We start from the raw sequence: 57,671 nt of genomic DNA on the forward strand, positions 1-57,671 counted from the left end.
GCGAATGAAATCGTTATATATGCCAAGAGAGATTTTTGAGGCCTCGTTTGAATCGATAGAGTTTGATGAAAGCCGTGAAAATGGGATTGCTGCAGCAGCTGAGTTTGCAGCTTCCGTGAAACCTGGCCAAGATCCTATGGGGCTTTACTTATATGGTCCTTTTGGAGTCGGTAAGACGTATATTGTTGGAGCTATGGCTAACCTTTTGATGAAAAGAGAGATTGAAACCTATACCGTTTATGCTCCAGACTTTTTTACTGAAATGAAAAATTCAATTGGAAATGGTACGTTTCAAGAGAAATTAAATGATGTGAAAAATGCTAAAGTATTAATCTTAGATGATATTGGAGCAGAGACGATGTCACCTTGGATTCGTGATGAAGTATTAGGGTCGATTTTACAGCATCGAATGTTCGAGAAGCTACCTACCGTATTTACATCTAATTATCATTATGATGATTTAGAAAAGCATTTAATGTATTCCGATAAGAGCGGGATAGAGGAATTAAAGGCATTAAGAATTATGGAGCGGATTCGGTATTATACGAAACTCATTACCGTTGAAGGACGAAATCGCCGGAAAAACTCATAGAATCAAATGCTTAAGAAGGTTGGAATAGATTCCAACCTTCTTCGCTTTGCGAAAGAGTTATTTTGTGATACCATGAACATATTCCAGATTGATAGATGGGGGTAAATAAATCATGAGCATCGATGCTATTCTAAATCGTGCATTGGACGGTCAACGTATTTCAATGGATGATGCCGTGAAACTTTATGAAAGTGATGAAGTAGAAAAAATTGGTGACGTCGCCAATCAAATAATGAAAAAGTGGCACCCTGATCCAGTTACAACATTTGTAATTGGTAGAAATGTTAACTATACAAACTTTTGTGATACGTATTGTAGTTTTTGTGCCTTTTATCGTCCGCCAAATTCAAAAGAAGGTTATGTATTGGATAATGAAGTTATTTTTCAAAAAATCCAAGAAACTTTAGATGTTGGTGGTACTGAGATCTTAATGCAAGGTGGAACAAATCCCAATTTAAAGCTTGATTATTATACAAATTTGTTAAAAGAGATTAAAAAGCGTTTTCCGGACATATGGATGCATTCTTTTTCTCCTGCAGAAATTTGGAAGATTGCTGAAGTTTCAGAGTTGTCGATTGAAGAGGTACTTAGTGAACTTCATAAAGCTGGATTAGATAGTATGCCTGGTGGTGGAGCAGAGATTTTAACAGAAGAAACGAGATTAAGAGTAAGTCGTCTCAAGGTAACTTGGGAACAGTGGATCGATGCAATGAAAACCTCAAAAAAGGTTGGAATGCATGGAACGGCGACTATGGTTATCGGTTTTGGTGAATCGTTCGAAGAGCGTGCATTACATATGCAACGTGTACGAGATGCCCAAGATGAGACAGGATGTTTTACTGCTTATATTTCTTGGTTGCTGCAGCCGGATAATACGGCTTTGAGGAAATACAAAAAGTTAACACCTGAAGATTACTTAAAGAATGTAGCTATTTCTCGTATTTTCTTAGACAACATTAAAAACTTCCAGTCATCATGGGTGACAATGGGGCCAGAGGTTGGTAAGTTGTCTTTACAATATGGTTGTAATGATTTTGGTAGTACGATGATGGAAGAGAACGTAGTTTCTGCTGCGAATACAACGCATAAAGTAAATACGAATCAGACGCTTCAGTTGATTCGTGAGGCTGGTAAAATTCCGGCTCAACGTGATACGCGTTATAATATTTTGCGTGTATTTGAAGGTGATGAATCTGCAGAAAAGGATTTTATTATGCAGAACTGATGTAAATAATTGATTTGAATGCTATGGAAGGGATGTCATCCTTTCTGTAGCTTTTTTTGTATGAAAGTGTACTAAAGCTCATGTGCTCTTCTTCGAAGATCGCTGCGGGAATGGGGGGCACGCTTTCCGCAGGCGGGCGCTGAGCTAACTTGCTATCGCAAGTGGATCTCAGCCTGCCCACCCGCCTGCAGGAGTCGGCCTCCCCATTCCCTCCGCTCGGGTTAGTGCAGGCTTCATGGTTAGTGAGCTTCTCATACAAAAATAAATGAATGAAAAGTAACAAAAGCCACCAAGTAAAAATATTAAAAGCTAATTGAATAAGTTCCACCAGTCAAAGAACCAACACCACTTTCATTTTTGTTGGTGGCGAAGTGAATACTGGGCTTCGGCATGTACGTTTTGTATGAAAATTGAGGCTGATACTCATATGCGGAGTTCTAATTGCCGCTCCATTTCACACTAAGTTACATAAAAAACTGCCATGATGACTTGCCTTAGCAACTCATCACCAACAAGCATGAAAGTAGGATTTTGTCTTTTAATTGTAGGTTCTTCTTTCACTGGTGATATTATTATTTTCATTTTTAAAGAAGATTGTTTTTTGACCTTGAGATTTTAGAATAACCCAGCGGAGCATAATTTTCGGTAGTGACGAGTAGAACTCCGCATTCCAGCGTTAGCGAACTTTCATACAAAAATAAATGTAATGCCAATCGTTAATGCATTCGCATACTTTTATGTTTTATTATTGTGTGGTGGTGCGTCTATATATCACGTTTGCTAATGTCGATATACGTTTGGTTGGGTGCTTTACTTCAGCCTGTAACTCCGTGATTTCGGTTTTGTGCGGCTGTGAACTCACTTCCTATCTCACTCCCCCTCGTACCTCATTCGCCAAACTCATTTCAAGCTGTTTCTAGTCATCAGCTTCTTTTCTACTATTGTTAGTTACATTTCTTTTTATCTCTATCGCTTCCTAAAAATATTTAGGAACCTGTCATGTTTTATTTTGGACAACATAGGATGGAAGTAGGTGCATAGGAAATTGCAGGAAAGAAGAAATGAGAGTTCCTTTGGTTTAAACGAATAAGCAAGGCTATCTGCGGTTGGTGAGGCATGATTGCTCGATTCAGTTTAACCGATAGGGGAAGGAGGAATAGGGATTGATAGCTATTCACTTTGAGGAAGAGCAGCACTGCCGGCATTTATTTCAGCAATTAAAATCGTACATTCAAAAATTCTCTAATATCGGGTTGGAGGCAAAAGTGAGTTTAGAGGGAAGCGAAACGATTCATTTACATTATCATAATAAATATGTGAACTTTTATGATTCCTTTCATCCCTTTGTTACTTCGGTTTTAACAGATTATGTTATTCATTCAAAGGAAGAGGAATGGATACTTGATATTATTGAATCCGTGTTTTACTTTCATGATGAGGAAGAGCAACAGCAAATCTTAACGATTGCAAAATCGATACTAGAAGGAGATCGGGATGATTTGCCTGCCTTATTATCTTTCTTTGATCGACATGAGCATATTTATCAAGCCTTTGCTAAAAATTTATCTGAGGATACGGTTTTTTATTATGAACCGTTTTTGACCTTTCGATTAAAAAGCTATGGTGAAATGTTGATTGACTGTGTGGAAATGGCCATTGATGAATATATGCTTGAGCAGGAATATCAAAATATGATTGAAAGCTTCAGACAACATATTAAACAGCATAAGCCGAAATATGAAGAAATTTATGTCGTGCATGAGCAAGGGACCTTCACTTTTTACGATTCAACGTTCCGCAAAGTAACACAAGAAGAAATTATGTTTTATTTAGAGGTTGATTTGATTTTTGAGCAGGGGCTTCGGGTTGAGGAAATGGTTCTTAGTCCATTGGTGAGCTTAGTACCTAATGAGGTTAAGTTATTTACGAATCAACCATATGACGGCGTGATATTATCTTTGCAGGCTATTTTTCAAGAAAAGATGAAAGTATTTCGACTTTCTGATTTCACTCGAAAAAAGAAATAGAAATGATTTCATTAACTTCCCCTTGCATTTCGTCTTTGTAATCCCTATAATACTACATAACATCAAATACACAGTAGAGAAGTATTGATGAGGACATGAGTATTACGAAACGGGATTAAAGAGAGGAAGGCAAAAGGTGAAAGCCTCCATTTACGACGTAATTCTTACCACCTCTGAACTGCTCTTGCGAACCAAAATGATTTTTGTTGTAGCTTGAGCCGGATCACAACCGTTAACCTGTATGAGGAGTCAAAGGTTTGTTCATGGTGAATAAGCGTTTGAAAACAAGGGTGGAAACACGACGATTACTCGTCCCTTTTTTAGGGTCGAGTTTTTTTGCGTGAAAAAAGGGATTCATCAAGGTATCTCTACAAAATATATGTTGAATTGGAGTGAAAGTAAGTGGCAGATTTTATTGAAATTATTTTTCCAGATGGTTCGAAAAAGGAGTTTCATTCAGGTGTTACAACAGAAGATATCGCACAATCGATTAGTCCTGGGTTAAAGAAAAAAGCGTATGCTGGGAAATTAAACGGTGAGCTCATTGATTTACGTACACCTTTACATGAAGGTGGTGCTATTGAGATCATCACAGCAGGTAGTGAAGAGGCTTTAGAAACTATGCGCCATAGTTCCGCACACTTGATGGCACAAGCAATTAAACGTCTTTATCCGAATACTAAGTTTGGTGTAGGCCCTGTAATCGAAAATGGTTTTTATTACGATATAGATGCTGAGGTTAATTTAACACCAGAGGATTTACCGAAAATTGAAAAAGAAATGAAGAAAATCATCGGTGAAAACTTAGATATTGTTCGAATCGAAGTAAGTCGCGATGAGGCGATTGAACGTTTTAAGGAGATTGAGGATCCTTATAAATTGGAGTTAATTGAGGCGATACCAGCAGGTGAACAAGTAACGATTTATGAGCAAGGTGAGTTTTTTGATTTATGTAGAGGTGTTCATGTTCCTTCTACTAACAAAATTAAGGAATTTAAGCTTTTAAGTTTAGCTGGTGCTTATTGGCGTGGCGATAGCAAAAATAAAATGCTTCAGCGTGTGTATGGTACAGCTTTCTTTAGTAAAGAAGATTTAAAGAAGCATTTGCAGTTTTTAGCAGAAGCGAAAGAGCGTGATCATCGTAAGTTAGGGAAAGAGCTTGGCATTTTTGCCCTTTCACAAAAGGTTGGCCAAGGTTTGCCTTTATGGTTACCCAAAGGTGCAACAGTTCGACGTATTATTGAACGTTATATCGTCGATAAAGAAGAACGTCTAGGTTACCAACATGTGTATACACCGATCCTTGGTAGTTCTGAGCTATATAAAACGTCAGGGCATTGGGACCATTATCAAGATGATATGTTCCCAGTCATGGAGCGTGATAATGAGGAATTTGTTTTACGCCCGATGAACTGTCCACATCATATGATGGTCTATAAACAAGAGATGCGTAGTTATCGGCAGTTGCCATTAAGAATTGCCGAGCTAGGAATGATGCATCGTTACGAAATGTCTGGAGCCGTTTCAGGCTTACAACGAGTGCGTGGTATGACGCTGAATGATGCTCATATTTTCTGTCGCCCAGACCAAATTAAAGAAGAATTTCTACGTGTCGTTCATCTTGTTACAGAGGTTTATAAAGACTTCGGTATTGAGGACTATCAATTCCGTTTATCTTACCGTGATCCTGAAGATAAAGAAAAATACTTTGATGACGATGAAATGTGGAACAAAGCTCAAAGTATGTTAAAAGAAGCCATGGACGACTTTGGTGTTGAGTATTATGAAGCAGAAGGTGAAGCGGCATTTTATGGTCCTAAGTTAGATGTTCAGGTTCGGACAGCTTTAGGTAAGGATGAAACATTATCAACTGTTCAACTAGACTTTTTACTTCCTGAGCGATTCGATTTAACGTATGTAGGTGAAGATGGAGCCCAACATCGTCCAGTTGTTGTCCACCGCGGAGTGGTTTCAACAATGGAAAGATTTGTTGCTTTCTTACTAGAGGAGTATAAAGGTGCTTTCCCTACTTGGCTTGCACCGGTACAAGCACAAATCATTCCTGTTTCACCAGACGTTCATTTAGAATATGCGAAAAAAGTTCAGGAACAGCTACAAGCGATCGGAGCTCGTGTTGAAATTGATGAACGAGATGAGAAGTTAGGCTATAAAATACGTGAAGCTCAAATGCAGAAAACACCGTATATGCTCGTTCTAGGTGATAAAGAAGTAGAAGCAGACGCTGTGAATATTCGTAAATACGGTGAACAGAAATCAGATTCACTTTCTTTAGAATCATTTAAACAGCAATTAGAAGCAGAGATTAAAAAGTAAAGCGATGTTCTTGTGGATGGGTTGGTATTTCCAGCCCACATCATTTCTTTATTATAGTGTAAAATGAACTATTTTTTCCAATTTGCCCCTTTTTAAACATATAAATGAGGTTTTTTTAAGAAAATATTTATTTCCCATTGCATTTATGTGTAATATTCGTTAAAATAACTAAGTCGGTCATTTTCAGTTGACACTCTTCAATTGATTGTGATATAGTTAACTTCGAATTGAATGAGGAAACAAAGCAAGCAGAAGCGCCCGCTTCTCACCTGATTGACGCTGCTGTCAGTAGTTGCCAGGTATGATGGGATTCATGATTAGTGAATGTACAAGTGTGGGCGTATATCGTCTACACTTTTTTATTGCGTTCAGCAATAAAATGGTTAATTCCCTAACACATGGGAGTGCAATGCTTTGATCCGCTAAAATCTTTTGGAGGTGGCTGATTATTAGTAAAGACATGTTGGTCAATGAAGGAATTCGTGCTCGTGAAGTACGTTTAATTGGAGCTAATGGTGACCAAATCGGTGTGAAGTCTAAACATGAAGCACTTGAGATGGCCCAAAATGTTAATCTTGATTTAGTGTGTGTCGCTCCAAATGCGAAACCACCTGTATGTCGAATTATGGATTACGGAAAGTTCCGTTATGAGCAACAAAAGAAAGATAAAGAAGCGCGTAAAAAGCAAAAGGTTATCAATGTGAAAGAGGTTCGTTTGAGCCCAACCATTGAGGATCATGACTTTAATACAAAGCTTCGTAACGCACGCAAGTTTTTAGAAAAAGGAGATAAAGTAAAAGCGGCTATCCGTTTCCGCGGACGTGCTATTACTCACTCTCAAATTGGTAAAGATGTTTTAGAGCGTCTTGCCAAAGAATGTGAAGACATTGCGGTCGTTGAATCAAAGCCTAAGATGGAAGGTCGTAGTATGTTCCTAATCTTAGCACCAAAAACAGAGAAGTAACAGTTTAACTTGATAAAAGGAGGACTTCAGTTATGCCAAAAATGAAAACTCACAGAGGCGCTGCGAAGCGTTTCAAAAAGACTGGATCTGGAAAACTTAAGCGTGCTCACGCTTTTACAAGCCATATGTTTGGTAACAAGTCACAAAAGCAGAAGCGTAAATTAAGAAAATCTGCGATTGTGCATTCAGGGGATTTCAAACGTATTCGTCAGATGTTAACGTACAAAAAATAATAGATTCGTTCGAATTATAAAAGGAGGTAACTTCAATGCCAAGAGTAAAAGGTGGTTACGTCGCACGTCGTCGTCGTAAAAAGGTATTAAAGTTAGCAAAAGGTTACTACGGTTCTAAACATACATTATTTAAATCAGCACAAGGACAAGTAATGAAGTCCTTATTATATGCTTACCGTGATCGTCGTCAGAAAAAACGTGATTTCCGTAAATTATGGATCACACGTATTAACGCGGCAGCACGCATCAATGGTTTATCTTACAGCCGTTTAATGCACGGTTTAAAACTAGCTGAAATCAATGTTAACCGTAAAATCTTAGCTGACTTAGCGATTAATGATGAGAAAGCTTTTGCTGAATTAGCAGAAAAAGCAAAATCAAGCTTAAACGCTTAATAATAGGTATTCAAAAAGACGACAAGGTGATATCCTTAGTCGTCTTTTTTTAGAAAGAAAGGAGAAGATTCTATGTTACCAATTATATTCGCTTACCTTGTCATCATTAACTTCATTGGTTATACGATAATGGGTCAGGATAAAAGACGTGCCCAACGTAAAGAACGAAGGATTCCTGAGAAAGCATTGTTTTTCCTTGCATTTATAGGAGGAAGCTTCGGTATTTTTAATGCGATGAAGGTCTATCGCCATAAAACAAAACATAAAAGCTTCTCAGTTGGAATTCCACTAATATTAGTCGGGCAATTTATCTTGCTTCTTTTCATCTTCTTGTAGACAACTACATAGAATGAGTGAGAGGAGGCGATCAAGAATGAATGAGAAATTAGAGGCGGCTAGACAATTAATAGAAGCGAGTGGGTGGTTAGCACCACTCCTATATTTACTTCTTCACCTTGTACGTCCATTCTTATTTATTCCGGTGTTGTTAACATGCCTAGCAGGAGGATATATATTTGGTACTATTTATGGTTCCATCTATTCCATTATCGGTCTAACACTAACTAGTGTTTCCTTTTATGTGCTTATTCATTATTTTCCAAGCTTTGGTCGTCAATTATCACAACTCAAACGCAAAGTGATAAAAAGTAATCACGGAATGAGTACACCACAACTAATGGTCATTCGTCTCATGCCATTTGTACATTTTCATTTTGTTTCATTGTATCTTTTAGAGACAACGAAGAACTTTCGTGAATATACCATTCGTTCGATTTGGTTTGGGATTCCGCCTGCCATTATTTATACAGCATTTGGCGACATTATTCACGCATTACCTTTGACAGGTACGATTGTATTAATGAGCCTATTAATTGTATGTATCATGATTCTTCCGAAAAAAGAAGAAGTTATTACTTGGAGGGAGTTTTTTCGTCCGTCATCATCATGAAGAAATCGAAGAAAGCCAAGGTAAGGATTTGTCCTTTATCTTGGCTTTTGATTATTCTTCTTTCATTTCAGCTTCGTGTTGTTTCTTTGCTTGTTGTAAAAATTCTTTAATGGGGCTTTTCCAATTTAATTTGGCGTTAGGATATCGAAGCTTGATATCTTCCTCAATGAAGATAAAGTCATTATAGGAAAGGCCATGTAATCGATCTGTTTGCTTGGCCCATAAATATATAGCGACTATTTCAAATGATTTATCCGTCGTACCTAAATATTTTTCACCCTCAAACATAACACCTTTGTAGGTTACATGAAAGTTTTTGCGTACATTCTTCTCTTCATCTAAGAAGAAGAATTGTCTTTTTTCATGGGCTGCTTCAAGCTTGCGTCTTGGGTGGAATAGATATTTTAGAGCACTATAAGCAATGATAATGACTGATATTAATAGCAATAAACGGAATAGAATAACCATTATATTTCCCCCTCTTCTACTGGGTCCAACCTTAAAAATACCTTATTTATTATATTCTATACGAAGCAAAATGAAAATGGTTTCACTTTTTTTGAAAAAGATTTTGATTTTCTTCTTTCTAAAATTTGGTGCTGATTCGTAAATGAGTTCATATCATTAATTGTTATTCCATGTTAGAGCTTGATATATATACATGATTCCTTTTTGGGGTGGAAATTAAACGAGAAATTAGTTGGGTTTTGATAGCGAAAAAGGCATGTCTAAGAGAAAATCATTAGACATGCCTTTATTTTATTCGCGATGCTGTTCATAATAATATTCGCTAAAAACTTCCGCGAAAACAGCTGCGGAACGATTTAATTCGTCCATATGATTGTCGACGCCACCAAACTCAACAAGTAAAGCTCGTTCTGTTAAGTCTTGATTATAAATACCATTACCTTGATTATAGTTTTTACCAATGACGCCGCGACTAATTCCCTTTTGTTTGGACTCTAGACGGTTGTGCAAATCCTTGGCTAACTGCTCGTTCTCTGGGAATCCTGGATGTGATTCCCCCACAACAAAAAGAAGCCTGGCAAAGTCCTCGTCATTATAACTGTGTAAGGTAGTTTCAATCCTAGCTGCATCGCGGTGCAAGTCGATAATATAATCAATACTCTCATGTTCATTGATATAGTCTTGGACGATTTCTCGGGATAATTGATAGGCGTGTGCATGATTTTGACCACGGTCATATAAAGCGTTTGCCATGTTGGTCGTATCAATTAAAGCGTTTATTCCACGTTTTTCAAGCTCTTTTTGCAGGGTTTCACCAACATTAATAATATTTACTTCATTGTTATTAGCAAGATTTGGATCTGTGATGTCAGGTAAATGTGGTAAGAATGATTCATAACTATGAGTATGGTAAATTAATACCGTTGGCTTTTCCTGTAATGGTCGACCATTGTTCGGGCCATCTTCTTTGTCGTCCTCCATCCAATCTTTTACAACTCTACGCTCTTCTAATAACGTCTCAAGAGGTGGAGCTGATTCAGTCGGTAAAGAAGTAATATCCATCCCTTCACCTGCAACGATAATTCGATATTCATTAAATCGTAACCCTGGGATTTCCTGTCCCAGTAAGGAGTACGTTTCTCCTAATTCGATATTAGTTGCTAGTTGAAAAGTCATTTTAGCTAGAGATGGTGCGATATAGCTCTCAGGTAAACTTTGGCCAAAATAATGGTTCTCCTGCTTCATCATCGTTAGTAAAAATTCTGTGTCCATTTCTTTCATGGTTTCATACAAATGAGAGGAATAAAAATTTTTGTAAGAAACAAAGCTGATAGAAACAAACGCAATGGAGAAAGTAAAGATGACAAGGAAAATCATTGTGTGAAAGAGCGATAATTTTTTGAAATTCAAGGAATTCCTCCTTTCCTCTCCACATTTACTATATCCTTATGCAAAACTAGCGAAATTATTAATCGTTTTACTAGATTCTTAGATTTTTTCATAAAATAGGACGATATGGCTCAAACTAAAGAAAAAAGGAGAAATTTTATGAGAAAAATCATCATTTCTTTTTTATGTATAATGGGTAGTCTCATTTTTGTAAGTCCTGCTACTTTTCAAGCTGAGAGCGACTCAAGGTGTGACATGGAGGTAGCACAAGGGAAAGAGGAACTTTTAGTCACCTTAAAAGCCCACAAATTAATTAAACCATTTCATTATCGATTTGAAATTATAGATGCTGTGACAAAAGAGGTCGTGGAATCTGGAAAGACCTTGACGGCATTTCAAGAGTCTAAGCTAATGAGAGGATTTGAATTAAAGAAAGGAAGGTATATCTTGAAAGGTGAAATTGTTGATCAGAGTGGACAAACCTATACGTGTGAGGAAAAGAAATGGGACATAGAAAGCTAAGGAAGAATCTCAAAAAGAACTCTTCCTGTTAGCAGTCAATGCTTGTGCCCAATCTATAAGTGGTTGGGTAGCTATTTTCCAAAAGTTTGGGTTAGGGTCTGAACTATAGTAGAGGCTGGGTGCTTCTGGGTAATGTTTTTCCACATATAACTTCACGCAAAGTGTTATTTCTATTTCTGGTTCTAGTAATAAAGATATCCACCTATGTAGTTCCCCTTTAGTGGAAGAAAAAAGGAGTTGATAAAGCCAAGAAATCCTTTCTCCAGAACCTTTTGGACTGGTTTCGAAGCGGTTCCAATAGGTCTCTCTCTCATAGGGTGATTGTGGTGTTTTTAGCCCATAGGAGATAATAACCTTCTTTAACATTTCTGAATCATGCGACAGAAGCGACAAAAGTTCAGGCCTTGAAATGGATTGCTTGTCAATTTTGTTGGTTATTGAAATGGCCAGAAGTCGCTCTCGATTTTGAGTGATAGGAGCATCCTGTGAAGATACGGGATTGTTTCCTTGCTGTTTAAGCGACCGAATGGCATGTTCAACATGAATGAGCGGAACCTCAATGAAGGCTTCTAACTTTAACTGGTAACAAGAATTTGCTAAGTACGCTCGTATATCCAAGGGCGACAGTTTAGGATAAGTAGACAACAAGTTGGCAACTGCACCGGTAACGACAGTGGCTGCTCCACAGCTACCACCAAAGTAGGAAAATATGCGAGTCAAGGAATAATGTTCGCTTTCACAAAACGGCACAGGTAAATAGCTAAATGGTGCTAATAAATCTGGTCTGATATCGCCATCACCATTCTGCCCATAAACAGAGGCAGGGTGTGGCTTGTAGTTATCATAATTGGCACGCCCCTCGTCATTATAACCACCAATCGTGAAAAATTCCTTTGGGTGTAATTGATTATGGGTTTTAGAATTTCCATTGGCAGAAATGATAAGGATATGATGTTTGTATAAAGGTTGAAATGTTTTATAATAGATATCTTGATCGGTAGGCTCAGGTTGTTATGCATAGGTTTCTCCTTTTATAAGTGAAGGGTTAGTTAGAGGTTATCAAGGTAGAACAAGTGTAAATGTCTTCTTTTTGCACATAATAGTATAGATCTTTCAAAGACAGATACTTTGTAAAAAAAGAATTCATTTGAGTTCGGGATATTATTTGATTATACTAAAAAATGTGAACGATTAAATAGGAGGAGGGAATTTTGTGACAAAATTAGATGAAACATTAACAATGCTGAAAGATTTAACCGATGCCAATGGAATTCCTGGTCATGAAAAAGAAGCACGTGAGGTCATGACAAAATACATAGAGCCATTTGCAGACTCCATTGAAACAGATAATCTTGGCTCACTTATTGCTAAAAAAGTGGGTGATGAGCAAGGCCCCAAAATTATGATTGCTGGACATTTGGATGAGATTGGGTTTATGGTTACAAGTATTGATGAAAAAGGTTACTTGAGCTTCCAGCCTGTTGGTGGCTGGTGGGAGCAAGTGATGCTAGCCCAACGAGTAACGATAATGACAAAGGATGGATATGTACCGGGGGTTATCGGGTCCAAGCCTCCACATATTTTACCAGCAGAAGCTCGTAAGAAACCAGTAGAGAAAAAAGATATGTTTATCGATATTGGTGCTACAAGTAAAGAGGAAGCCATGGAATTTGGGGTACGTCCTGGTGATTCTGTTGTACCAGTCTGTGAATTTACTGTTATGAAAAATGAGAAACTTCTAATGGCAAAAGCATGGGATAACCGTATAGGGTGTGCGATTGCTATTGATGTGTTAAAGAATCTTCAAGGTGTAGATCATCCAAACACAGTCTATGGTGTTGGGACGATACAAGAAGAGGTAGGTTTACGCGGAGCAAGAACATCTGCTAATCAAATTCAACCTGATATTGGCTTTGGTGTAGACGTTGGGATCGCCGGCGATACACCTGGAGTGACAAAGAAGGATGCACTAGCTAAATTGGGTGATGGCCCACAAATTGTATTATATGATGCCTCAATGATTGGACATAAAGGTGTTCGAGATTTTGTTGTCAAAGTGGCAGAGGAGAATGAAATTCCATTCCAATATGATTTAATGCCTGGTGGAGGAACGGATTCTGGTGCGATACATTTAACCGCCAATGGAGTCCCTGCATTATCAATTACGATCCCTACACGTTATATTCATACACATGCAGGCATCTTGCACCGTGATGATTATGAGAATACAGTCAAACTCATTACAGAAGTCATCAAGAAATTAGATAAGGATGCTGTTCAAGCTATTACATTTGATTAATCGTGCAAAGCCCCTGTAACTTCAGGGGCTTTTTATGATGGCGCGATATCTGTACAACCTTCTTCTCATAAATGACCGAACCTATTGAAGCGTTTACTAACTTAGACGACGCTCTAAAACATATTAAAAAGAACTATATTTTTTCTCGGAATTATAAAGAAATAGTCTAAATTATATGTTAAATTAGTAGTAGGAATCATGGATTAGGGAGGGTTTTCTGTGAAGAAGGTCTTGCTTGTGACAAGTGCAATCATCTTTTTTATATTAATTAGTGTCATTTTTGTAGAGAAAAGCAACCATATTACATTAGACTCCGTGGTTGAATCTCAAGCTACTTTATTAGATAAAAGTGGCCATGTATCAAGTGTTGAAGTTTATAAGACAAGTGATGATGGAATTTCTTATATTTCCATTCTTGAACAAAAAGATGAAGTAGAAGAATTTTTGTCTTTATTTGACCAAACTAATCTTAGAAAAATATCTCCAATAGAAAATCCTGTGTCTGACAGTATGTTTACGTTTGTCCTTAATTATGAGATGGCAACCTCTCAAATGACCTCTGATGTTTCCTTTTTTTTCATCAATGAAGATTATATGTTTGCTGCACATAATCAAGATTATAAAGTGGTAAATAATAATTTATTATATGACTACCTTTCTGACCATCCCTTCAAGTGGGAGAGTGTGATTGAACATACCAGTAGTCAATTAATCAATGACTAATTTGTAATAATTCGTTAAAAATCTAAAAAAGTTGTAAAAAGATTGAAATATGATTAAAAAACAATCGTAAACTTCTTCATGTACGATAATAGAGAGTTAATTGGATTGTGTTATGTCGTGAAGGAGGGTGGCGTATGGTTACATTGGAATGGAGTATTGTAATCTTGTTCCTACTTCTTGTGGTTCTTAGTATTTTTTCTTATGCGAAAGTGTTAAGAAAAATTGATAAGGTTGAGGAGAAGAGTACCATTTTATCTAGTTCTTATAAATATGCGTATTTTACAATTGTGCTGATTTTGTTGCTGGTAATAGTTTATCAATTGATTTTTAATCAACAAGATATTTCCTATTTGTTTATTTGTATCATGACTGGCTTTATGGTAATACTGGTTCATATTTGGACAGTCATTGTAAAAGGTAATAAGATTAACTCGGGGTGTAAGGAACAAAATATATAAAGGAGGTTGCCGACGATTCGTTGGTGGCTTTTTTATATGGTTCAGTATAATGAAGGGAGGATGAAGATTAGCTGAAGGGCACCGTCAACACTGAGTCTCGGGGTTGCGAGCTGAAAAGTGTTTAGCACATGGTACAAACAGTTGCAAAACAAAAAGCGACGGCTTTTCGTCTCGTCGCTTAGCATGTTTATTGTAATCCTGCACTAATTTGTTGGCAGAGTTCGTCTTTTTGATGTTCGTTTGCTTGCTGCCAATACACTTCAAAAAGTACTCCTAAACCTGGTAGCATTTTTTCTTCCCCTTTTTGGATCGCATCTTGAATCGTTGCCTCGACATCAGCTTCTGAGCTTCCTTTAATATTTGCCATAATTGCACCACGTAAATTAAAACTCATCGTTTATCTCCTTTCCAAATCGTTTAATGAAACTGCATACATAGTTTAACCAAAGAAAGCTGGATTATGTCTTTAAAAATCGGTATGATGTGTAAAGAGAAACTAAAGGAGTTAAGTAAAATGAAACGAATTGAATCGGCAAAAAATCCACAAATTAAACAGTGGAAAAAGCTACAAACAAAGAAAGGTCGCGAACAAACAGGATTATTTATTATAGAAGGTGCTCATTTAGTCGAAGAAGCGGCTAAAGCACAAATGAAATTTGAAGCCCTTTTAATCACGGATGAGTCCCAGTTAGATAAGCGTTGGAATATGGATAAACGTCATGTATATATCGTAAACGGGACAGTTATAAAAGAATTAAGTGAGACAGATAGCCCTCAAGGTTTAGTGGCAATTGTACAAATGAGAGCTCTGTCTCAGAATATTGCTGCTAGGGGTCAGTGGCTTCTTATCGACCGTGTTCAAGATCCTGGAAATATCGGGACGATGATTAGGACGGCAGAAGCTTGTGGATTAACGGGGGTTATTTTAGGGCAAGGTAGTGTCGATTTATATAATGGAAAAGTGATTCGAGCAACGCAAGGAGCAGCTTTTCATATTCCTGTCATCAAAGCAGACTTACTACAAGTGATTGATGAATTCCAAGCTAATAATATACCTGTTTTCGGTACAGCCTTTGAAGACGCCACCTCTTTTCGTGACATTGAGGAACAAGCACAATTTGCTTTAGTTGTTGGTAATGAAGGACAAGGGGTAGCAAAGGATATTTTATCAAAATGTAAGCAAAACCTTTATATCCCGATTATTGGACAAGCCGAGTCCTTAAATGTAGCAGTGGCTTCTGGAATATTAATGTATGCTTTAAAACCAACTCGTCAATAATGATCGAGAAAGGCTTAAATTAGTCTTGCCAGGTATAAAAAGTTTCACTATAATAGAAATCAATTGAAAATAGCAAAATGTGTTGAAGGAGAGTAGTATGTAAACCACTGCCTTTAAGGGAAGGGATGTCATAGACTGAGAGCATGCCTAAGGTAAGAGATACTGAATTCACTCTGGAGCAGACACTGGAAGATAAGCTTAAGCTTATTAAGGTGTTTCGGATAAGTAATTCGTTAACGAAATGAAGTGTATAAGCGTATTAGAGGTGCTTATAAATAAGGGTGGTACCGCGAGCCATCGTCCCTTTCTTTTTGGGGGATGATGGCTTTTTTGTGTTGAAAAGTAACAAGCGGGTTCGAAAAAAACGAATATGTGCTATGAAGAGGTGTCGCGAATTTAGCGTCGAACAATAGTATTCGCTTTTGAACAAACGGACTACGCTTTATAACTAATCTAGCTACGTCCGTTAAAAGCTCGAGAAAAATCGAACAGCTTTCAGAAGATAAAAAGAATCTTCTGAAGCTGTCCTGTATTTTTTCTCGCTTTTGAACAAACGGACTACGCTTTATAACTAAAGGAGTGTTGAAAACATGCGTGAGCGTTTAGAAGAGCTACGTGAGGAAGCTTTGGCAAAAGTGGCTGAAGCGACAGACAAAAAGGCTTTACAAGATGTAAGAGTATCATATTTAGGGAAAAAAGGACCTATCACAGAAGTACTTAGGGGAATGGGGAAATTATCAGCAGAAGAAAGACCTGTTATCGGTCAAGTTGCGAATGAAGTACGTGATGCAATTAAAGAAGCGGTCAACCAAAAAGAAGAGTCATTCGATTTAGCTGAAGTAGAACAAAAGCTGGCAGCAGAAACTATAGATGTGACGTTACCAGGTCGTCCTATTTTAAAAGGGACTATGCATCCTCTGACTGCTGTTGTAGAAGAAGTTGAAGACGCATTTATTGGGTTAGGATTCTCTGTAGCAGAAGGACCAGAAGTTGAAGTAGACTATTACAATTTTGAGGCATTGAACTTACCGAAAAACCATCCAGCCCGAGACATGCAGGATTCTTTTTATTTTACAGATGAATTATTACTAAGAACTCACACGTCACCTGTTCAAGCAAGAACGATGGAAAAGCATGAGGGTAAAGGTCCAGTCAAAGTAATTTGCCCAGGTAAAGTATTCCGACGCGATGACGATGATGCAACGCACTCCCATCAATTTATGCAAATTGAAGGCCTTTATGTCGATGAAAATGTACGCATGAGTGACTTAAAAGGTGTCTTAGATTCGTTTGTTAAATCATTTTTTGGAAGTGACCGTGAAATTCGTTTAAGACCAAGCTACTTCCCATTTACAGAGCCATCAGTCGAGGTAGATGTATCTTGTGGTATGTGTAACGGTAAAGGCTGTCGTATATGTAAACATACTGGTTGGATCGAAGTACTCGGTGCTGGAATGGTGCATCCGCGTGTCCTTGAAATGAGTGGTTTTGATTCGAAAAAATATAGTGGCTTTGCCTTTGGTATGGGGGTTGAACGATTAGCGATGCTTAAGTATGACATCGATGATATCCGTCATTTTTACACAAATGACATGAGATTTTTAGCCCAATTCAAAGGTATATAAGGAGGAGAACAATGCTAGTATCATATAAATGGTTACAGGAATATGTGGATCTCTCCGAGCTAAAAGCTTCGGAAATTGCAGAAAAGATGACACGTGGTGGTATCGAAATTGATTTTATCCATGAATTAAATAAAGGTGTAAGTGGAATTGTTGTTGGGTATGTTCAAGAATGCAAACAACACCCCAATGCCGATAAATTAAATGTTTGTAAAGTAGATATAGGTGAAGAGATCGTACAAATTGTTTGTGGAGCACCAAATGTTGCGGCGGGTCAACATGTTATTGTCGCCAAGGTAGGGGCTGTATTACCTGGTAATTTTAAAATTAAAAAGGCAAAATTACGTGGTGAAGTCTCCATGGGCATGATTTGTTCCTTACAAGAGCTGGGTATCGATAGCAAACTTGTACAAAAGGAATACGCAGAAGGAATTTATACGTTTAGTGATGAGGTGCCGGTTGGATCAGATGCACTACCTCACTTGAATCTAGATGATCATGTTTTAGAGCTAGATTTAACACCGAATCGCTCCGATTGTTTAAATATGCTGGGAGTAGCTTATGAAGTCTCTTCTTTATACAGTTTGCCAATTCAACTACCACAAGTACAACTAGATGTAAAAGAGGTTCAAAATAAGTCAGAACATGTTTCCGTTCAAATTGAAGATGAAGTGGCCAACCCTTACTATGGAGCCATTGTGATTAAGGATGTTCAAGTAGCTCCTTCACCATTATGGTTACAAAATCGTTTGATGGCAGCGGGAATCCGTCCTATAAGTAATGTTGTTGATGTTACCAATTATGTATTACTTGAATACGGCCAGCCATTACATGCGTTTGATTATGAGCGTTTTGGATCAACATCAGTTGTAACACGTAAAGCCAAAAAAGGAGAAACGATGCTTTCATTAGATGGTGTTGAGAGAACATTAACTGAAGATCATCTTGTGATTACGAATGGTGAAGAACCGATGGCGATTGCTGGAGTCATGGGTGGGGAAAAATCTGAGGTTCAAGAAGATACGAAAAATATCTTATTAGAAGCAGCTTATTTTGACCCTAGCAATATTAGAAAAACATCTCGTGAATTAGGATTACGAAGTGATTCAAGTGCTCGTTTTGAAAAAGGAGTAGATGTAAAAAGAACCCGTGCAGCAGCGAAACGAGCGGCGGAACTTATTCAACAACTTGCTGGTGGAGAAATAGCGAACGAATTAGTTGAGGTCGATCATTTAATTATTGAAGAGCCGTCAATTCAATTAGAGCTAAATGAATTAAATAAGCGTTTAGGGTTAATGGTTACACAAGCAGAAGTTGTGAATATCTTCAAACAACTTCGATTTGAATTTGAATTACATGGTGATACCTTTATTGTTACTGGTCCGACGAGACGTCAAGATATCCAAATTGCGGAGGATTTGTATGAAGAGGTTGCTCGTATTTATGGATATGATAATATCCCTACGACTTTGCCAGAGGGAGCGACTATTCAAGGTCATTTAACGGATTATCAAATCAAACGCCGTAAAGTCCGTCGCTATTTACAAGGGGCGGGTTTAAATGAAGTTTTAACCTACTCCTTGACAAGCCCGGAAAAAGCCAAAGGTTTTGCTATGGATGTACCAATGCATCAAGTGCGACTCGCAATGCCTATGAGTGAAGAGCGTAGTACGATGAGAACAAGCTTAATCCCTCATTTATTTGATGTCATTCGTTATAATTTAAATCGAAAAAATGATCAGGTCGCTGTTTTTGAAATTGGTTCTGTATTCAATACCGATGAACAAGTATTATCGAAACAACCAACCGAGCAAGAGATGATCGCTTTTGCTATAACAGGCCTATGGGAAGAGCATAGCTGGCAAGGTGAGAAAAAAGCCGTTGATTTTTACGTGTTAAAAGGGATTGTTGAAGGTCTTTTGACAGAGTTGGGGTTAGCTGGTAGCTTAACTTTCAGCCAAGGAACAAAACCAGGAATGCATCCAGGCCGTACAGCTATTTTAGCTTTAAATGGTCAAGAAATAGGTTATGTTGGCCAAGTTCATCCTCAAACTGAAAAGGATGAGGATCTAAAAGCTACTTATTTAGGGCAATTGGATTTACTTCATTTATTATCAATAGCCGTTGAAAGTGTCACATATGAGCAGTTGCCAAGGTTCCCAGCCATGGTTCGTGATATTGCCTTAGTTGTGAATAAGGAAGTACCAGCGGGTCAATTAGAGCAAACGATCATTTCTACAGGTGGCGAGTTACTAAAGTCAGTCAGACTCTTTGATTTGTATGAAGGAGAGCATTTAGAGGAAGGGAAAAAATCATTAGCTTTCTCACTCACATATCTTGATCCGGAACGCACGTTAACCGATGAAGAAGTTACAAATCAACATGAACAAGTTCTAGCAGCACTTGCCGAACAAGGAGCAACTTTACGTTCGTAAAAGCTAACTATTAGTGCAGATGCAGTCGAAAACCGAGAGTAACGCCAAGGTGCGTTACTCTTTTTTTTGGAACCAATATACTAGTAGTAACGTAGTAATAAGGGGGAGTGGAGAAAGAATGAAAATATTTACATACTTATTTAAGCTACCACGAATTGTTCATATATTATTTATCATGTTGATATTCTGGTTTATAAGTAATGCTTTATATGCCATGGGGGAGTCAGGGCAAATGCTCTCATTCATATTTTATAATTTAATCCTCTTCCATTTTTTCTTTTTTCTTTTTTTATTGATGAGCGTTTCCCTTCTGTTAATAAATATCTATTACCTCATAACGAAAAAAGCCAACAAACCGGTTAAAATGATGTTAACTTCGATTCCTTTACTCCTTTTATTTAGTTTATTTACGATAGGTTTCTGGGGAGACGGCGTTGATGAAATAAAGGATGTTTTTCATTATGTCAAGGGAAATATGACGGAAGAACAGGCGACGGTTACTGATATTCAGCAATCTTCATCAAAGCTCAGGGGGAAATTTGATGAATATACATTAACGGATGGAACCATACTCTCTGCTTACAAAAGAGGTGTATATCAGGAGCAGGTCCAGATTGGCGAGGTGTTTATATTTCGATATTTACCAGAAACCAAAACTATTTTAAGTATGAAAAAAGTTGAATAATTGATTGAATGGTATAGAGAGCCACCCGTCATTCCTCATAAAACTTACGAAGAAAGTCATAAGAAATTGTAATCAACAACTTGATATTTTCTTTACGGTAGCTTCATGATATGATAGAAGTTAGTTTTGAAGAATTTATTTATTTTGACTAGAGTCGTTGAGACAGGAGGCATTGTGGTGGCAGATGAAAAAAAGAAACAACGGACAACGGTATCGATCTATGGTCAACCTTATACCGTTGTTGGTAACGAGCCGCCATCTCATGTAAAAGAAGTGGCTCAGCATGTCGATCAAAAGATGCGAGAAATTAAAAAGAGAAACCCTTATTTAGATACAACGAGACTAGCTGTATTAACTGCAGTGAATGTCGTTGATGAATATAAGAAATTGGAAAAAGAGCACAAAGCTTTACTGGAAAAGCAAAGTAATCAACACAGTGCTTTAGGAGAGGACTCAGATGCTTAGTTTTATTATCTTATTAATATTCTTAATGAGCTTTTTCATTGGACAGCGAAGAGGTTTTATTCTTCAGCTCATACATTTAGTCGGTTTTTTTGTTTCATTATTTGTAGCTTATACGTATTACGGAGAGCTTGCTAATTATATTCGATTATGGATTCCGTATCCACAAATTTCGACAGATAGCACGTTTGGATTAATCATATCTTCCTTTGATGCGGAAAGTGTCTATTATTCAGGTATTGCTTTTGCGATTTTATTCTTCGGTACAAAAATTGCCTTGCATATTATTGGATCGATGTTGGATTTTGTAGCACACCTACCTATATTAAGAATGCTTAATCGCTGGTTAGGAAGTGTACTTTGTATGGTTGAAGCGTATTTAATAATCTTTATCCTATTAAATGTGGGTGCGTTGTTACCGGTAGAGATTGTACAGGAGCAATTGCATACTTCTGCCGTTGCACAATACATGATTCACCATACACCATTCCTATCTGAGTGGCTGCGCGACTTATGGGTAAATAATCCACTTTAAATGATGAGTAGAACTACAATGGGGTTGTCCAAGACTATATGCTCTTAGGATAACCCCTTTTTTGTCATATCCGATAATGAAATTACCTTCACTTCAAACATGTAGATTCTCCTACTAGTTTGGTTAACCAAACTATTTATGTGAAACGCTAGTTTAAAAGTAACCCGATAGAAATGGGAACATGCGGACATGCTCTCAGGAAATTGCAATGAAATTCACTGGTCATCGAATCTGTTCATGAATTTAAGTACCGGCAAATAGTATTCCACACATGAGTTAGTATTAACTTTTATACAAAACCTCTATGGCCAGAACTACTTCGCCACCAACAAATATGAAAGTGGTGTTTTGCTCTTCAACTGTTGGCTTTTCGTTAATAAACGGTTTTGAGGATTCTCACGTTCGGCCGTAGCCCCGCCACTTTTTGAAAGATAGCTCGTAAGAGCTTTCCAAAAAGATTCAGCGCACCGCACAAACAGCCACAACCAACAAAAAAGAGAGAGTAGTAACCCATCAGGATAGCTTCTAATATCCAAGTGTTTTTGGACCGTTAGCCAAGCTCGCTTGGCTACTTCACGCTCGCGTGAAGTTTTGAAAATCGAAACCGCCATTCAGATGAATTCATTCATCTGATAAGGCGATTTCGATTTTCAAAAAACGGACCAAAAACAAAGACCGAAAGGTCAACATACTTGAGCATAAGCACTAACTTCCATACAAAACGCTGCAAACACAGCAGTTTCCTTGATTTTTATAGCCTGAAATCGGTATGATGAGAATGATGAAAGGGACGATAGTCATGAACAAAAAAGATGTCATAAAAATATTAGAAAAAATAGCAATCTATATGGAGATTAAAGGAGAGAACCCCTTTAAAACTTCGGCTTATCGTAAAGCCGCACAAGCATTAGAAACAGATGAACGCTCCTTAGATGAAATAGAAAAACCAGAAGAACTTAAAGGAATAGGTAAAGGCACAGCCGAAGTAATTAAGGAACTAAAAGAAAAAGGCAGCTCTGATTTACTTAACACATTAATGGAAGAAGTACCAAACGGATTAATACCCTTATTAAAAATTCAAGGTCTAGGCGGCAAAAAAATTGGAAAGCTTTATCAAGAACTACAAGTCGTCGATATCGAAACATTAAAGCAAGCCTGCGAAAATAAACAAGTACAAACACTAGCAGGCTTTGCAGCAAAGACGGAAGAAAAAATTCTTCAAGCCATAGAAGAAGTCTCAACCAGACCAGAACGTTTAGCATTACCTTTCGTTTTGCCTATAGCTGAGCAGATCCTGAATCACTTAGATACATTTGACGATGTAGAGCGTTTTTCGCAAGCAGGAAGTTTGCGAAGAATGAGAGAAGATGTGAAAGACCTTGACTTTATTATTGCGACAAACGAGCCAACAAAAGTAGGAGAGCAATTAGTTCAATTACCGAATGTGACGAAAGTGATTGCACAGGGAGAAACAAAAGTTTCGATTGAAATGACAGGTGAATATCCTATTTCTGTTGATTTCCGTTTAGTGACCAATGAGGAATTTCCAACTACTTTACACCACTTTACAGGCTCAAAGGATCATAATGTTGCTTTAAGACAGTTAGCGAAGTCGAGAAATGAGAAAATAAGTGAGTACGGTGTTGAAAATGTTGAGACAGGTGAAGTCACTACATTTGCGACAGAGAATGATTTCTTTGCTCATTTTGATTTACCTTTTATCCCACCACAGGCCAGAGAAAACCAAGGTGAGATAGAACATTTTATCAAACATCCTCAATTTTTACAGTTACAGGATATAAAAGCAGACTTGCACATGCACACAACAGCTAGTGATGGTGCACATACGTTAGTGGAGATGATCGAAGCCGCGAGAAAAAAGGGTTATCAATATATGGCGATTACCGATCACTCTAAGTTCTTAAGGGTTGCGAATGGTTTATCAGTAGAGCGCTTATTAAAGCAACATGAAGAAATAAGAATGCTCAATGAAAAATATGACGATATTGAAATTTTCACCGGTATAGAAATGGATATTTTACCAGATGGAACGCTCGATTATGATGATGATATTTTGAAAGATATTGATTTTGTCATAGCATCTATCCATTCTTCCTTCCAACAAACAGAAGATGTGATCTTAGAACGATTAAAGACAGCTTTATACAATCCACATGTTGACTTAATTGCCCATCCAACTGGAAGGGTGTTAGGTAGAAGAGACGGATATCGAGTCGATGTCGACCAATTGATTGAGCTAGCCAAAGAAACAGGAACAGCTTTAGAGTTAAACGCCAACCCACAACGGCTGGACTTAGCTGCCCATTGGGTTAAAAAAGCTCATCAGCTTGAAGTACCAATTGCTATTAATACGGATGCACATCGAATAGATATGCTAGAACATATGAAATACGGTGTTGGTATCGCTGTAAAAGGTTTAGCAAATCCCGATTTGATCGTCAATACGTGGACATTAGATCAATTTAAAACATTTATAAGACGCAATAAGTAGACTAGAATATGTAGAAAAAAGGGGTACGAATATGGAACGTGTACTACGTGTGCTTGAATATGAAAAAATGAAGCAGCAGCTTAGTGAGCATGTTTCCTCATCCTTAGGCAGAAAAAAAGTATCGGAGCTTAAGCCTTCTATTGAGAAAGAACAAATTCTCATTTGGCAAAAAGAAACAAGTGAAGGTGCAAACGTTTTGAGGTTTAAAGGTAGAATACCTTTTGGTGGCATCTATGATGTGAACGCCCATACAAAACGTGCCAAGATTGGTGGGGTATTAGCTGCAAACGAATTAATGGAAATAGCGAGTACTATTTATGGAGGTCGACAGTTAAAGAAATTTATCGTTGAGCTTGTTGAGGAGGAGGAAAGAGAACTACCTTACCTTTATGAACATGCAAAAACAATAGAACCTCTGACACATATTGAGAAGGCCATTAAGCAATGTATTGATGATAACGGCCATGTCTTAGATTCAGCAAGCCAAGCATTAAGAACGATTCGACATCAAGTGCGAAGCTATGAGGCGTCCGTTCGCTCCAAGCTGGAACAAATGACACGCTCATCTAGCAAAATGTTATCAGATTCGATTATTACGATTCGTAATGAACGCTTTGTTATTCCCGTCAAGCAAGAATACCGAGCCTCATTTGGTGGTATTGTTCACGATCAGTCTTCGTCTGGGCAAACATTATTTATTGAGCCTCAAGCTGTTGTGACGTTGAATAACCAATTAAGAGAAGCGAAAGTAAAAGAACAGCGAGAAATTGAGCGAATTTTAATGGATTTGTCTCAACAAGTGAGCGAAATAACGGATGAATTACTTGATAACTTACAGACATTAGCAGAGCTAGATTTAATTATTGCAAAGGCTCATTATGCAAAGGTATTAAAAGCAACCGCACCTATTGTGAATGAGCATGGCCATATTCAGCTTAAGCAAGCAAGACATCCCTTAATATCTGCAGATGAAATTGTACCGATTGATGTGGAGTTGGGAGGGGAGTTCCGTTCTCTTATTATTACGGGCCCTAATACAGGTGGTAAAACGGTCACCCTAAAAACAGTCGGTTTATTAACATTAATGATGCAATCTGGGTTACATGTTCCTGTCCAAGAAGAATCGACCATGTCTGTCTACCAGCAAATATTCGCTGATATTGGGGATGAACAATCGATTGAACAAAGCTTAAGTACGTTCTCCTCACATATGACTAATATTGTTCAAATTTTGGATAAAGTTGATTTCCAAAGCCTCGTCTTATTTGATGAGTTAGGAGCTGGAACAGACCCGACAGAAGGTGCAGCATTAGCTATTTCTATTTTGGACTATGTGTATGAGCGTGGAGCATCAGTTGTTGCGACTACCCACTATAGTGAACTGAAAGGTTATGCATATAACCGTGAAGGTGTTATGAATGCAAGTGTTGAATTCGATGTACAGTCATTAAGACCAACCTATCGCTTACTTGTTGGCGTGCCTGGGCGGAGTAATGCTTTTGCGATATCTCGCCGTTTAGGATTAAGTGAAGACATTATTAAAAAAGCTAATGAGCAAATTGATAGTGACTCCAATCAAGTTGAAAACATGATTGTGTCTTTAGAAGAGAGTAAAAAAACAGCTGACAAAGAACAGGAAGAAGCGCAACGAATCCGTAAAGATGCCCAAAGACTACATCGAGATTTAACGAAGCAAATGGAAGAGCTTCAAATAGAAAAAGAAAAAATCTTGCAGCAAGCAGAGCTTGAAGCAGAAAAAGCGGTTGCCAAAGCTCGAGAAGAAGCTGAATTGATTATTGATGAGCTAAGGGATATGCAAAAGAAAGGTTTAGCAGTTAAAGAGCATGAAATCATTGATGCGAAAAAACATTTAGAACAAGCAGCTCCTAAACTAACACCTAAGCAAAAGAAAATAAAGAAGCAAGCTCAGAAACAGAAGGAATTACGACTAGGAGACGAAGTGAAAGTATTAAGCTTTGGACAAAAAGGGTCGATTGTGGAGAAGGTTTCTGAACAAGAATATATTGTACAAATGGGTATTATGAAAATGAAAGTCGCTTTAGACGATTTACAGTACATTGAAAACAGCAAGCCGGTTGAAACGAAACCTTTGGCAACTGTGAGAGGAATGGAAAGTCACGTCAAGCACGAACTAGACCTAAGAGGAGAACGTTATGAGAGTGCGATGCTAAAGGTCGAAAAGTACATTGATGATGCATTGCTTGCAGGCTATCATTCAGTTTCAATCATTCATGGTAAAGGGACTGGTGCACTTCGTAAAGGCGTGAAAGAGCTTTTAAAAAGGCACCCACATGTGAAAACAGCTAGAGATGCGGCCATGAACGAGGGTGGCTTAGGAAATACGGTTGTTGAATTAAAATAATGAGGAGGTAACAGGATTTGGAAACACTTTTACAAAATGAGATTTTTATGACAGCAGCTTATTACAGTATAGCTATGTTAGCACTTCTCTTGTTTTTATCGATCTTTGAACTTGTTACCTCGTATAATAATTGGGAAGAGCTAAAAAAGGGCAATGTCGCTGTCGCTCTTTCTACAGCAGGAAAAATATTGGGTGTTGCTAATATCTTTAGACATTCTATTGAACAATCAGACTCGATGTTAATTATGTTAGGCTGGAGCGCCTTAGGATTTGTTTTAATGCTCTTAAGCTATTTTATCTTTGAATTTTTGAGTCCAAGCTTTAAAGTGGATGAAGAGCTAGCTAAAAATAATAAAGCAGTAGGTACCATTTCGTTTATTTTATCAGTAGGTATCTCTTACGTAGTAGGTGCTTGTATCGTTGCTCTATAAGATCATCAAAAGTGTTTAAGATTCTCACCCATTTAAGGAGCTAGAGTTTTGGAGAATTTAATTAAGATTTTAATTGGTTGTTGTGTACTATTCTTTATAGCAGGTTTTATTTATTTACTATTTATTGTGTAGCTTTGGATTTGAAACGACTTGTGCTAAAGAAAGCATAGGTCGTTTTTTGAAAAGGAGAACAGAGGAATTTGTTGATAATTGTCGAATTATGATATAGAACAGAATAGTCTGTCTATAATTGTCGAACGAAAATTCGGAAAATTTCTATAAAAATGTTCATTTTTGAAAGCGTTTGCAATAAAATGGAGTAGAAGAAACCTGTTTCAAGTTTTGAAAGGAGGACGAAATGCTTACGACTGATAAACGTTGGCTTGCTCATTATCCAAAAGAAGTACCCGCAACACTTGAGTATGATGATATTCCTTTACACGAGTGTTTGAAACGAACAGCAACGAAATACCCACATGTCGAAGCGATTCACTTTCTCGGCAAAAAACTTACTTTTGAAGAACTTTATGTACAAGCAAAAAAGTTCGCCAATCAATTAATGGGACTAGGAATTAAGAAAGGTGACAGGGTTGCAATTATGCTTGCAAATTGTCCTCAATCCATGATTAGTTACTACGGGGCATTAATGACGGGTGCGATCGTTGTTCAAACGAACCCTTTGTACGTTGAGAGGGAGCTTGAACACCAGATGAAAGATTCTGGCGCAAAAGTGATGATTTGTTTAGATTTAGTGTATCCAAGAGTTCAAAAGGTAAGACCAAGAACCTCCTTAGAATATGTCATCGTGACGAGTATCAAAGATTTTTTACCATTTCCGAAAAATGTATTGTATCCATTTGTTCAAAAGAAACAAAATCCGACATTAACAAGTGTTGAGTATGATCAAGAAACGATTGAGTTTTTACCATGGTTAAAGGCAGGAAGTACGGAGGAACCAGAAGTTCCATTTAATCCAAGTGAGGATTTGGCTTTACTTCAATATACGGGAGGTACAACAGGACTATCCAAAGGGGTCATGCTAACCCATCGTAATTTGTATGTAAATACTTATCAGTGTAAGAGTTGGATTTATAATATTGAAGAAGGGAAAGAAAAAATGCTAGCGGTATTACCATTTTTCCATGTATATGGTATGACGGTTGTCATGAATTTGGCTGTCATGAATGGGTTCACTAGTATCCTCTTACCAAAATTTGATGTGAAGGACGCTTTAAAGACTATTCATAAACAAAAGCCAACCCTGTTTCCGGGTGCACCAACTATGTATCGAGCCATGTTACATGAGCCTTCGAGAGAAAATTACGACTTATCGACAATTAAGGCTTGTATTAGCGGAGCGGCAGCTCTACCTTTGGATACGCAAGAAACGTTTGAAAATGTAACTGGCGGAAAATTAGTAGAAGGATACGGGTTAACAGAATCGGCACCTGTAGCAACGGCTAATTTAATTTGGGGTAAAAGAATACATGGAAGTATTGGCTTACCATGGCCAGATACGGAAGTGGCTATTGTGAAACCTGAAGGTGAGCAAGCTGAAGTGAAAGAGATAGGAGAAGTAGCTATCCGTGGACCGCAAGTAATGAAAGGCTATTGGAATCGTCCAGAGGAAACGGAAAAGACCTTCCTAGGTGATTGGCTTTTGACGGGTGACATGGGTTATATGGATGAAGATGGCTTCTTTTATATTGTTGACCGGAAGAAAGATATGATTATTGCAGGTGGTTTTAATATTTACCCAAGAGAGATTGAAGAAGTATTATTTGAACATGAAGCAGTGGCAGATGTAGCCATCATTGGGGTCGCAGATGAATACCGTGGTGAGACAGTGAAAGCATTCATTGTCAAAAAAGAAGGTAAAGAGGTGACGGAGAAGGAATTAGATGAATTTTGCCGTAAGCATTTAGCCGCCTATAAGGTTCCTCGTATTTATGAATTTAGAAAAGAGTTACCGAAGACGCTGATTGGAAAAGTATTAAGACGAGTTCTTGTGGAAGAAGAACAACAAAAATCAGCGAAGGCTAGTGAAACAGCTGATAAAGAAGCATAAAATCAAGGCAAACAAAACAGACAGGCAGGTTTGTCCGTGCTTGTCTGTTTTTTTATGGCTTGGACGATAAGTTAGAGAGCAGGGCCAAGAAAGAGTAACTGGTCGTGACTTTATTAGGAGGCTAAGGGTTGGGGGGGCTCGGAAGTCGTCATCACGCTTTGATGACAACATTAACGCCTCTCCACGCCATTTCCTTGTCCTCACCCCGCTTTGATGGCAACATAAAAGTCCCTTCACTCGATTTCGTTGTCGTCACTTTTTCTTTCCGACTTATTGTTACTTCCCGTCCTCGCTTTTCCTACAACATAGCTTCTCTTTTTGTCAGCTTCAAAGTGTACATGGTTATTTTATCGTTTTTGGGTATTCCTAGATTAGCCTTTATAGAGTACAAACGGGGAGCAGGGATACGAGCAAACGTGGAATCGCGGGGTTGCGAGCGGAAAAACTTAAAGAAACCCCGAGTAAAAGCGGAATCGCGGGGTTACGAGCGGAAAAACTAAGAGAAACCCCGAGTAAACGGAGAATCGCGGGGTTGCGAGCGGAAAAAGCGGGAGAAACCCCGAGTAAACGGAGAATCGCGGGGTTGCGAGCGGAAAACTAAGAGAAACCCCGAGTAAAAGCGGAATCGCGGGGTTGCGAGCGGAAAAAGCGGGAGAAACCCCGAGTAAAAGCGGAATCGCGGGGTTGCGAGCGGAAAAAGCGGGAGAAACCCCGAGCAAACGTGGAATCGCGGGGTTACGGGCGGAAAAAGCGGGAGAAAGCCCGAGCAAACGTGGAATCGCGGGGTTACGGGCGGAAAAAGCGGGAGAAAGCCCGAGCAAACGTTGAATCACGGGGTTACGGGCGGAAAAAGCGGGAGAAAGCCCGAGTAAAAGCAGAATCGCGGGGGTGCGGGAAGAAAAAGAGGAAGAAACCCGAGCAAACGCTGAATCTCAGGGTTACGGGTGAAAAAAGAGGGAGAATGCCCGTGCAAATGAAGAATCACGAGATTATGAACGGAAAAAGAGCTCGTAACCCCAAGGAAGTAAAGTGTATGGAGATACGAGGAAAAAAGCATATAAACGCAATCAAAATGGATATAATAAAACCCGAGCAATACATTCGCACACATTTTACGATAATGTTATAATAATGAATGTAAGAAGAAATTGTCTTTGATGAAGGAGGCTATTATCCAATGGCTATTGTTAATGTAACAGACCAAACATTTTCACAAGAAACAAGTGATGGTGTCGTTTTAGTTGACTTCTGGGCACCTTGGTGTGGTCCATGTAAAATGATTGCTCCAGTACTTGAAGAATTAGATGCTGACATGGGTGATAAAGCAAAGATTGTTAAAGTAAACGTTGATGAGAATCAAGGAACAGCTGGAAAGTTCAGTGTGATGAGTATTCCAACACTACTTGTACTTAAAGACGGTGAAGTTGTTGACCAAACAGTTGGTTTTCAACCGAAAGAAGCTTTAGCAGAACTCATTAATAAGCACCTTTAAGAGTATGAGAAAAAGCGAGTAGCCATGTAGCTACTCGCTTTTCTTTGACCCTGCTCTAGATACGTGCATCGTGTAATCCTTGAAAAGGCACTTCTGTCACTTTCATGGTAAAATAATAGTAATGGATAAAAAGGTGGGAGACATATGAGCCGTTTAAAAGAGAAGCTAGCGGTTTTACCAGATAAGCCAGGCTGCTATTTAATGAAGGATGAGCAGGGAACGATTATTTATGTGGGTAAAGCAAAAGTGTTAAAAAACCGTGTGCGTTCCTACTTTACAGGTTCTCATGATGGTAAAACACAAAGGTTAGTAAGTGAGATTGTAGACTTTGAATATATTGTAACCTCTTCTAATATAGAAGCACTTATATTAGAGCTCAATCTAATAAAAAAGCATGAACCTAAATATAATGTGATGCTCAGGGATGATAAATCATACCCTTATTTAAAAGTAACCAATGAAGAGCATCCACGTCTAATTACAACGAGGCAAGTAAAAAAAGATGGTGGGAAATATTTTGGACCTTATCCTAATGCAGGAGCGGCTAATGAAACCAAAAAATTATTGGATCGACTTTACCCGTTAAGAAAGTGTCGAACCTTACCTGATAAGGTCTGCTTGTATTATCATATCGGACAATGTTTGGCACCTTGTGTCAATGAAATTTCTAAAGAGACAAATCAAGAATTAGTAAGGGAAATCACAAAATTTCTACGTTCAGGACATGACGAAGTTAAACAACAGATTACAGATAAAATGATGCAAGCATCTGAAGAGTTAAATTTTGAGAGAGCCAAAGAGTTAAGAGATACGTTAACTTATATGGATACCGTTATGGAAAAACAAAAAATGTCGATTAATGACCGAATTGATCGGGATGTTTTTGGCTTTTCTTATGATAAAGGTTGGATGTGTGTACAAGTCTTTTTTGTTCGTCAAGGGAAATTAATTGAAAGAGATGTCTCGATTTTTCCTTTTTATAAAGAGGCCCAGGAGGATATTCTTACATTTATCGCCCAATTTTATAGTCAAAAAGAGCATATCAAACCAAAAGAAATTTTGATTCCAGAGATTGTCGATCAAGAATTGCTTGAATCTTTTCTTGAAGTAAGCGTGACAGTTCCAAAAAAGGGGAAAAAGAAAGAACTATTAGAACTCGCTAATGAAAATGCGAAAACGTCATTAATAGAAAAGTTCGCCTTAATTGAACGTGATGAAGAACGTACAGTCAAGGCTGTGGAACGATTAGGGGAAGCCTTACAAATCAAAGCCCCGTATCGAATTGAGGCTTTTGATAATTCCAATATTCAAGGTACGGACCCAGTATCGGCAATGGTTACTTTTATTGATGGAAAACCGAATCGCAAAGAGTATCGAAAATATAAAATTAAAACGGTAGAAGGTCCGGATGATTATGCCTCAATGCGAGAAGTAGTTAGAAGGCGTTATTTACGGATTTTGCGTGAGAAGCTACCGATGCCTGATTTGATTGTCATTGATGGTGGTAGAGGGCATATTGCAGCTGCTCAGGAGGTTTTAGAGGATGAATTAAACGTAACGATACCGATATGTGGATTAGCGAAGGACGAGAGGCATAAGACTTCTCAGTTACTGAAGGGAGAACCGCCTATTGTAATTCCTTTAAAAAGAGATAGCCATGAATTCTATCTATTACAACGAATTCAGGATGAGGTGCATCGTTTTGCGTTAAGTTTTCACAGGCAAACTCGCTCGAAATCATTTCTACAATCAGCCTTGGATCATGTTGCAGGTGTCGGAGAAAAAAGAAAAACAAAATTACTAAAGCACTTTGGTTCATTAAAGAAAATGAAAGAAGCAACAATTGATGAGTTAGCCTTAGATGGCATTCCATTACATGTAGCAAAAAGCATTTATGAAGCTTTACATGAGGAACAAGGTGAATAAAGTTTCAAGCAAATAAATCGAAAATTTTGCTTGCATAGGGGATAAGGTTTTGTTAAACTCTTAACTAATTGAATAAGCCATACTTCTTTTTTAGGGAGTGATGGTAGAGGAGCAAAAACGATTAGTAAGGCTTTGGAGGGGAATGAGCCCCATTGAAGATGCCTAAAAGGCGAATTTGCCGAAGTTTAGAAGGAACTCAGATCCTTTTATGCTGGACTTATGTTAAATAGGCATAAGGCTGTCACATAATCAACCCAGGGTTATGTGGAGAACTATCTCACGTGGATAAAGGGAGCTATGGAGCGGCTTAGTATGACAAGCAACGTGAAGGGATCTCCTTTTTCGTTGCTTTTTATTTTTGCCTTAACCATCGAGCTTTTCTTGTGGGATGAAAGTGGGAGCAAAAAGAGAGGATGAAGGAATTGGCTAGAATCGTACAAAAATATGGTGGAACCTCGGTTGGTACAGTAGAGAGAATTAAGCATGTAGCAAATCGAATTGCAGAATCCTTTACTCAAGGGAATGACCTAGTTATAGTCGTCTCTGCGATGGGAAAATCAACGGATACTTTAGTAGAAATGGCTCAAGCACTCACTGAAAACCCGAACAAAAGAGAAATGGATATGCTTTTAACAACGGGCGAACAAGTAACGATTGCTTTATTAACAATGGCTTTGCTGGAACGTGGCATAGATGCCATTTCATATACTGGCTGGCAGGCTGGAATTGAGACAGATACACAGCATGGAAATGCACAAATTCAAGATATAAATACAACTAAAATTGAGGCGGCTTTACATCAAAATCAAGTAGTTATTGTTGCTGGTTTTCAAGGAATTTCACAAGATAGTCAAATTACAACATTAGGTCGTGGTGGTTCCGATACAACGGCGGTTGCCTTAGCTGCTGCATTACAGGCAAAGCGATGTGAGATTTATACCGATGTTACAGGTGTATTCACAACGGACCCACGTTTTGTGAAGGCGGCTCGAAAGCTTCATTCGATTTCGTATGATGAAATGTTAGAGATGGCTCATTTAGGGGCGGGGGTTTTACATCCAAGAGCCGTCGAGTTTGCCAAAAATTATGATGTCCCACTTGTCGTAGCGTCAAGTATGGTTGAAGAAGAAGGAACGATCATTGAGGAGGTAGTCTCTGTGGAAAAAGGCTTAGTAGTAAGAGGAATTGCATTTGAAAATGATGTAACCAAGGTGTCAGTGGTAGGATTACCTAATGAAATGAATACGTTGGCAAGACTCTTTAGTACGCTTTCACGACATTTTATTAACGTTGATATCATCGTCCAAAATGAAACAGACTCAGAGCATGTAACCATTTCATTTACCGTTACACAATCGACTCTTACAGATACGATATCAGCTTTAGAGAAAGCACAGATGGAATTAAATTATGAAAACATCGAATACGAATCAGGGTTAGCCAAAGTGTCCATTGTTGGGTCGGGTATGGTATCTAATCCGGGTGTTGCTGCTCAAATGTTTGATGTCCTTGCAAATGAAGCCATTAGTATTAAGATGGTCAGTACTTCAGAAATTAAAGTGTCTACGGTCATTTCAGAGGATGATATGGTCATTGCTGTGGAAGCATTACATGAAGCTTTCCAGCTAGCAGAAGAAGTCGCCCACGAGGTGCTTTAAAAGAATAAGAGAATAGCCAGGGCTGAAACCTGTGGCTATTCTCATTCATCAATCCGTTATGAAACGGAATCATGTTTATCAGACTTAATATGAAAAACGACATATTTTCGTTTTATATCGTAAGTAGCTTCAGTCATTTGGTTTTGCATCTGTTCAATTTGTTGAGCCAAAAAGCCAGCTTCAAGTTGGTAGCAACGGGAGTCGTTTTTTCCCATCCAGTCACCACTGAGCTCTAATGTTTTTGAGGTTGCTTTATTTTTTTCTATTTCTAATGTACCCCATCCAGCATGTGCAAAAAAAGTAATGATTTCATCGAATGTATGTAAAGCATATTTGCGAGCTAGTGATTTTCCGCCCCAATATAAAATGTTTTCATGCTCTGTGCCTAATAATTCTTGTAACAAGTCATTACGAATTAAGTCATAATGAAATAAAGGAGGAGCCTGCTGCTCAACTTGTTCTTGCTCGATTTCTTCATTTTTTGTCTCTTGTTCCATAAAAACCACCCTCTCCGTCTTTTATTATACATAGATTCAAAGGAATTATCTCTATGATAACGAACACAAATTATGTAAAATTTAATAGCTTTCAGCAGAATATCAAAGACATGAGATGCTGTCGTACTTCTTGAGAGCGGTGGTCGACATGATCAGGGCGAAAAATAGCCTGGAACCTGTCGATGAAGGGCAGTGGTCGACATGATCAGGAGGAAAAAAAGCAAAGAACCTGTCGACGAGGAGCGGTGGTCGACATGCTCAGGAGGAAAAAAGGCTAAGAACCTGTCGATGAAGGGCAGTGGTCGACATGCTCAGGAGGAAAAATGGGCGAGAACCTGTCGATGAGGAGCGGTGGTCGACATGATCAGGATGAAAAAAGGCTGAGAACCTGTCGATGAAGGGCAGTGGTCGACATGATCAGGGCGAAAAAAAGCAGAGAACCTGTCGATGAGGAGCGGTGGTCGACATGATCAGGGCGAAAAATAGCCTGGACCCTGTCGATGAAGGGCAGTGGTCGACATGATCAGGATGAAAAAAGGCAGAGAACCTGTCGATGAAGGGCAGTGGTCGACATGATCAGGATGAAAAATGGGCGAGAACCTGTCGATGAGGAGCGGTGGTCGACATGATCAGGGCGAAAAATAGCCTGGACCCTTACCAATAAACATAAAATTGTACCTCTCCCCTTCACTTACTGGCACTTCATTCAATTTTATTTGTACTTTTTAACTGGTGGCATTTCGTTCAACTAGAATTTCTTCTTCACTTGCTTGGTGGATTTTCGTTTAATTAGATTTTGTTCTTATCAATTTAAATGAGTGTTGTAAGAATGATATTGAACTTGAGAATGAGCAGTACCCAGCGGATGAAAAATTATGTAGAATCCTGCGGCACGCGGTTGTCTCGGAGCATAATTTTCGGTAGCGACGAGCAACGCTCCATGTTCGCACTAACTTTCATACAAAACGTCCATGGCGAAGCGGGGATCATTTCGCCACCAACAAAGATGAAAGTGTGGTTTAGCTCTTTAGCTCTTTAACTGGTGGCTTTTCATTCAATAACGGTATTGAGGATTCTCATATTATGCGTAGCCACGCCACTTTTTGGGTGTTACCCGCAAGGGTTTTCCCAAAAAGATTCAGCGCACCGCACAACCAGCCACCACCAACAAAAAGAGAGAGTAGTAACCCATCAGGATTAGTATCAAAAATCTAAGTGTTTTTGGAGCGTTAGCCAAGCTTGCTTGGCAACTTCACGCCACTGCGTGAAGTTTTGAAAATCGAAAGCATCTTATCAGATGAATTTATTCATCTGATAAGATGCTTTCGATTTTCAAAACGGACCAAAAACAAAAACCGAATGGTCAAGTTATCTCGAAAAGTGAGCATGACTCATTGAACTTTCATACAAAAGCCTATTATATTTAAATACCATAAAAATATATTCGTAATTTTAAGTTTATTTATAGAATTGGAATAACTGTTATTATTAATAAGTGTTTCTTTATAAAAAAGTAATTTAACGCTTTCAAACAACAGAATTATTTGATAAGTTAGTAATGGAGATTTCCTATAAAATAACATAAAAAGTATGTATCCGTTTTCTTGACGACAAGATCTGATGGGAGTACAATAAATTTGTCGGATTTTTTTCACATAATCTTACCAAAAGATTCAAAAGTGGAACTGGTACAAAGTATGTTATGTCTCGGGGGAGGTACATATTTATACGAAAGAAAAATGTAGTTGAAACCATTTGGACAAACAGGATAGGAAACATTAATTTATGTGGGGGGAAAAGGCATGGCTGGTAATCAAGAGTATTTTAATCGTCGGTTACATTCCTTATTAGGGATTATTCCGATCGGTATCTTCTTAGTAATGCATTTAAGCATTAACTATTTTGCAACACGAGGAGCAGAGTCATTTAACCAAGCGGCACATTTTATGGAAAATTTACCATTCCGTTATGCAATGGAAATATTCATTATTTTCTTACCGATTTTATATCATGGCATTTATGGAATTTATATTGCTTTTACGGCAAAAAATAACATTCAACGTTATGGTACATTCAGAAACTGGATGTTTGCACTGCAACGTTTTACAGGTGTATTCTTATTAATTTTTATTACATGGCATGTATACGAAACTCGCTTTCAAGCGGCTTTAGGTAATGCTGAAGTAAATTATAATATGATGGCTGATATTTTAAGCTCGCCATTTATGTTAGTTTTTTATATTGTTGGTGTTATTTCTGCAACATTCCACTTAGCTAATGGACTTTGGTCTTTCTTAGTTTCTTGGGGAATTACCGTAACACCTCGTTCACAACGTATTGCTACATACGCGACCATTGCACTTTTCCTCGCATTAACATACGTTGGGCTTTCAGCAACATTTGCATTTATTAATCCAGAATTAGCAAACATGTAAGGAGAGGGTATAGATGAGTAAAGGCAAAATTATCGTTGTCGGTGGTGGACTAGCCGGTTTAATGGCAGCCATTAAAGCAGCAGAAAAAGGTGTACCTGTCGATCTATTTTCCCTTGTACCTGTTAAAAGATCGCACTCAGTCTGTGCACAGGGCGGTATCAATGGTGCGGTTAATACAAAGGGTGAAGGGGATTCACCATATGAGCATTTTGATGATACGGTGTATGGTGGTGACTTCTTAGCGAACCAACCTCCAGTAAAAGCAATGGCAGAAGCAGCTCCAGGGATTATCCATTTAATGGACCGTATGGGTGTTATGTTTAACCGTACACCAGAAGGTTTATTAGATTTCCGTCGTTTTGGTGGCACGCAACATCACAGAACGGCATTTGCTGGTGCAACTACAGGGCAACAATTATTATACGCTTTAGATGAGCAAGTGCGTCGCTATGAAGCGAGTGGTATTGTGACCAAATATGAAGGTTGGGAATTTACATCTGCGATTATTGATGATGAAGGTACCTGTCGTGGGATTACAGCGCAGAACCTACATTCCTCAGAAATCCGTCAATTTGTAGGTGACGCTGTCATTATGGCTACAGGTGGTCCAGGGATTATTTTTGGTAAATCAACGAACTCTGTTATCAATACGGGCTATGCAGCAGCCAAACTTTATGAGCAAGGTGTTGCTTACGCCAACGGCGAATTTATTCAAATCCATCCAACGGCGATTCCTGGTGATGACAAACTTCGTCTAATGAGTGAATCTGCTCGTGGTGAGGGTGGACGTGTTTGGACATATAAAGATGGTAAGCCGTGGTATTTCTTAGAAGAAAGATATCCAGCATACGGAAACTTAGTACCGCGTGATATTGCAACGCGTGAGATTTTCTCTGTCTGTGTGGATGACAAGCTTGGAATTAATGGTGAGAACATGGTTTATCTTGACCTTTCGCATAAAGACCCGAAAGAACTTGATATCAAACTTGGTGGAATTATTGAAATCTATGAAAAGTTCATGGGTGATGATCCACGTAAAGTGCCAATGAAGATCTTCCCAGCGGTTCACTATTCAATGGGTGGCATGTGGATTGATTATAACCAAATGACGAATATTCCGGGATTATTTGCAGCGGGGGAATGTGATTACTCTCAGCATGGAGCAAACCGTTTAGGAGCTAACTCATTATTATCAGCGATTTATGGCGGAATGGTGGCAGGCCCTAACGCTGTGGAATATATCAATGGTTTAGAAAAGTCGGCTGATTCTGTTGCTTCTTCTGTATTCGAGCGTGAGCTGAAGAAAGAACAAGATAAATTCGATAGTATTCTTTCGATGGATGGTACTGAAAATGCGTACAGCCTTCACAAGGAATTAGGTGAGTGGATGACTGATAACGTAACCGTTGTACGTTATAACGATAAGTTACAAAGTACAGACGAGAAAATTCAAGAGTTAATGGAACGTTACCAAAATATTAACATTAATGATACAGCAAGATGGAGTAACCAAGGTGCTTCATTCACGCGCCAATTAGAAGGAATGTTAAATCTTGCCCGAGTTATCACAATTGGTGCATTAAATCGTAATGAAAGCCGTGGAGCTCACTTTAAGCCAGACTTCCCAGAACGTAATGATGAGGAGTTCTTAAAAACAACAAAAGCGACGTATAACCCAACTACGAAGGCACCTGAATTTGAATATGAAGAAGTAGACACTTCATTAATTAAACCTCGTAAACGTGACTACTCGCAAAAGAAACAAGGAGCTGGTAAATCATGAGTGAAAAACAAGTTGTAATCAAAGTTCTTCGTCAAGATGATCAAACAAGTGAGCCTTATGAAGAAGAGTTTAAACTCGATTATCGTCCAAATATGAACATCATTTCAGCTTTAATGGAAATTCGTCGTAATCCTGTTAACTCTAAAGGAGAGAAGACAACGCCTATAGCATGGGATATGAACTGTTTGGAAGAGGTCTGTGGAGCTTGTTCAATGGTGATTAACGGAAAACCTCAACAATCTTGTACAGCACTTGTTGATAAGTTAACACAACCAATCCGTTTAGAACCTATGAAAACATTTCCGGTTGTACGTGACTTAGTCGTTGACCGTTCAAGAATGTTTGACTCGTTGAAGAAAGTGAAAGCTTGGATCCCGATCGATGGTACGTATGATTTAGGTCCTGGACCACGTATGGCTGAATCAAAACGCCAGTGGGCTTACGAACTTTCAAAATGTATGACATGTGGTGTTTGTTTAGAGGCTTGTCCGAATGTAAACAGTAAATCAGATTTTATCGGACCGGCGCCACTTTCACAAGTACGTCTCTTTAACGCACACCCAACAGGGGAAATGAACGCAGCTGAGCGTTTAGAGACAATTATGGGTGAAGGTGGATTAGCTAACTGTGGTAACTCACAAAACTGTGTGCAAGCATGTCCAAAAGGAATTCCTTTAACGACTTCAATTGCTGCACTTAACCGTTCAACTGCTTTACAATCATTCAAAAATTTCTTTGGATGAATCTAAAAATACGAGATAGAGAGAAACGATGGCGCATGATACCATTTGTTCTCAATCTCAATTATTTTTATCATAGAAGAGCCGACATGTGCATAAGCATATGTCGGCTCTTTTCATTTCTAGGTTCGTAAAAAAACATTCCCACAAAAAATAAGTGAGTGCTTTTAAATTTGTAATTCACCTAGTCTTATTAGTTCAATTACAGCTTGGGAGCGCCCCTTTACTCCCAACTTTTGCATTGTATTAGAAATATGGTTTCTTACGGTTTTCTCACTGATGAAGAGTTGTTGTGCAATTTCCTTCGTCGTTTTGTCCTGGACGAGTAGCTCAAATACTTCCCGCTCCCTTTTTGTAAGTAAAGGTTTAGGTCCGAATTCTGCTCCTTTCATGAGTTCACTCCTTCTTGCTCGGGCTAAGAGCGAATGTGGGTTACTCAAACTCCCATGGTGAAGGGTTTTAGTCATCATAGTATATGTGAAAAAGAAAAAACGTGTGCTATCAATTTGTAAAAGTTTTAAAAAAGGGAAATAACCTAATTTTGGATGTGGACTCAGTAAACAAAATTCTTGACGGAAAATCATGCTTTAGATAAGATTATGCAGAGATTAAAAAATCTTGTATATACATATTGGAGTTCGTGATTAACCGTGATATACTGAGGTTGAATTGGTAGGTTTTATAACTTAATATTTGGTCATTATTTGTAAATAGACTAATAAAATGAAGAGTATACCGTTAAGTTATGGGTGAATAGTAGACAAAATTGGTGTAATTCTTTGTTTGAAAGGGTAATGTAAGGATGTATATGTTATACAACCCTTTTGAAAAACTACTTATTCATGATCTTCACTATGGAAGGCAATAATCATCGATGCTATCATCGAGCTACTTATAATGAAATTTAATTAAAGAGAGGTTGATACAAATGGCAGAAAAAACATTTAAAATCACAGCTGAAACAGGAATTCATGCACGTCCAGCTACACAATTAGTGAACAAAGCAGGTCAATATTCTTCGGACATTACTTTAGAGTATAAAGGGAAATCAGTGAACTTAAAATCAATCATGGGTGTTATGTCTTTAGGTGTGGCTAAAGGAGCAGAAGTTACAATTAAAGCAGAAGGATCGGATGCAGAAGATGCATTAGCGGGGCTTGAAGCAATTATCAAGGAGGGTCTTGGAGAATAATGAGTACCGTCTTAACAGGGGTGGCAGCAGCTCCAGGAATTGCGATTGCTAAAGCCTTCTTGCATGAAGAACCCTCCTTTGATCTTCATGATACAAAGGTGGAGAATGTAGAAGATGAGTTACAACGATTCGATGAAGCTCTTGCCGTTTCAAAGCAAGAGCTTTCAGCAATTAAAGATGAAACTGAAAAAAAACTTGGGCCAGATAAAGCCGAAATTTTTGCCGCGCATTTATTAGTACTGTCAGATCCGGAGCTCGTTGATGCGGTAAAAGATCAAATTCGTACCGAGCAATTTAACGCTGCCTATGCACTAAATCAGGTAGCAACGATGTTTATTAATATGTTCGAAAATATGGATAACGAGTATATGAAAGAACGAGCTTCAGACATCTATGATGTAAAAACCAGAGTGCTCAGCCATTTATTCGGCTATGAAGCTACCTCACTCGCAACGATTACTGAGGAGACTATTGTTGTTGCACATGATTTAACACCATCTGATACGGCTCAAATGAATCCTGAATTTATAAAAGGTTTCGCAACCAATATTGGTGGTAGAACTTCACATTCAGCCATTATGTCTCGCTCATTAGAAATTCCTGCTGTCGTTGGAACAAAAGATATTACCGCTCAAATTGAAAATGGTATGATGATGATTGTGGACGGTATGGATGGAACAGTCATTCTTAATCCAACAGAAGCAGAAATTTCTAAGTATGAGGAAAAGAGATCTGAATACTTAAAGGAAAAAGAAATTTGGCAAAAACTTGTTTCTGAAAGGACGCTTACCGCAGATGGGACACATGTTGAGCTAGCTGCAAATATTGGAACGACAAAGGACTTGGAAGGTGTCATAAAAAATGGTGCTGAGGGCATCGGTCTGTTCCGTACAGAGTTTTTATATATGGGTCGTGACCAACTACCTTCTGAAGAAGAACAGTTTGAAGCGTATAAAACCGTCTTAGAAAAAATGGACGGTAAGCCTGTTGTTATTCGTACGCTAGACATTGGTGGCGATAAAGAACTTCCATATTTAGATTTACCAGAAGAAATGAACCCATTTTTAGGCTTAAGAGCTATTCGCTTATGTTTGGAAATGCCTGATATCTTTAGAGTTCAGCTCCGTGCGTTATTAAGAGCCAGCTCGTACGGTAATTTAAAAGTGATGTTCCCAATGATTGCTACGTTAGAAGAGTTAAGACAAGCAAAAGCTTTATTAGCAGAAGAAAAAGACAAGCTTATTGAAGAAGGCATTTCTGTATCTGACTCGATTGAAGTTGGGATAATGGTCGAGATCCCTTCTACAGCTGTGGCTGCCGATCGTTTTGTGAAGGAAGTTGATTTCTTTAGTATCGGTACAAATGACCTTATCCAATATACGCTTGCAGCCGACCGGATGAATGAACGCATCTCGTATTTATACCAACCGTATCACCCAGCCATTCTTCGACTCATTAAAAATGTAATCGAGGTAGCCCACAAGGGTGGAAAATGGGTCGGTATGTGTGGAGAGATGGCAGGAGATGAAGTTGCTATTCCTATTTTATTAGGGCTAGGCTTGGACGAGTTTAGTATGAGTGCAACGTCTATACTACCGGCAAGAAGCCAAATATTAAATCTCTCAAAAGAAGAACTCGGCACATGGGTCGAGCAATTATTTGCTTTAGACACATCTGAAGAGATTGAAGAACAAGTACGAAAACATTTATTATAAGCCAAATGGAAAAAAGCAGCCTGCTAGTGTAGGTTGCTTTTTTCATTTGAGTGAAATGAGGAGGAGAAGCCCGAGGAAAAGCGGAATCTAGGGGTTGGTGGCGGAAAAAGAGGGAGTAACCCCGAGCAAACGGTGAATCGCGGGGTTGTGAGCGGAAAAAGGGAGAGAAACCCCGAGCAAACGGTGAATCGCGGGGTTGCGGGCGTAAAAAGAAGGAGTAACCCCGGGCAAACGGTGAATCGCGGGTTGTGAGCGGAAAAAGGGAGAGAAACCCCGAGCAAACGGCGAATCGAGGGGTTGCGGGCGTAAAAAGAAGGAGTAACCCCGAGCAAACGGTGAATCGCGGGGTTACGGGCGTAAAAAGAAGGAGTAACCCCGAGCAAACGTCGAATCGCGGGGTTGTGAGCGGAAAAAGCGGGAGAAAGCCCGAGCAACTGATTTATAAAAGGGGAGTCGATGAAAGGATAGGTGTTAAAGGGCTCAAAGGCTTATGTCACTATTTTTACTCTTGATCTTTTATCGGAAAACAGGGAAAATGAAAGGAGATATCATCAATGAACTAATACATAGTACAAGCAAATAATCGACGCATATACAAAGTATTCGACAACAAACTAGGGAGGTGCGGTATTTGGAGGAGCAAAAGGTTTATGAAATCGAGCGTTCTTTACGAATGATTGCACAAATGATAAAACAAAAAGGGCGCGAGATTTTAAATCAATTTCCAATTACACCACCACAATTTATTGCTTTACAATGGTTAAGTGAAAAAGGCGATATGACAATTGGAGATTTATCTGGCAGAATGTATTTAGCATTTAGTACGACGACTGATTTAATCGATCGGATGGAGAAGAATGACCTCGTAGAGCGAGTCAGGGATCAGAATGATCGTCGGGTTGTCCGTATTCACCTGTTAGATAAAGGGAAAAAAATCATTGAAGAAGTGATTATTCAAAGACAAGAATACTTAAAAGACATTCTTTATATTTTCTCAGATGAAGATGTGGATTTTCTAGAAAAAAACCTTCACCACCTTTATGAAGAGATGAAGCGTAAGCGTGGTAAATAATAGACGTGGTAAGTCATCATAGAAATTGAGGGAAAGATATTGGTTAAACCAATTGGTGTCATTGATTCTGGTTTAGGTGGACTCACGGTTGCTAAAGAGTTACTTAGGCAATTACCAAAGGAAGAAATTATTTATATAGGTGATTCTGCAAGATGCCCGTATGGGCCAAGGTCTGTGGAAGAGGTTCGAACATATACATGGCAAATGATTAATCGCTTATTGGATGAGGGCATTAAAATGCTTGTTATTGCTTGTAATACAGCAGCGGCTGTTGTATTAGATGAAGTGAATGAAAAGCTCAGTATCCCGACAATTGGCGTTGTCCATCCAGGTGCAGTAAGTGCGTTAAAGGCAACAAAGAACGACCATATCGCTGTGATCGGAACAGAAGGTACGATCAGGAGTGAGGCCTATCTGAAAGAGCTTTTTGCGATTAATTCTGAAATAAAAGTAGAGAGCTTAGCGTGTCCACCATTTGTGCCACTTGTTGAAAGCGGAATTTTTCGCGGTCCTGAAGCATCCGCTGTTGTTCATGATACATTACAAACTTTAAAAAATAGGGATTTTGATACTTTAATTTTAGGGTGTACGCATTATCCACTACTGAGGGAACCAATCCAAGAAGCGTTAGGGGAACAGGTTGAACTGATCTCATCTGGTGATGAAACTGCTCGTGAGGTTAGTAGTCTTTTATATTATCAATCCATCCTGTACACTGGTGAAAGAACACCGCGGCATCGCTTCTACACGACTGGAGATGCCAAGCAATTTAAGCGCTTAGCTGATCAGTGGTTAGAAATGAACGTTGAGTGTGTTCAATCGATAAAATTATAGTTTTTGATGTAACCTTCAGCATCGTCTGAAGGTTTTTTGTATTTCGAATTAGTTGGATAAAAGCAAAGCGGCGACAGGTCGTTCAATCCAAACTGCCCCCGGATTTAAGGAGCCTATATAAGTCCTTTCTATTTTTTATGAAAAAGATTCATCGTAACTTGGTCTATTCTTTTTAGATAGCTCGTATACATAGTAGTACAAACTATCGAAGGAGGCATGACTGTTATGCGTAAAATTTTACGTAGAGGAGTACCCGTGCTTTTGTTTGTTGCCCTAACAGCAACAGCATGTTCAACTGGATCCGATGAAACTTCCAAACAAATGGATGCACCACCGGTTCAGTATGTAGATGATGAAGGAGAATTAGAGCTAGATGAAGACGGTAAGGAATCGTCTGAAGATGGGGAAGCAGCGGATGAAGAGGGAACTGATGAAGCTGTCGCAGAGTTAATTGAGCGTGAAGTATACTTATTTGACCAAAATGGCTTAGTCGTTCCACAAAAAATCATGGTTCCTAAGCAAGTAGGGGTATTACAGCAATCACTCGAGTTCCTAGTAGAAGGTGGTCCTGTTACAGACCAACTTCCAAGTGGATTTAAAGCGGTTTTACCAGCTGGTACAGAAATGAATGTAAATCTTAAAGACGGTGTAGCAACAGCCAATTTCACCGAGGAATTTAATGAGTATAACCCTGAAATGGAACGTGGTATTGTTGAGGCAATCACATGGACATTAACACAATTTGATACCGTCGAAAAAGTAAAAATCCAAATAAATGGTTTTGATCAAGAGGTTATGCCAAAAAATCAAACGCCGATTGGTGAAGGTATGAGTCGAAGTGACGGTATTAACCTTGAGACAGGCGGCCTGGTGAATCTAGTTGGTACAGAAAGTGTGACCTTATATTTCTTAGGGACTAATGGTGAATCGAATTATTATGTACCAGTTACAAGAAATGTGAAAAGTGGTTTAGATAATCCTTATCAAGTTGCATTAGAGCAGTTATTAATGGGGCCTCTTCCTGGCAAGAGTGGGTCGTTAGTTTCCGATATTCGTCATGGTGTGTCTGTCTTAGATGAGCCATTATTTGAGGATGGTCTTTTAACTGTAAACTTAAGTGAGGAAATCTTAAGTGAATTAGAGTCAACGGCCATTTCTTATGAGGCATTAAATATGATTGCCTTAACGTTAACAGAGCAAGAAGGAGTAAAAGAAATTGCGATTCATGTAGATGGCGAAAAAGAATTAATTTCTGAAGAGGGAGAAGCGATCGAAACCGTTTCTAGACCGACAGATATTAATACAGGGAAATACTAATCGCTAAAACGAATTGCCGACTTCCTGAAATTTCTTTATAATAAGTAAGAAACAAAAAGAGGTGCAACTGCATCCTCTTTTTCGTGTTTACTGATATGAGAATACGTATTTGTGTAAGATATAGGTTGTATAAACCTGATTTTGAGGAGGATATAATGAGAATTGATGGAAGACAAGCGGATCAAATTCGCCCAGTAAAGGTAGAACTAGATTACACCATGCATGCAGAAGGTTCGGTTCTTATTTCGATGGGGCAAACGAAGGTAATTTGCACAGCGAGTATTGAAGAACGTGTACCACCTTTTTTGAGAGGGCAAGGGAAAGGCTGGATTACAGCTGAATATTCCATGCTACCAAGAGCGACGGAGCAAAGGAATATGCGCGAGTCAACCAAAGGAAAAGTAACGGGAAGAACGATGGAAATTCAACGTCTCATTGGACGTGCTCTACGTTCTATCATTGATTTAGATAAATTAGGTGAACGAACGATCTGGATTGATTGCGATGTCATTCAAGCTGATGGAGGAACAAGAACAACATCCATAACAGGTGCATTTATTGCGTTAGCTATTGCTGTATCTAAGTTGAAAAATGCAGGGAAAATATCGATGTGGCCAATCCAAGACTATTTAGCAGCCATTTCTGTTGGGGTGGACACAGAATCTAGTCCTTTACTTGATCTATGTTATGTAGAAGACGCTAGTGCACAAGTTGATATGAATGTGATAATGACAGGTGCTCATCAATTTGTTGAGATTCAAGGAACAGGTGAAGAAGCAACTTTTTCTCGCGACGAAATGAATACGCTATTAGACTACGCTGAAAAAGGAATCGAAGAGCTTTTTGACATTCAAAAACAAGCGTTAGGTGAAGAAATTGATACGTGGATTGCTGGAGCCAAACCGAAAAAAAATGAGGCGAAATGATGGAAAATACATTGTTAATTGCTACGAAAAATCAAGGTAAAGCTAAGGAACTTATTTCAATTTTTGCTGAAGAAGGAATTTCAGTAAAAACCTTGTTGGATTATCCGGATATTCCAGATATCAAGGAGGACGGTCAGACATTTGCAGAGAATGCTTTTAAGAAAGCTCAGGAAATGGCTAACCACTTTCAAGTACCTGTGTTGGCCGATGACTCAGGATTAATGGTTGATGCCCTAGATGGCAAGCCAGGTGTCTACTCTGCGCGATATGCAGGCGAAGATAAAGATGATGAAGCAAATATTGATAAGGTGTTACGAGAGCTAAAAGATGTTCCAACTTCAGAAAGAACGGCAAGATTTCATTGTACATTGGCCTTTGTTTTTCCAAATGGTACAAGGCATCTCTTTACAGGTGAATGTGAAGGCATCATCACAGAGACTCGACAAGGTAATGAGGGCTTTGGCTATGACCCCATTTTTTATGTGGTTGATCTGAAAAAAACGATGGCGGAATTACAACCTGAACAAAAGAATAAAATCAGTCATCGTGCCCGTGCACTGGAACAATTAAAACAAAACAAGCATTTATTAAGTTGGTAAAGAGATAAAAAATAGGAGAGGAGGCGTTTGATGTGAAGAAAATATTGATTATGAGTGATAGTCACAGTTGGCAGGAAGAGCTAATGCCTGTGATTGAGCGACATCGTGAAGAAGTGGACTATATGCTCCATTGTGGTGATTCCGAACTTGCTAAGCACGACCAAGTACTTCAAGATTTCCTTGTCGTTCGTGGTAACTGTGATTACGGAGAGGATTTTCCTGAAGAGTTAACAAAGGAAATTGGTTCTGCCAAGCTATATGCGACCCATGGTCATTTATATAATGTAAAGCTAACATTGACGAACTTGTGCTATCGAGCGGAAGAGGTAGGTGCAGATATTGTCTGTTTTGGACATTCACATATTGCCTCAGCGTATGAAGAGAATGGCACGATATTTATTAACCCCGGAAGTATTCGATTACCATTCCGTCCAGCAAGAACGCAAACCTATGTCATTTGTGAAGTAGATGACCGCCGTATAAAAGTAATCTTCTATACGATTGATGGATCCGAATACCCCGAGTTATCGAAGGAATTTAATTGCAACTAATTAATTTTATAAATGGTAGGGGTGGTCGCGATTTGGATAAGGATGGCCACTTCTACCGACTAATAGTTTTAAGAAATAAAGAGACACCTATAGAATCCCGCATTGCCTTCGTGCGAGCAAACTTGTATAATACTTAATAAGCAATTAAAAAACAATAAAAATCAGATCACTATTTCAGACAAATAATTTATGAAAATGTGTTGACTAAAACTCGATTCTGATGTATATTTATATACGTCGCTAGTGATTGTTATCATATGCGGGTGTAGTTTAGTGGTAAAACCTCAGCCACGAGCGAAACATCTATGAAAAAGCAACGAGTTGTCTCGACGCATAAACCTTCGAAGCATTGCTGGAAGAGGAAGAGACATGACAGCAAGTGAAAAAGCAACAATCTAATATGCGGGTGTAGTTTAGTGGTAAAACCTCAGCCTTCCAAGCTGATGTCGTGAGTTCGATTCTCATCACCCGCTTATCCAATTTATTTATCCTTGTTTGTCCCAGTAGCTCAGCAGGATAGAGCAACGGCCTTCTAAGCCGTCGGTCGGGAGTTCGAATCTCTCCTGGGACGCCATTTGAATCTTACATATACATATACAAACTCTCGCCTTTGGTGGGAGTTTTTTGGTTTTTAAAGGAATAAGGGATAATTTGTCGAATGTATTTCCTACAAGTATTTAACTAGGGTGAGGAATTAAAATGATTTAAGAAGAGAGCTAAAACTTTAGTGCGAATGGTAGGTGAACATAAAATCCCTAGGGGATTCGCACCATATTTTTGCATTTCGAGTCCGAAAATTGTGTGTGTTTAACAGGATTTGTCTTCAAAAAGAGGTGGTATTGGTTAGAAATTAGAAAAAATAGTACTTTTTTGTTTAATAATTGAGAAATTCCGCTGTCGCACCTTACATAGGTGCGTGGATTGAAATGCCTTAGCCCGCGAATTTTCCGTCTGCTGTTCGTGTCGCACCTTACATAGGTGCGTGGATTGAAATTATTTGCACTAGTAATGGAAACATGACTATTTGTTGTCGCACCTAATTTGTGTGTCATGGATCTATGCTCTAAGTCGTTGGTTAGCAAAAGGCGAGTCTGCCTTTCAAGATCCATCACTAAACAAAATCTCAGGATTGTCAATGATTGTATTAGGCACTTGGTCGGTAACGGAAAAATCCGCTAAATAGAGGAATGAAATAAAAGGACATGAGAAGAGAGGACATAAAAAAGAGGTTTGGAATTGGAATACAACCTCTTTTTTATTATTCGCTACAACCATTTCTGACTACTGATAGACCAACATGAATGTGTAAGTGTAAGCTTTTATTCTCCTCTGAAGCAATCATTTCCGGTCAGGATACGGCTCGAATGATCCGAATCATGGCTTTCACAGCCGCGCTATGTCCAAACCCACTGCTCTGATTGACCGTTCCTGTGAAGAATAAGTCCCGTTCCACATTATAAAAGGCGAAAGCACCTGTCTGCCCCCAAAAACCAATGATTTCATTAATAGGCTTGAATGGTGAGTAGATGCGAGGCATCCATAACTTTTCTAAACCAATACCATAATAAAAAGCCCCTGGAAAAAAGATCAACTGCCATTGCTTTAATTCTTCTAGTTGTTCTTCCGGGAAAAAATAACCGCTTGAGAACGCTCGTAAAAACTGCATCGTTTCTTGCGCTGTCGAGACAATACCGCCTTCTGCACTGATTGATGACATGTAGTGGGGTAGACGGATGGTCCTCGACTTGTAGTGTAATGCGGCAGGCTTTTGGTCGTTCACGTCATCATAGACATACGTCTTTGTTAAGCCTAACTCATCAAAAATATAACGCTTGAACACTTCGTTGATACTCATGTTAGTTATGTTCTCAATGATCCTTCCTAATAGTTGATAGTTAGTATCAGAATAGTTGACTTTCCCTTTTTGCCCAGGTTTAAAAGTCGGTTTCATTTCTTTTGTTAACGTCAGCACTTTTTCTAAAGGCCAGCTTTTGTCTTCACCTTTAAAAAGCAGGTCGGCCACTGTCGTTCCATCATCTTGTTTGTAGGCAAAATAATCGGGAATTCCCGACGTATTGGAGATTAGGTGTTGAATGGTAATCTTTTCTGAATAATCGATGCCATCCAGAACATGAAGCCCAGAAATCACCTCTTCAGGTAGATACGTACTGATTGGTTCATCGAGTTGAAGTCTGCCTTCTCCTCTTAACATGAGTACAACGGCTGTTACATAAAGCTTCGTGACACTGGCAATAAAGTATTGATCATCAGCTTGCAAGTTCCCAGCTGCACCAACCCATTTCAAATCGCCATCGCCTTGTTCCACAGATAGAATCGCACCGAAGTTATGCCTCTTGTTTGTCATTTGTTGCACGGTTTTTTGAAGAAAAGTTTCATTAATTGTTTTACCCATCATATCCCTCTTTCTCCTTTTCGTAGTCGAGCAGCACTTACCACATCTTCAGCGGTGCTGTCCATGATTCGTATCATTTTTTCCATATCAAATGATGCCTCGGTCAATTCGTTTGCAACCATTATGGAGAAGCCAATCTGAAAGGTTCTCATTTTAAATAAAATGTCTTGAAGTTCTTCGTTCGAAAATCCTTGAAGGTCAGGGTCGGTTTTCATTTGTTCAATGAGAAGATCTCCCATTCCCTCATCATAATCGTGTAAATAATCGTTTTGATTCATCACGAAATCTTTAAAAAGGATTGGATACGTTTTCGCAAAGTGTAGACTCGCTACCCCAATATTAGCGAACGGAGAGCGGCTCGTTTCTTCAGCTAATAGTCGCTGACTTATCTCAACGATCTTTTGAATAACGGCTTGTTTTAACGCTTCAACATCAGTGAAATTCACGTATATTGGGGCAATGGAACTTCCTAACTGCTCCGCGACTTTACGGATAGTCACCCGATCAATTCCTTCGGTTTCAGCAATCGCAAAAGCTGCTTCAACAATCTGGTCTCTTGAAAATTTGTTTTTCGGTGGCATAGGATCCCCTCTTTTTTGAAAATGTTGATTATATATCATATGTTATATAACATATGATATTCGTTGTAAAGGTTTATTTTTATCCACCTTCATTTGATTATGCAGCTGAGAAAGAGGCAACTGAGTTTATTATGGATGTTACAGGAAAAGGAGTCGAGCATGCATTTGAAGCGGCTGGTAAACAGCCTACTTTTTCAAGTGCATTAGAAAGTGTTAGTCGAGGTGGAAGACTTAGAGTAGAAGCAGGTTTGGCCTCATTAGATTTAGAGTTAAATCTAGTGAGCCAAAAGTAGAATCACAGGGTTGCAAGCTTAAAAAGGAGAAGAAAGCCCGAGCAAACGCTGAATCTCGGGAGCGCGAACAAAAAACGAGCACTCGCGAAGTGCTCGTTCTCTGTCCCTATTAACAACTTCCATCCGTACAAGCATCGCCTTGCTTGATGACGTTTAAAGGCTGTTCTTTTTTCTCTTCTTCATGCACTTGATTGAGTACTTGTAAGAATGCTTCGGGTGGTTGAGCACCTGAGACCGCGTATTTACGGTTAAATACATAGAAAGGTACGCCTTGGACTTGGATTTGAGCAGCTTCAGCAATATCTTTTTGGACAGCCAGTTGATATTGATCACTATTTAGAACGTCCTTTACTTTCGCTTCCTCAAGTCCAATTTCACTTGCAAGTGTTGCTAATGTGTCGACATCCCCAACATGATTGCCATCGATAAAATAGGCCTGGAGTAATTTTTCTTTCATTTCGCCCATTTTTCCGTGTTCCTTCGCAAAATGTAGGAGGCGATGAGCTGTGGTTGTGTTAGTCATAATGGCTTGATCTAACTTATAGTCTAAATCTAATTCATTCGCTTGAGCGGTTACTTGCTTTTGCATTTGCTCCACTTGTGCCAAAGCCATTCCTTTTTTCTCAACAAGCATTTCATTCATTGATTGCTTAGAATCTTTTGGCGCTGTTGGGTCTAAAATGAAGCTCTTATAAATGATCTCTACATCTTCTTTACCTTCAAATTGTTCTAGCGCATTCTCAAATCTTCTTTTACCAATATAACAAAATGGACACGCGATATCAGACCAAATTTCTACTTTCATTTTTATTCATCTCCCTTTGGTATTTGTAATAATTGTTCAATGGCTTGAACGGTTTCATGTAAACGATTTGGATTGGTTTGTGAGCGTGTTAACACATTGACTCCCTGTAAGGCGGCTGTTAGAAAGCGAACAACGAGCTGGGTATCTAATGGGTTAGATATTGAGCCATCTTTTTTACCACGTTCAACTGCCGTAAGAAGCTGCTTCTCAACGTTTAAGAATTCGTCTTCAAGCAATTGTTGAAACTGCTTATCATTTGGGGCAAGCTCTATGGCCTCATTACAGGTCATACAGCCTTTTGCTTTTTCGTCACCCGTTGCTGATGTAATCAAGGTGAAAAAATCAATAATAGCATCAAGACCTTGTTTATCGGCATGTAAGATTGATTGTAATGTCTCCATTTGCTGGTTACAATACAGATGATAAGCCGTTAGGAAGAGTTCATGTTTATTACCAAAAGCTTGGTATAAGCTACTCTTGCTTAATCCTGTCACTGATAAAAGATCTTCTAAAGACGTATCGTTATATCCCTTTTCCCAAAAAACAAGCATGACTTTTTCTAACACTTCATCACGATTAAATTTTGTAGGACGAGCCATGTGACCACTCCTTCTAAGTAAAATGATAGCAGTTTTGGACTGGATAGTCCATAATATAGATTTTGGAAATTTCTAATGGGTTTGTTTATAAATTTCTTCAGCGACTTGAACAGAACATATACCAGCACCAATCACCATATACCGAATTTCGATAGAGTTTAAGTGGTTCTTTGGGTTTCAATCCCCATTGTACCGCTTTTATAAATTAATCTTTTTAAAGACAAAGTAGATACCCCATTTCGGATATCACGTTATCGGTTTCTATAATGACGTATTTTCGAATAAAATATGGTAAAGTTAATGTATAGTGTTTAGCAAATTGAATGAGGAGCGATGAAAATGAAACAATTAACTTCTATAGAAGAAATGAATGAATTTGTAAAGCAATCAGGTACTCATTTCCTTTTTAAACATAGTACAACATGTCCGATTAGTGCAAAGGCTTATGATGAGTTTCAAGCGTTTGTTTCTGATTCTGACACATCAGCATCTGTTGTTTATGTGATCGAGCATCGTATCGTATCAAATCAAATTGCCGATGACTTTGACATTAAGCATGAATCACCTCAAGTATTTTTACTCGAGGATGGACATGTAAAATGGCATACCTCTCATTGGAAAATCACCAAAAATGCTTTAGGGGAGGCTTTTTCTTCATGATTGAGAAAATGATTGTCTACTCAACAGTTGGCTGTGTAGAGTGTGGTTATGTCAAGAATTTGCTTGAGCAAGAAGAAGTAGCTTATGAAGTTCGTGATGTGATGGAAAGTGAGCAATACCAACAAGAAGTTGAAAAGTTTGGATTTATGGGTGTACCTGTGACTGTCTTTCGAGAGCAAGCGGTTAAAGGTTTTAATCCTGATTTAAGAGAACTGATTGAAGCGGCAAAAAAATAAAGGAAACAAACACCTCGGACAAATGAGGTGTTTTTTCTTATAAAACTTCTATGGCGAAGCCCAATTCACTTCGCCACCAACAAACATGAATGTGAATTTTGGGTCTTTGACTGATGGAACTTCAATTAATTTGAATTTGTTCTTTTTCATTTTGAAAGAATTGTGTTGAATTACTTTTTTGAATTAGTGAATTTACAGTAATCCAGCGCAGCATGATTTTCGGTAGCGGTAAGCAAAGCTCCGCACATGGGCATCAGCAATAACTTTCATATAAAAGCTGAGCTTCTTTGGAGTAAGAATTAGATGAATTTTGTTATAATAAGTAAACATTAGATAGGAGTGGAGGAGGAGATAGAATGTCCAATACAGGATTAGTACTTGAAGGTGGCGGCAGTCGTGGTGTCTTTACGGCAGGTGTTCTAAAAGAGTTAATGGAGCGTAACATGTATTTTCCTTATGTGATTGGTGTCTCGGCAGGGGCTTGTAATGGTTCCTCATATATTTCTAAACAAAAAGATAGGAATCGTTCGGTACATATGGATTTCCTTGATAATCCTGAATACTTATCATTTAGAAACTATGTAAAAAAACGAGAACTTTTTGGTATGGATTTTTTATTTGATAAGCTACCTAATGAGCTAATGCCCTATGATTTTGATACGTATAGAAAAGCAGAAGAAAATTTAGTAATCGGAACAACCGATTGTATGACAGGCGAAGCGATTTATTACGATCGTGTGGAAAGGCCGAGTGATTTATATACGGTGCTTAGGGCTTCTAGTTCATTACCATTTGTCGCACCAGTCGTCCCTTATCAACAGCGGATTTTGATGGATGGAGGGATTGCCGATCCGATTCCTATTAAGAAGTCGATAGAAGACGGGCATACAAAAAATATCGTGATTCTTACGCAAAATCGGGATTACGTGAAGAAGCCACAATCGCATGGATGGCTGTTAAGGCGTAAATATCGCCAATATCCAGGACTTATTCGAGCGGTGGAGCAAAGGCACCGGATTTATAATGAAACGTTACAATTTATACGAGATGAAGAAAAAAAGGGCCATCTATTTGTGATTAGTCCAAGCGAAAAGTTGGATGTTGGGCGTGTGGAGAGAAGCAAAGCAAAACTAGAAGCCCTGTATGAAAAAGGCCAAGCAGAGATGCAAAAGCAGATGGAAGCATTAGAAGAGTTTGTGCAATCGAATTAAATGATGGATGACCATTACAGAGCCGTACAAGTTCCAGAACTTGCACGGCTCATCTTTACAAGTTCAAAAGAATCGTGATAAGTGTTCCTGTTGCTGTAGCGATTGCCATAATAAACTGTGCAGGCAATTCGATATGTGTTTCGCGTTTACGACCTTTACCATCCTCCTTGTTAATATAAAATTTCATCGTTTATTCCTCCTTTCACATTAGAATCAACGGTGTCTTATTTGTAGTATTGCCAAACATAAGGTTGTCCTATGAAAAGTTTTGGCTCAAATATATCGACATAAATCTACACAAATGTTTAAAAAAGAGTGACAAGGGTGCTTCCTTATTGGTGGACTGTGCTTGGGCAACAAGCGGATATCCGGATTTAAGCAAGCTGTAACATGATGTGAAAACAAAGATGTGCAAAAAGATCGATTCATTTTGCACATCTTTTTTCTAGGAAATGAACATTATTTTTTGTAAGTAGAGTAGAATTGAGAGAGGAGTCGATTACGTAGGTATTATAGGAGGGATTTAGATTGGAAATGGGTCGAGTTACAGCAGTTAGTAAAAATGCTGAGCATTCTTTTAGCAAGCATATTCAAGAAGGTATTCAATTATTAAAAGGACTTGGTGTCAAAGGCGATGCTCATTGTGGTGAAACAGTCAAACATCGTTCGCGAATTGCCAAAAATCCTAATCAACCGAATTTACGACAAGTTCACCTTATTCATGAAGAGTTATTTCATGAGCTTAACAATCGTTTTCATATCAATCCAGGTGAACTAGGCGAGAATATCACAACAAAAGGAATCGAGTTATTAATGTTACCAGTGGATACGGTTTTGGAAATCGGTGAAAACGCAAAAGTACAGTTAACGGGTTTAAGGAATCCATGTAAACAAATTGATCATTATCAAGATGGACTAATGGAAGCCGTGTTAGATAAAGATGAATCTGGACATGTGATAAGAAAAGCTGGAGTGATGGGTATTGTTTTAGAAGGAGGCATGGTAAGTCCGGGTGATTCTATCAAAGTGGTTTTACCAGATGAACCTCATCTCAAATTAGATAAAATATAAAACAGCGAAAAGTGCTTCTTGTTTGCAAGCATTTTTCGCTGTTTGTTTACATTTCGGTTATTTGGAGCTGTGGTTGGAGTCTTGCTTCATTCATTAAATACTCCTCGCATTTCTTTGAGTCCACTATTTTGGTAGGGTCATAAAATTGGACATGCCACTTCTTTTTCTTGAGTTGCTTTATAATTCGTTTTTCTTTATCTTTCGTCGTCACCTCAATAAAAGCGATCCGATAAGGGACTAAAGCCATGTTAACCTGAACTCCACCAATATAAATTCGTGGAGATGGATAATAAAGTTGTGAATATAGCTTTTCGTACAATGTTTTCTCAGATTCGGTCCGACATTCTTTAAAGCGGTCCTTCACCAAGATGAGAGAAGCTCTATTTGCCGATCTCCTTTTAATGAATGGAAACTTCTTTATAAAATAAAATCTCCGTCTAGTTCTTTTTACGCTCATGACATCACCCAACCATAGTTTGTCCAATTCATGCCATTTTACTCATCATAGTTATGTAAAATGATCAAAAAATTGCAACGGAATGTGTAGGTATGTTGTGTGATGTTTTTTAGGAGAATGATAGCAAGGTGGAAAAAGTGACGCGAGCATTAAAGTAGGATGAGGGCAACGAAATGGTAGAGGAAAGAAGTTATGTATTCGTCAAAGGAGGATGAGGACAACAAAAAGGAGAGAGAAGGAAGTAAGTTGTCTTCATACAGTGTAATGATATACATTAGGGCTTAAACCATGAAAATGAAAGTTTTGATGAGTCAAATCTTTCTCTCATCACCATGTAAACGCATTCAAGTGTTACCGGTTATCTAAATTATCAAATTATTTTAATAAAAGTGGTTGACCATCAACAAGAATCAGCGTATCATTAATTTCAATAATAAAAAATGCAATCGGAAAAGACGATTGTCCTCTCAACAAGGATATTTTCTCGCTAATCTAAACAGAATTTTCTAAATAGTGAGTTTTAATCGTTGGTGAAATTCTAATTATTTCAATATAGAGAATGAGATAATTTTGAATTGAATAATATGAGAAAATGCAACAGATTGGGAGAGATAGTAATGAGAAGTAATATGATTAAAAAAGGTATTGACCGTGCTCCGCATCGAAGTTTACTTCGTGCAGCTGGGGTAGCTGAAGAAGATATGGATAAACCCTTTATCGGGGTTTGTAACTCTTATATCGACATTATTCCAGGACATATGCATTTAAATAAGTTTGCTGAAGTAGCTAAGGAAGCGATCCGAGAGGCTGGAGGTATTCCTTTTGAATTTAATACGATTGGTGTCGATGATGGTATCGCAATGGGTCATATTGGTATGCGCTATTCATTACCAAGTCGTGAAATTATTTGTGATGCTGCTGAAACAGTCATTAATGCTCACTGGTTTGATGGAGTTTTTTATATTCCGAACTGTGACAAGATTACACCGGGTATGCTCATGGCGGCTGTTCGAACGAATGTACCGGCCGTATTTGTTTCAGGTGGACCGATGGAAGCAGGTAAAACGAAAGATGGTAAGAGTCTGTCCTTAGTATCAGTCTTCGAGGGCGTAGGAGCTTTCTCGTCTGGAAAAATGACAAGAGAAGAGTTGCTTGAGATTGAACAGAGTGCCTGTCCTACTTGTGGATCCTGTTCAGGAATGTTTACGGCGAATTCAATGAACTCATTAATGGAAATGCTCGGTTTAGCTTTACCAGGTAATGGAACGATTGTTGCTACATCCAACGAGCGCCATAAATTAATTAAAGATGCCGCTAAACATTTAATGAATTTAATAGAGAAAGATATTCGACCTCGTGATATCGTCACTCAAGAAACAATCGATGATGCTTTTGCTTTAGATATGGCTATGGGAGGTTCGACCAATACAGTTCTCCACACTTTAGCGATAGCTCATGAAGCTGAAGTTGAATATGATTTAAATAGAATTAATGAAGTAGCTGAAAGAGTTCCATACCTTTCTAAAATTAGTCCGGCTTCAGATTATTCAATGGATGATGTCGAAAAAGCTGGTGGAGTAAGTGCTATTATTAAGGAGCTTTGCAGTATTGATGGAGC

58 protein-coding genes, 2 tRNA genes, 1 riboswitch and 2 other annotated features (2 of these 63 cut by a window edge) are annotated in these 57,671 nt (G+C 38.6%); of the genes, 46 read left to right on the forward strand and 14 right to left on the reverse strand.

The features are described from left to right. The 9 genes from dnaI to PQ479_RS10390 form a co-directional block, all read left to right on the forward strand. On the forward strand, nucleotides 1–592 hold the 3' portion of the coding sequence (gene dnaI / locus PQ479_RS10350) for a primosomal protein DnaI (protein ID WP_047990265.1). It extends 341 nt beyond the left edge of the window; 592 of the gene's 933 nt are visible here — the last part of the coding sequence; the start codon falls outside the window, past its left edge; its stop codon occupies nucleotides 590–592. Nucleotides 593–704: 112 nt separating this feature from the next. Next, nucleotides 705–1,817: a cyclic dehypoxanthinyl futalosine synthase gene (gene mqnC, locus PQ479_RS10355; protein ID WP_047990266.1), complete on the forward strand. Its 1,113-nt coding sequence runs from the start codon at nucleotides 705–707 to the stop codon at nucleotides 1,815–1,817. A gap of 1,163 nt (nucleotides 1,818–2,980) precedes the next feature. Next, a complete protein-coding gene (gene ytxC, locus PQ479_RS10360) occupies nucleotides 2,981–3,844 on the forward strand; it encodes a putative sporulation protein YtxC (protein ID WP_047990267.1) in 864 nt (287 codons plus the stop codon). 402 nt (nucleotides 3,845–4,246) lie between these two features. Beyond that, nucleotides 4,247–6,178, forward strand: coding sequence for a threonine--tRNA ligase (thrS, locus tag PQ479_RS10365; protein ID WP_047990268.1), 1,932 nt, complete (start codon nucleotides 4,247–4,249; stop codon nucleotides 6,176–6,178). Between the two features lie 240 nt (nucleotides 6,179–6,418). Further along, nucleotides 6,419–6,545 (forward strand) — a sequence feature (ribosomal protein L20 leader region). A 93-nt stretch (nucleotides 6,546–6,638) separates the two neighbouring features. Next, nucleotides 6,639–7,142 (forward strand): translation initiation factor IF-3, encoded by a 504-nt coding sequence (infC, locus tag PQ479_RS10370; RefSeq protein WP_047990269.1) that lies wholly within the window; start codon nucleotides 6,639–6,641, stop codon nucleotides 7,140–7,142. 32 nt (nucleotides 7,143–7,174) lie between these two features. Then, nucleotides 7,175–7,375: a 50S ribosomal protein L35 gene (rpmI, locus tag PQ479_RS10375; RefSeq protein WP_004427294.1), complete on the forward strand. Its 201-nt coding sequence runs from the start codon at nucleotides 7,175–7,177 to the stop codon at nucleotides 7,373–7,375. A 35-nt stretch (nucleotides 7,376–7,410) separates the two neighbouring features. Continuing rightward, nucleotides 7,411–7,770: a 50S ribosomal protein L20 gene (gene rplT / locus PQ479_RS10380; RefSeq protein ID WP_047990270.1), complete on the forward strand. Its 360-nt coding sequence runs from the start codon at nucleotides 7,411–7,413 to the stop codon at nucleotides 7,768–7,770. Nucleotides 7,771–7,842: 72 nt separating this feature from the next. Further along, a complete protein-coding gene (locus PQ479_RS10385) occupies nucleotides 7,843–8,106 on the forward strand; it encodes a DUF1294 domain-containing protein (protein ID WP_047990271.1) in 264 nt (87 codons plus the stop codon). 37 nt (nucleotides 8,107–8,143) lie between these two features. Beyond that, nucleotides 8,144–8,719, forward strand: a complete 576-nt coding sequence (locus PQ479_RS10390; protein ID WP_047990272.1) for a TVP38/TMEM64 family protein — start codon at nucleotides 8,144–8,146, stop codon at nucleotides 8,717–8,719. 51 nt (nucleotides 8,720–8,770) lie between these two features. Here the strand turns inward: PQ479_RS10390 and PQ479_RS10395 are convergent, their stop codons facing one another. Together PQ479_RS10395 and spoIIP are read right to left on the reverse strand one after the other, a co-directional pair. Then, entirely contained in the window at nucleotides 8,771–9,187 is a 417-nt protein-coding gene (locus PQ479_RS10395; protein WP_047990273.1) for a hypothetical protein, read from the reverse strand. A gap of 291 nt (nucleotides 9,188–9,478) precedes the next feature. Next, nucleotides 9,479–10,597 (reverse strand): stage II sporulation protein P, encoded by a 1,119-nt coding sequence (gene spoIIP / locus PQ479_RS10400; RefSeq protein ID WP_273716968.1) that lies wholly within the window; start codon nucleotides 10,595–10,597, stop codon nucleotides 9,479–9,481. A gap of 138 nt (nucleotides 10,598–10,735) precedes the next feature. On the opposite strand from spoIIP, the gene PQ479_RS10405 reads away from it, so the two are divergent. Then, a complete protein-coding gene (locus PQ479_RS10405; protein WP_047990274.1) occupies nucleotides 10,736–11,098 on the forward strand; it encodes a hypothetical protein in 363 nt (120 codons plus the stop codon). A gap of 9 nt (nucleotides 11,099–11,107) precedes the next feature. Here PQ479_RS10405 and PQ479_RS10410 read toward each other — a convergent pair whose 3' ends face one another. After that, on the reverse strand, nucleotides 11,108–12,085 hold the full coding sequence (locus PQ479_RS10410; protein WP_083991346.1) for a S8 family serine peptidase: 978 nt from the start codon (nucleotides 12,083–12,085) through the stop codon (nucleotides 11,108–11,110). A gap of 226 nt (nucleotides 12,086–12,311) precedes the next feature. Here PQ479_RS10410 and PQ479_RS10415 point away from each other — a divergent pair, with 226 nt between their 5' ends. The 3 genes from PQ479_RS10415 to PQ479_RS10425 all read left to right on the forward strand — a co-directional run bounded on the left by PQ479_RS10415 (nucleotide 12,312) and on the right by PQ479_RS10425 (nucleotide 14,578). Continuing rightward, nucleotides 12,312–13,397, forward strand: coding sequence for a M42 family metallopeptidase (locus PQ479_RS10415; RefSeq protein ID WP_047990276.1), 1,086 nt, complete (start codon nucleotides 12,312–12,314; stop codon nucleotides 13,395–13,397). Between the two features lie 219 nt (nucleotides 13,398–13,616). Then, nucleotides 13,617–14,120 carry a hypothetical protein gene (locus tag PQ479_RS10420; protein WP_047990277.1) on the forward strand — a complete coding sequence of 168 codons (504 nt, stop codon included), beginning with the start codon at nucleotides 13,617–13,619 and terminating at the stop codon, nucleotides 14,118–14,120. 134 nt (nucleotides 14,121–14,254) lie between these two features. Beyond that, nucleotides 14,255–14,578, forward strand: a complete 324-nt coding sequence (locus PQ479_RS10425; protein WP_047990278.1) for a hypothetical protein — start codon at nucleotides 14,255–14,257, stop codon at nucleotides 14,576–14,578. Nucleotides 14,579–14,765: 187 nt separating this feature from the next. On the opposite strand, the gene sspI is transcribed toward PQ479_RS10425, so the two are convergent. After that, on the reverse strand, nucleotides 14,766–14,972 hold the full coding sequence (gene sspI, locus PQ479_RS10430; RefSeq protein WP_047990279.1) for a small acid-soluble spore protein SspI: 207 nt from the start codon (nucleotides 14,970–14,972) through the stop codon (nucleotides 14,766–14,768). A 120-nt stretch (nucleotides 14,973–15,092) separates the two neighbouring features. Between sspI and PQ479_RS10435 the strand changes: the two genes are divergently transcribed. The 10 genes from PQ479_RS10435 (at nucleotide 15,093) to PQ479_RS10480 (ending at nucleotide 28,990) form a co-directional block, all read left to right on the forward strand. Next, the gene (locus PQ479_RS10435; RefSeq protein WP_047990280.1) at nucleotides 15,093–15,857 is read left to right on the forward strand and encodes a TrmH family RNA methyltransferase; all 765 of its coding nucleotides are present in this window, start codon (nucleotides 15,093–15,095) and stop codon (nucleotides 15,855–15,857) included. A gap of 73 nt (nucleotides 15,858–15,930) precedes the next feature. Beyond that, nucleotides 15,931–16,165 (forward strand) — a binding site (T-box leader). A gap of 282 nt (nucleotides 16,166–16,447) precedes the next feature. Beyond that, nucleotides 16,448–17,482: a phenylalanine--tRNA ligase subunit alpha gene (gene pheS / locus PQ479_RS10440; protein ID WP_047990281.1), complete on the forward strand. Its 1,035-nt coding sequence runs from the start codon at nucleotides 16,448–16,450 to the stop codon at nucleotides 17,480–17,482. 11 nt (nucleotides 17,483–17,493) lie between these two features. Further along, the gene (gene pheT / locus PQ479_RS10445; RefSeq protein ID WP_047990282.1) at nucleotides 17,494–19,914 is read left to right on the forward strand and encodes a phenylalanine--tRNA ligase subunit beta; all 2,421 of its coding nucleotides are present in this window, start codon (nucleotides 17,494–17,496) and stop codon (nucleotides 19,912–19,914) included. Between the two features lie 118 nt (nucleotides 19,915–20,032). After that, nucleotides 20,033–20,599, forward strand: a complete 567-nt coding sequence (locus PQ479_RS10450) for a hypothetical protein (protein ID WP_047990283.1) — start codon at nucleotides 20,033–20,035, stop codon at nucleotides 20,597–20,599. Nucleotides 20,600–20,776: 177 nt separating this feature from the next. Beyond that, nucleotides 20,777–21,064: a cell division protein ZapA gene (gene zapA / locus PQ479_RS10455; RefSeq protein WP_047990284.1), complete on the forward strand. Its 288-nt coding sequence runs from the start codon at nucleotides 20,777–20,779 to the stop codon at nucleotides 21,062–21,064. Beyond that, the gene (locus tag PQ479_RS10460; RefSeq protein ID WP_047990285.1) at nucleotides 21,057–21,596 is read left to right on the forward strand and encodes a CvpA family protein; all 540 of its coding nucleotides are present in this window, start codon (nucleotides 21,057–21,059) and stop codon (nucleotides 21,594–21,596) included. The genes zapA and PQ479_RS10460 overlap by 8 nt, the downstream gene beginning before the upstream one ends. A 799-nt stretch (nucleotides 21,597–22,395) precedes the next feature. Next, nucleotides 22,396–24,108 carry a DNA polymerase/3'-5' exonuclease PolX gene (gene polX, locus PQ479_RS10465; RefSeq protein WP_047990287.1) on the forward strand — a complete coding sequence of 571 codons (1,713 nt, stop codon included), beginning with the start codon at nucleotides 22,396–22,398 and terminating at the stop codon, nucleotides 24,106–24,108. Nucleotides 24,109–24,139: 31 nt separating this feature from the next. Beyond that, complete coding sequence (locus PQ479_RS10470) at nucleotides 24,140–26,491, forward strand: endonuclease MutS2 (protein WP_047990288.1); 2,352 nt, start codon at nucleotides 24,140–24,142, stop codon at nucleotides 26,489–26,491. Nucleotides 26,492–26,538: 47 nt separating this feature from the next. Further along, on the forward strand, nucleotides 26,539–26,922 hold the full coding sequence (locus tag PQ479_RS10475; protein ID WP_047990499.1) for a DUF350 domain-containing protein: 384 nt from the start codon (nucleotides 26,539–26,541) through the stop codon (nucleotides 26,920–26,922). A 358-nt stretch (nucleotides 26,923–27,280) separates the two neighbouring features. Then, a complete protein-coding gene (locus PQ479_RS10480; protein ID WP_047990289.1) occupies nucleotides 27,281–28,990 on the forward strand; it encodes a long-chain-fatty-acid--CoA ligase in 1,710 nt (569 codons plus the stop codon). A 446-nt stretch (nucleotides 28,991–29,436) separates the two neighbouring features. On the opposite strand, the gene PQ479_RS10485 is transcribed toward PQ479_RS10480, so the two are convergent. Further along, nucleotides 29,437–29,811, reverse strand: a complete 375-nt coding sequence (locus PQ479_RS10485; RefSeq protein WP_273716969.1) for a hypothetical protein — start codon at nucleotides 29,809–29,811, stop codon at nucleotides 29,437–29,439. Nucleotides 29,812–30,167: 356 nt separating this feature from the next. Between PQ479_RS10485 and trxA the strand changes: the two genes are divergently transcribed. The 3 genes from trxA (at nucleotide 30,168) to PQ479_RS10500 (ending at nucleotide 34,066) form a co-directional block, all read left to right on the forward strand. Continuing rightward, nucleotides 30,168–30,482: a thioredoxin gene (gene trxA / locus PQ479_RS10490; protein WP_047990292.1), complete on the forward strand. Its 315-nt coding sequence runs from the start codon at nucleotides 30,168–30,170 to the stop codon at nucleotides 30,480–30,482. Between the two features lie 144 nt (nucleotides 30,483–30,626). Continuing rightward, a complete protein-coding gene (gene uvrC / locus PQ479_RS10495; RefSeq protein WP_047990293.1) occupies nucleotides 30,627–32,408 on the forward strand; it encodes an excinuclease ABC subunit UvrC in 1,782 nt (593 codons plus the stop codon). Nucleotides 32,409–32,504: 96 nt separating this feature from the next. Continuing rightward, a riboswitch (Lysine riboswitch) is annotated at nucleotides 32,505–32,691 on the forward strand. Nucleotides 32,692–32,830: 139 nt separating this feature from the next. Further along, nucleotides 32,831–34,066, forward strand: a complete 1,236-nt coding sequence (locus PQ479_RS10500; RefSeq protein ID WP_273716970.1) for an aspartate kinase — start codon at nucleotides 32,831–32,833, stop codon at nucleotides 34,064–34,066. Nucleotides 34,067–34,122: 56 nt separating this feature from the next. Here PQ479_RS10500 and PQ479_RS10505 read toward each other — a convergent pair whose 3' ends face one another. Next, nucleotides 34,123–34,563 carry a YslB family protein gene (locus PQ479_RS10505; protein ID WP_047990295.1) on the reverse strand — a complete coding sequence of 147 codons (441 nt, stop codon included), beginning with the start codon at nucleotides 34,561–34,563 and terminating at the stop codon, nucleotides 34,123–34,125. Nucleotides 34,564–36,365: 1,802 nt separating this feature from the next. On the opposite strand from PQ479_RS10505, the gene PQ479_RS10510 reads away from it, so the two are divergent. The 3 genes from PQ479_RS10510 to sdhB are packed head-to-tail and all read left to right on the forward strand — an operon-like array spanning nucleotide 36,366 to nucleotide 39,524. Further along, entirely contained in the window at nucleotides 36,366–36,998 is a 633-nt protein-coding gene (locus tag PQ479_RS10510) for a succinate dehydrogenase cytochrome b558 subunit (RefSeq protein WP_047990296.1), read from the forward strand. Between the two features lie 13 nt (nucleotides 36,999–37,011). Beyond that, nucleotides 37,012–38,781, forward strand: a complete 1,770-nt coding sequence (sdhA, locus tag PQ479_RS10515) for a succinate dehydrogenase flavoprotein subunit (protein ID WP_047990297.1) — start codon at nucleotides 37,012–37,014, stop codon at nucleotides 38,779–38,781. After that, on the forward strand, nucleotides 38,778–39,524 hold the full coding sequence (gene sdhB, locus PQ479_RS10520; RefSeq protein WP_047990298.1) for a succinate dehydrogenase iron-sulfur subunit: 747 nt from the start codon (nucleotides 38,778–38,780) through the stop codon (nucleotides 39,522–39,524). Before sdhA ends, sdhB begins: the two co-directional genes overlap by 4 nt. Before the next feature lie 164 nt (nucleotides 39,525–39,688). Here sdhB and PQ479_RS10525 read toward each other — a convergent pair whose 3' ends face one another. Further along, nucleotides 39,689–39,913, reverse strand: a complete 225-nt coding sequence (locus PQ479_RS10525) for a helix-turn-helix domain-containing protein (RefSeq protein WP_003320958.1) — start codon at nucleotides 39,911–39,913, stop codon at nucleotides 39,689–39,691. A 536-nt stretch (nucleotides 39,914–40,449) separates the two neighbouring features. On the opposite strand from PQ479_RS10525, the gene PQ479_RS10530 reads away from it, so the two are divergent. Together PQ479_RS10530 and ptsP are read left to right on the forward strand one after the other, a co-directional pair. Then, nucleotides 40,450–40,713, forward strand: coding sequence for a phosphocarrier protein HPr (locus PQ479_RS10530; RefSeq protein ID WP_047990299.1), 264 nt, complete (start codon nucleotides 40,450–40,452; stop codon nucleotides 40,711–40,713). Next, entirely contained in the window at nucleotides 40,713–42,428 is a 1,716-nt protein-coding gene (gene ptsP / locus PQ479_RS10535) for a phosphoenolpyruvate--protein phosphotransferase (protein WP_047990300.1), read from the forward strand. Before PQ479_RS10530 ends, ptsP begins: the two co-directional genes overlap by 1 nt. An 87-nt stretch (nucleotides 42,429–42,515) precedes the next feature. Here ptsP and PQ479_RS10540 read toward each other — a convergent pair whose 3' ends face one another. Further along, nucleotides 42,516–42,659, reverse strand: coding sequence for a hypothetical protein (locus PQ479_RS10540; protein ID WP_273716971.1), 144 nt, complete (start codon nucleotides 42,657–42,659; stop codon nucleotides 42,516–42,518). 17 nt (nucleotides 42,660–42,676) lie between these two features. Here PQ479_RS10540 and PQ479_RS10545 point away from each other — a divergent pair, with 17 nt between their 5' ends. The 9 genes from PQ479_RS10545 (at nucleotide 42,677) to PQ479_RS10585 (ending at nucleotide 48,301) form a co-directional block, all read left to right on the forward strand. Next, nucleotides 42,677–42,940: a hypothetical protein gene (locus PQ479_RS10545; RefSeq protein ID WP_047990301.1), complete on the forward strand. Its 264-nt coding sequence runs from the start codon at nucleotides 42,677–42,679 to the stop codon at nucleotides 42,938–42,940. 161 nt (nucleotides 42,941–43,101) lie between these two features. Beyond that, nucleotides 43,102–43,500: a MarR family winged helix-turn-helix transcriptional regulator gene (locus PQ479_RS10550; RefSeq protein WP_047990500.1), complete on the forward strand. Its 399-nt coding sequence runs from the start codon at nucleotides 43,102–43,104 to the stop codon at nucleotides 43,498–43,500. Between the two features lie 39 nt (nucleotides 43,501–43,539). Further along, nucleotides 43,540–44,334, forward strand: a complete 795-nt coding sequence (gene racE / locus PQ479_RS10555; RefSeq protein ID WP_047990302.1) for a glutamate racemase — start codon at nucleotides 43,540–43,542, stop codon at nucleotides 44,332–44,334. 225 nt (nucleotides 44,335–44,559) lie between these two features. Next, complete coding sequence (locus PQ479_RS10560) at nucleotides 44,560–45,651, forward strand: GerMN domain-containing protein (RefSeq protein ID WP_053070511.1); 1,092 nt, start codon at nucleotides 44,560–44,562, stop codon at nucleotides 45,649–45,651. Nucleotides 45,652–45,806: 155 nt separating this feature from the next. Further along, the gene (rph, locus tag PQ479_RS10565) at nucleotides 45,807–46,577 is read left to right on the forward strand and encodes a ribonuclease PH (RefSeq protein WP_047990303.1); all 771 of its coding nucleotides are present in this window, start codon (nucleotides 45,807–45,809) and stop codon (nucleotides 46,575–46,577) included. Next, nucleotides 46,577–47,176: an XTP/dITP diphosphatase gene (locus PQ479_RS10570; RefSeq protein ID WP_047990304.1), complete on the forward strand. Its 600-nt coding sequence runs from the start codon at nucleotides 46,577–46,579 to the stop codon at nucleotides 47,174–47,176. Before rph ends, PQ479_RS10570 begins: the two co-directional genes overlap by 1 nt. Nucleotides 47,177–47,208: 32 nt before the next feature. Continuing rightward, nucleotides 47,209–47,727 carry a metallophosphoesterase family protein gene (locus PQ479_RS10575; RefSeq protein ID WP_273716972.1) on the forward strand — a complete coding sequence of 173 codons (519 nt, stop codon included), beginning with the start codon at nucleotides 47,209–47,211 and terminating at the stop codon, nucleotides 47,725–47,727. 402 nt (nucleotides 47,728–48,129) lie between these two features. Beyond that, nucleotides 48,130–48,200 (forward strand) — tRNA-Gly (locus tag PQ479_RS10580). Between the two features lie 24 nt (nucleotides 48,201–48,224). Continuing rightward, nucleotides 48,225–48,301, forward strand: a tRNA-Arg gene (locus tag PQ479_RS10585). Between the two features lie 774 nt (nucleotides 48,302–49,075). On the opposite strand, the gene PQ479_RS10590 is transcribed toward PQ479_RS10585, so the two are convergent. Both PQ479_RS10590 and PQ479_RS10595 read right to left on the reverse strand, forming a co-directional pair. Next, nucleotides 49,076–50,143, reverse strand: coding sequence for a serine hydrolase domain-containing protein (locus tag PQ479_RS10590; RefSeq protein ID WP_273716973.1), 1,068 nt, complete (start codon nucleotides 50,141–50,143; stop codon nucleotides 49,076–49,078). After that, nucleotides 50,140–50,721, reverse strand: a complete 582-nt coding sequence (locus PQ479_RS10595) for a TetR/AcrR family transcriptional regulator (RefSeq protein WP_047990305.1) — start codon at nucleotides 50,719–50,721, stop codon at nucleotides 50,140–50,142. The genes PQ479_RS10590 and PQ479_RS10595 overlap by 4 nt, the downstream gene beginning before the upstream one ends. A gap of 53 nt (nucleotides 50,722–50,774) precedes the next feature. Here PQ479_RS10595 and PQ479_RS10600 point away from each other — a divergent pair, with 53 nt between their 5' ends. Continuing rightward, nucleotides 50,775–51,014: a hypothetical protein gene (locus PQ479_RS10600; RefSeq protein WP_047990306.1), complete on the forward strand. Its 240-nt coding sequence runs from the start codon at nucleotides 50,775–50,777 to the stop codon at nucleotides 51,012–51,014. Between the two features lie 109 nt (nucleotides 51,015–51,123). Here the strand turns inward: PQ479_RS10600 and PQ479_RS10605 are convergent, their stop codons facing one another. Continuing rightward, a complete protein-coding gene (locus PQ479_RS10605) occupies nucleotides 51,124–51,819 on the reverse strand; it encodes a DsbA family oxidoreductase (RefSeq protein ID WP_047990307.1) in 696 nt (231 codons plus the stop codon). A gap of 2 nt (nucleotides 51,820–51,821) precedes the next feature. Then, the gene (locus PQ479_RS10610) at nucleotides 51,822–52,418 is read right to left on the reverse strand and encodes a TetR/AcrR family transcriptional regulator (RefSeq protein WP_053070512.1); all 597 of its coding nucleotides are present in this window, start codon (nucleotides 52,416–52,418) and stop codon (nucleotides 51,822–51,824) included. A 333-nt stretch (nucleotides 52,419–52,751) separates the two neighbouring features. On the opposite strand from PQ479_RS10610, the gene ytxJ reads away from it, so the two are divergent. From ytxJ to PQ479_RS10625, 3 genes are all read left to right on the forward strand, one after another. Beyond that, nucleotides 52,752–53,078: a bacillithiol system redox-active protein YtxJ gene (gene ytxJ, locus PQ479_RS10615; RefSeq protein WP_047990308.1), complete on the forward strand. Its 327-nt coding sequence runs from the start codon at nucleotides 52,752–52,754 to the stop codon at nucleotides 53,076–53,078. After that, entirely contained in the window at nucleotides 53,075–53,314 is a 240-nt protein-coding gene (locus PQ479_RS10620; protein WP_047990309.1) for a glutaredoxin family protein, read from the forward strand. Before ytxJ ends, PQ479_RS10620 begins: the two co-directional genes overlap by 4 nt. Before the next feature lie 356 nt (nucleotides 53,315–53,670). Next, nucleotides 53,671–54,525, forward strand: a complete 855-nt coding sequence (locus PQ479_RS10625; RefSeq protein ID WP_047990310.1) for a patatin-like phospholipase family protein — start codon at nucleotides 53,671–53,673, stop codon at nucleotides 54,523–54,525. A gap of 55 nt (nucleotides 54,526–54,580) precedes the next feature. Here the strand turns inward: PQ479_RS10625 and PQ479_RS10630 are convergent, their stop codons facing one another. Next, on the reverse strand, nucleotides 54,581–54,712 hold the full coding sequence (locus PQ479_RS10630; protein ID WP_273716974.1) for a hypothetical protein: 132 nt from the start codon (nucleotides 54,710–54,712) through the stop codon (nucleotides 54,581–54,583). A 347-nt stretch (nucleotides 54,713–55,059) separates the two neighbouring features. Between PQ479_RS10630 and PQ479_RS10635 the strand changes: the two genes are divergently transcribed. Next, nucleotides 55,060–55,596 carry an MOSC domain-containing protein gene (locus PQ479_RS10635; RefSeq protein WP_047990505.1) on the forward strand — a complete coding sequence of 179 codons (537 nt, stop codon included), beginning with the start codon at nucleotides 55,060–55,062 and terminating at the stop codon, nucleotides 55,594–55,596. Between the two features lie 46 nt (nucleotides 55,597–55,642). Here the strand turns inward: PQ479_RS10635 and PQ479_RS10640 are convergent, their stop codons facing one another. Beyond that, nucleotides 55,643–55,843 carry a hypothetical protein gene (locus tag PQ479_RS10640; RefSeq protein WP_273716975.1) on the reverse strand — a complete coding sequence of 67 codons (201 nt, stop codon included), beginning with the start codon at nucleotides 55,841–55,843 and terminating at the stop codon, nucleotides 55,643–55,645. 827 nt (nucleotides 55,844–56,670) lie between these two features. Here PQ479_RS10640 and ilvD point away from each other — a divergent pair. Further along, nucleotides 56,671–57,671, forward strand: the 5' portion of a protein-coding gene (gene ilvD / locus PQ479_RS10645) for a dihydroxy-acid dehydratase (protein WP_047990312.1). 667 nt of this gene lie beyond the right edge of the window; only the first 1,001 of its 1,668 coding nucleotides appear in the window; its start codon is at nucleotides 56,671–56,673; its stop codon lies off the right edge, out of view.

It is taken from the genome of Alkalihalobacillus pseudalcaliphilus (genome assembly GCF_028610675.1).
Classification (GTDB): domain Bacteria; phylum Bacillota; class Bacilli; order Bacillales; family Bacillaceae_D; genus Alkalihalobacillus; species Alkalihalobacillus pseudalcaliphilus.

Excerpts from the sequence above, each read along its gene's own strand:
- mqnC (WP_047990266.1), top strand. The coding sequence starts at position 705 with ATGAGCATCGATGCTATTCTAAATCGTGCATTGGACGGTCAACGTATT.
- PQ479_RS10450 (WP_047990283.1), top strand. The coding sequence starts at position 20,033 with ATGAAAATATTTACATACTTATTTAAGCTACCACGAATTGTTCATATA.
- PQ479_RS10620 (WP_047990309.1), top strand. The coding sequence starts at position 53,075 with ATGATTGAGAAAATGATTGTCTACTCAACAGTTGGCTGTGTAGAGTGT.
- PQ479_RS10630 (WP_273716974.1), bottom strand. The coding sequence starts at position 54,712 with ATGAAATTTTATATTAACAAGGAGGATGGTAAAGGTCGTAAACGCGAA.
- PQ479_RS10385 (WP_047990271.1), top strand. The coding sequence starts at position 7,843 with ATGTTACCAATTATATTCGCTTACCTTGTCATCATTAACTTCATTGGT.
- PQ479_RS10425 (WP_047990278.1), top strand. The coding sequence starts at position 14,255 with ATGGTTACATTGGAATGGAGTATTGTAATCTTGTTCCTACTTCTTGTG.
- PQ479_RS10570 (WP_047990304.1), top strand. The coding sequence starts at position 46,577 with ATGGAAAATACATTGTTAATTGCTACGAAAAATCAAGGTAAAGCTAAG.
- PQ479_RS10600 (WP_047990306.1), top strand. The coding sequence starts at position 50,775 with ATGATATTCGTTGTAAAGGTTTATTTTTATCCACCTTCATTTGATTAT.
- PQ479_RS10530 (WP_047990299.1), top strand. The coding sequence starts at position 40,450 with ATGGCAGAAAAAACATTTAAAATCACAGCTGAAACAGGAATTCATGCA.
- PQ479_RS10525 (WP_003320958.1), bottom strand. The coding sequence starts at position 39,913 with ATGAAAGGAGCAGAATTCGGACCTAAACCTTTACTTACAAAAAGGGAG.
- trxA (WP_047990292.1), top strand. The coding sequence starts at position 30,168 with ATGGCTATTGTTAATGTAACAGACCAAACATTTTCACAAGAAACAAGT.
- PQ479_RS10405 (WP_047990274.1), top strand. The coding sequence starts at position 10,736 with ATGAGAAAAATCATCATTTCTTTTTTATGTATAATGGGTAGTCTCATT.
- PQ479_RS10610 (WP_053070512.1), bottom strand. The coding sequence starts at position 52,418 with ATGGCTCGTCCTACAAAATTTAATCGTGATGAAGTGTTAGAAAAAGTC.
- PQ479_RS10460 (WP_047990285.1), top strand. The coding sequence starts at position 21,057 with ATGCTTAGTTTTATTATCTTATTAATATTCTTAATGAGCTTTTTCATT.
- rph (WP_047990303.1), top strand. The coding sequence starts at position 45,807 with ATGAGAATTGATGGAAGACAAGCGGATCAAATTCGCCCAGTAAAGGTA.
- PQ479_RS10635 (WP_047990505.1), top strand. The coding sequence starts at position 55,060 with ATGGGTCGAGTTACAGCAGTTAGTAAAAATGCTGAGCATTCTTTTAGC.
- PQ479_RS10640 (WP_273716975.1), bottom strand. The coding sequence starts at position 55,843 with ATGGCTTTAGTCCCTTATCGGATCGCTTTTATTGAGGTGACGACGAAA.
- pheS (WP_047990281.1), top strand. The coding sequence starts at position 16,448 with ATGCGTGAGCGTTTAGAAGAGCTACGTGAGGAAGCTTTGGCAAAAGTG.
- PQ479_RS10550 (WP_047990500.1), top strand. The coding sequence starts at position 43,102 with ATGATTGCACAAATGATAAAACAAAAAGGGCGCGAGATTTTAAATCAA.
- sdhA (WP_047990297.1), top strand. The coding sequence starts at position 37,012 with ATGAGTAAAGGCAAAATTATCGTTGTCGGTGGTGGACTAGCCGGTTTA.
- PQ479_RS10595 (WP_047990305.1), bottom strand. The coding sequence starts at position 50,721 with ATGCCACCGAAAAACAAATTTTCAAGAGACCAGATTGTTGAAGCAGCT.
- PQ479_RS10475 (WP_047990499.1), top strand. The coding sequence starts at position 26,539 with ATGACAGCAGCTTATTACAGTATAGCTATGTTAGCACTTCTCTTGTTT.
- pheT (WP_047990282.1), top strand. The coding sequence starts at position 17,494 with ATGCTAGTATCATATAAATGGTTACAGGAATATGTGGATCTCTCCGAG.
- polX (WP_047990287.1), top strand. The coding sequence starts at position 22,396 with ATGAACAAAAAAGATGTCATAAAAATATTAGAAAAAATAGCAATCTAT.
- PQ479_RS10395 (WP_047990273.1), bottom strand. The coding sequence starts at position 9,187 with ATGGTTATTCTATTCCGTTTATTGCTATTAATATCAGTCATTATCATT.
- ptsP (WP_047990300.1), top strand. The coding sequence starts at position 40,713 with ATGAGTACCGTCTTAACAGGGGTGGCAGCAGCTCCAGGAATTGCGATT.
- PQ479_RS10625 (WP_047990310.1), top strand. The coding sequence starts at position 53,671 with ATGTCCAATACAGGATTAGTACTTGAAGGTGGCGGCAGTCGTGGTGTC.
- PQ479_RS10505 (WP_047990295.1), bottom strand. The coding sequence starts at position 34,563 with ATGGAACAAGAGACAAAAAATGAAGAAATCGAGCAAGAACAAGTTGAG.
- PQ479_RS10390 (WP_047990272.1), top strand. The coding sequence starts at position 8,144 with ATGAATGAGAAATTAGAGGCGGCTAGACAATTAATAGAAGCGAGTGGG.
- PQ479_RS10560 (WP_053070511.1), top strand. The coding sequence starts at position 44,560 with ATGCGTAAAATTTTACGTAGAGGAGTACCCGTGCTTTTGTTTGTTGCC.
- sspI (WP_047990279.1), bottom strand. The coding sequence starts at position 14,972 with ATGAGTTTTAATTTACGTGGTGCAATTATGGCAAATATTAAAGGAAGC.
- PQ479_RS10480 (WP_047990289.1), top strand. The coding sequence starts at position 27,281 with ATGCTTACGACTGATAAACGTTGGCTTGCTCATTATCCAAAAGAAGTA.
- infC (WP_047990269.1), top strand. The coding sequence starts at position 6,639 with ATGTTGGTCAATGAAGGAATTCGTGCTCGTGAAGTACGTTTAATTGGA.
- uvrC (WP_047990293.1), top strand. The coding sequence starts at position 30,627 with ATGAGCCGTTTAAAAGAGAAGCTAGCGGTTTTACCAGATAAGCCAGGC.
- PQ479_RS10605 (WP_047990307.1), bottom strand. The coding sequence starts at position 51,819 with ATGAAAGTAGAAATTTGGTCTGATATCGCGTGTCCATTTTGTTATATT.
- sdhB (WP_047990298.1), top strand. The coding sequence starts at position 38,778 with ATGAGTGAAAAACAAGTTGTAATCAAAGTTCTTCGTCAAGATGATCAA.
- PQ479_RS10510 (WP_047990296.1), top strand. The coding sequence starts at position 36,366 with ATGGCTGGTAATCAAGAGTATTTTAATCGTCGGTTACATTCCTTATTA.
- ytxJ (WP_047990308.1), top strand. The coding sequence starts at position 52,752 with ATGAAAATGAAACAATTAACTTCTATAGAAGAAATGAATGAATTTGTA.
- PQ479_RS10470 (WP_047990288.1), top strand. The coding sequence starts at position 24,140 with ATGGAACGTGTACTACGTGTGCTTGAATATGAAAAAATGAAGCAGCAG.
- rpmI (WP_004427294.1), top strand. The coding sequence starts at position 7,175 with ATGCCAAAAATGAAAACTCACAGAGGCGCTGCGAAGCGTTTCAAAAAG.
- PQ479_RS10590 (WP_273716973.1), bottom strand. The coding sequence starts at position 50,143 with ATGATGGGTAAAACAATTAATGAAACTTTTCTTCAAAAAACCGTGCAA.
- PQ479_RS10435 (WP_047990280.1), top strand. The coding sequence starts at position 15,093 with ATGAAACGAATTGAATCGGCAAAAAATCCACAAATTAAACAGTGGAAA.
- rplT (WP_047990270.1), top strand. The coding sequence starts at position 7,411 with ATGCCAAGAGTAAAAGGTGGTTACGTCGCACGTCGTCGTCGTAAAAAG.